General features: G+C 73.2%; 47 protein-coding genes. 30 read left to right on the plus strand and 17 right to left on the minus strand.

The genetic code is table 11. The features are described 5' to 3' along the window. Window positions 1–114 precede the first annotated feature (114 nt). Window positions 115–549 carry an Hsp20/alpha crystallin family protein gene (locus tag LZG04_RS22545; RefSeq protein WP_233819841.1) on the minus strand — a complete coding sequence of 145 codons (435 nt, stop codon included), beginning with the start codon at window positions 547–549 and terminating at the stop codon, window positions 115–117. Window positions 550–663: 114 nt separating this feature from the next. Here LZG04_RS22545 and LZG04_RS22550 point away from each other — a divergent pair, with 114 nt between their 5' ends. Beyond that, a complete protein-coding gene (locus LZG04_RS22550; protein ID WP_233819842.1) occupies window positions 664–1,233 on the plus strand; it encodes a hypothetical protein in 570 nt (189 codons plus the stop codon). 393 nt (window positions 1,234–1,626) lie between these two features. On the opposite strand, the gene LZG04_RS22555 is transcribed toward LZG04_RS22550, so the two are convergent. Then, entirely contained in the window at window positions 1,627–2,514 is an 888-nt protein-coding gene (locus LZG04_RS22555; protein ID WP_233819843.1) for an LD-carboxypeptidase, read from the minus strand. Continuing rightward, on the minus strand, window positions 2,511–4,424 hold the full coding sequence (locus LZG04_RS22560) for a prolyl oligopeptidase family serine peptidase (protein WP_233819844.1): 1,914 nt from the start codon (window positions 4,422–4,424) through the stop codon (window positions 2,511–2,513). The genes LZG04_RS22555 and LZG04_RS22560 overlap by 4 nt, the downstream gene beginning before the upstream one ends. 130 nt (window positions 4,425–4,554) lie before the next feature. Between LZG04_RS22560 and LZG04_RS22565 the strand changes: the two genes are divergently transcribed. From LZG04_RS22565 to LZG04_RS22600, 8 genes are all read left to right on the plus strand, one after another. Next, complete coding sequence (locus tag LZG04_RS22565) at window positions 4,555–5,121, plus strand: DUF3090 domain-containing protein (RefSeq protein WP_233819845.1); 567 nt, start codon at window positions 4,555–4,557, stop codon at window positions 5,119–5,121. Between the two features lie 8 nt (window positions 5,122–5,129). Continuing rightward, entirely contained in the window at window positions 5,130–5,924 is a 795-nt protein-coding gene (locus tag LZG04_RS22570; protein ID WP_374202854.1) for an SCO1664 family protein, read from the plus strand. A gap of 75 nt (window positions 5,925–5,999) precedes the next feature. After that, entirely contained in the window at window positions 6,000–6,473 is a 474-nt protein-coding gene (locus tag LZG04_RS22575) for a GNAT family N-acetyltransferase (RefSeq protein ID WP_233819847.1), read from the plus strand. Beyond that, window positions 6,473–7,234, plus strand: a complete 762-nt coding sequence (locus LZG04_RS22580) for an aminoglycoside phosphotransferase family protein (protein ID WP_233819848.1) — start codon at window positions 6,473–6,475, stop codon at window positions 7,232–7,234. Before LZG04_RS22575 ends, LZG04_RS22580 begins: the two co-directional genes overlap by 1 nt. An 11-nt stretch (window positions 7,235–7,245) precedes the next feature. Continuing rightward, complete coding sequence (locus tag LZG04_RS22585) at window positions 7,246–8,052, plus strand: DUF3097 domain-containing protein (protein WP_233819849.1); 807 nt, start codon at window positions 7,246–7,248, stop codon at window positions 8,050–8,052. Window positions 8,053–8,091: 39 nt separating this feature from the next. After that, window positions 8,092–8,517, plus strand: a complete 426-nt coding sequence (locus tag LZG04_RS22590) for an NfeD family protein (RefSeq protein ID WP_233819850.1) — start codon at window positions 8,092–8,094, stop codon at window positions 8,515–8,517. 70 nt (window positions 8,518–8,587) lie between these two features. Further along, window positions 8,588–9,757 (plus strand): SPFH domain-containing protein, encoded by a 1,170-nt coding sequence (locus LZG04_RS22595; RefSeq protein WP_233819927.1) that lies wholly within the window; start codon window positions 8,588–8,590, stop codon window positions 9,755–9,757. Window positions 9,758–9,888: 131 nt separating this feature from the next. Then, window positions 9,889–10,854, plus strand: a complete 966-nt coding sequence (locus LZG04_RS22600) for a hypothetical protein (protein WP_233819852.1) — start codon at window positions 9,889–9,891, stop codon at window positions 10,852–10,854. Between the two features lie 79 nt (window positions 10,855–10,933). Here LZG04_RS22600 and LZG04_RS22605 read toward each other — a convergent pair whose 3' ends face one another. Together LZG04_RS22605 and LZG04_RS22610 are read right to left on the minus strand one after the other, a co-directional pair. After that, window positions 10,934–12,310: an amidase family protein gene (locus LZG04_RS22605; protein WP_233819854.1), complete on the minus strand. Its 1,377-nt coding sequence runs from the start codon at window positions 12,308–12,310 to the stop codon at window positions 10,934–10,936. A 36-nt stretch (window positions 12,311–12,346) separates the two neighbouring features. Continuing rightward, a complete protein-coding gene (locus LZG04_RS22610) occupies window positions 12,347–12,718 on the minus strand; it encodes a DUF1707 domain-containing protein (protein WP_233819856.1) in 372 nt (123 codons plus the stop codon). A gap of 100 nt (window positions 12,719–12,818) precedes the next feature. Between LZG04_RS22610 and LZG04_RS22615 the strand changes: the two genes are divergently transcribed. Continuing rightward, window positions 12,819–13,703, plus strand: coding sequence for a pentapeptide repeat-containing protein (locus LZG04_RS22615; protein ID WP_233819859.1), 885 nt, complete (start codon window positions 12,819–12,821; stop codon window positions 13,701–13,703). 37 nt (window positions 13,704–13,740) lie between these two features. Here the strand turns inward: LZG04_RS22615 and LZG04_RS22620 are convergent, their stop codons facing one another. Next, entirely contained in the window at window positions 13,741–14,253 is a 513-nt protein-coding gene (locus LZG04_RS22620; protein WP_233819866.1) for a CGNR zinc finger domain-containing protein, read from the minus strand. Window positions 14,254–14,451: 198 nt separating this feature from the next. Here LZG04_RS22620 and LZG04_RS22625 point away from each other — a divergent pair, with 198 nt between their 5' ends. Continuing rightward, complete coding sequence (locus LZG04_RS22625; RefSeq protein WP_233819868.1) at window positions 14,452–15,126, plus strand: TetR/AcrR family transcriptional regulator; 675 nt, start codon at window positions 14,452–14,454, stop codon at window positions 15,124–15,126. Here LZG04_RS22625 and LZG04_RS22630 read toward each other — a convergent pair. Beyond that, window positions 15,031–15,918 (minus strand): sucrase ferredoxin, encoded by an 888-nt coding sequence (locus tag LZG04_RS22630; protein ID WP_233819869.1) that lies wholly within the window; start codon window positions 15,916–15,918, stop codon window positions 15,031–15,033. The two genes, LZG04_RS22625 and LZG04_RS22630, sit on opposite strands and share 96 nt — an antisense overlap. Window positions 15,919–16,060: 142 nt before the next feature. On the opposite strand from LZG04_RS22630, the gene LZG04_RS22635 reads away from it, so the two are divergent. From LZG04_RS22635 to LZG04_RS22645, 3 genes are all read left to right on the plus strand, one after another. Continuing rightward, entirely contained in the window at window positions 16,061–16,759 is a 699-nt protein-coding gene (locus LZG04_RS22635; protein ID WP_233819870.1) for a hypothetical protein, read from the plus strand. Then, window positions 16,747–17,460 (plus strand): SDR family oxidoreductase, encoded by a 714-nt coding sequence (locus LZG04_RS22640; protein ID WP_233819871.1) that lies wholly within the window; start codon window positions 16,747–16,749, stop codon window positions 17,458–17,460. Before LZG04_RS22635 ends, LZG04_RS22640 begins: the two co-directional genes overlap by 13 nt. A gap of 65 nt (window positions 17,461–17,525) precedes the next feature. Continuing rightward, window positions 17,526–18,158, plus strand: a complete 633-nt coding sequence (locus LZG04_RS22645) for a methyltransferase (protein WP_233819872.1) — start codon at window positions 17,526–17,528, stop codon at window positions 18,156–18,158. Window positions 18,159–18,176: 18 nt separating this feature from the next. Here LZG04_RS22645 and pip read toward each other — a convergent pair whose 3' ends face one another. Then, window positions 18,177–19,121, minus strand: coding sequence for a prolyl aminopeptidase (pip, locus tag LZG04_RS22650; RefSeq protein WP_233819873.1), 945 nt, complete (start codon window positions 19,119–19,121; stop codon window positions 18,177–18,179). A gap of 43 nt (window positions 19,122–19,164) precedes the next feature. Here pip and LZG04_RS22655 point away from each other — a divergent pair, with 43 nt between their 5' ends. Beyond that, window positions 19,165–19,644, plus strand: a complete 480-nt coding sequence (locus tag LZG04_RS22655; RefSeq protein WP_233819874.1) for a MarR family winged helix-turn-helix transcriptional regulator — start codon at window positions 19,165–19,167, stop codon at window positions 19,642–19,644. A 9-nt stretch (window positions 19,645–19,653) separates the two neighbouring features. On the opposite strand, the gene LZG04_RS22660 is transcribed toward LZG04_RS22655, so the two are convergent. Beyond that, window positions 19,654–20,595: a YafY family protein gene (locus LZG04_RS22660; protein WP_267937342.1), complete on the minus strand. Its 942-nt coding sequence runs from the start codon at window positions 20,593–20,595 to the stop codon at window positions 19,654–19,656. A gap of 93 nt (window positions 20,596–20,688) precedes the next feature. On the opposite strand from LZG04_RS22660, the gene LZG04_RS22675 reads away from it, so the two are divergent. From LZG04_RS22675 to LZG04_RS22710, 8 genes are all read left to right on the plus strand, one after another. Then, the gene (locus LZG04_RS22675) at window positions 20,689–21,102 is read left to right on the plus strand and encodes a VOC family protein (protein ID WP_233819876.1); all 414 of its coding nucleotides are present in this window, start codon (window positions 20,689–20,691) and stop codon (window positions 21,100–21,102) included. 94 nt (window positions 21,103–21,196) lie between these two features. Continuing rightward, window positions 21,197–22,408, plus strand: a complete 1,212-nt coding sequence (locus LZG04_RS22680) for a glycosyltransferase family 2 protein (RefSeq protein WP_233819879.1) — start codon at window positions 21,197–21,199, stop codon at window positions 22,406–22,408. An 827-nt stretch (window positions 22,409–23,235) separates the two neighbouring features. Continuing rightward, window positions 23,236–24,207, plus strand: a complete 972-nt coding sequence (locus LZG04_RS22685) for a tyrosine-type recombinase/integrase (RefSeq protein ID WP_233819881.1) — start codon at window positions 23,236–23,238, stop codon at window positions 24,205–24,207. A gap of 94 nt (window positions 24,208–24,301) precedes the next feature. Continuing rightward, entirely contained in the window at window positions 24,302–25,186 is an 885-nt protein-coding gene (locus tag LZG04_RS22690; RefSeq protein ID WP_233819887.1) for a Ku protein, read from the plus strand. A gap of 16 nt (window positions 25,187–25,202) precedes the next feature. Further along, window positions 25,203–26,657 carry a non-homologous end-joining DNA ligase gene (ligD, locus tag LZG04_RS22695; RefSeq protein ID WP_233819888.1) on the plus strand — a complete coding sequence of 485 codons (1,455 nt, stop codon included), beginning with the start codon at window positions 25,203–25,205 and terminating at the stop codon, window positions 26,655–26,657. Then, window positions 26,644–27,552, plus strand: coding sequence for a non-homologous end-joining DNA ligase (ligD, locus tag LZG04_RS22700; RefSeq protein ID WP_374202853.1), 909 nt, complete (start codon window positions 26,644–26,646; stop codon window positions 27,550–27,552). The genes ligD (LZG04_RS22695) and ligD (LZG04_RS22700) overlap by 14 nt, the downstream gene beginning before the upstream one ends. Window positions 27,553–27,598: 46 nt before the next feature. Beyond that, complete coding sequence (locus tag LZG04_RS22705) at window positions 27,599–28,147, plus strand: GrpB family protein (RefSeq protein WP_233819891.1); 549 nt, start codon at window positions 27,599–27,601, stop codon at window positions 28,145–28,147. 82 nt (window positions 28,148–28,229) lie between these two features. After that, a complete protein-coding gene (locus tag LZG04_RS22710) occupies window positions 28,230–31,229 on the plus strand; it encodes a BTAD domain-containing putative transcriptional regulator (protein WP_233819892.1) in 3,000 nt (999 codons plus the stop codon). Window positions 31,230–31,243: 14 nt separating this feature from the next. Here LZG04_RS22710 and LZG04_RS22715 read toward each other — a convergent pair whose 3' ends face one another. After that, window positions 31,244–32,086 carry an alpha/beta fold hydrolase gene (locus LZG04_RS22715; RefSeq protein ID WP_233819894.1) on the minus strand — a complete coding sequence of 281 codons (843 nt, stop codon included), beginning with the start codon at window positions 32,084–32,086 and terminating at the stop codon, window positions 31,244–31,246. Window positions 32,087–32,113: 27 nt separating this feature from the next. Here LZG04_RS22715 and LZG04_RS22720 point away from each other — a divergent pair, with 27 nt between their 5' ends. Then, a complete protein-coding gene (locus LZG04_RS22720) occupies window positions 32,114–32,575 on the plus strand; it encodes a PPOX class F420-dependent oxidoreductase (protein ID WP_233819895.1) in 462 nt (153 codons plus the stop codon). A 128-nt stretch (window positions 32,576–32,703) separates the two neighbouring features. On the opposite strand, the gene LZG04_RS42655 is transcribed toward LZG04_RS22720, so the two are convergent. The 3 genes from LZG04_RS42655 to LZG04_RS22735 form a co-directional block, all read right to left on the minus strand. Beyond that, the gene (locus LZG04_RS42655) at window positions 32,704–33,366 is read right to left on the minus strand and encodes a VOC family protein (protein WP_233819896.1); all 663 of its coding nucleotides are present in this window, start codon (window positions 33,364–33,366) and stop codon (window positions 32,704–32,706) included. Window positions 33,367–33,399: 33 nt separating this feature from the next. Continuing rightward, window positions 33,400–35,466, minus strand: coding sequence for a bifunctional diguanylate cyclase/phosphodiesterase (locus tag LZG04_RS22730; RefSeq protein ID WP_233819898.1), 2,067 nt, complete (start codon window positions 35,464–35,466; stop codon window positions 33,400–33,402). Window positions 35,467–35,534: 68 nt separating this feature from the next. After that, window positions 35,535–35,891 (minus strand): hypothetical protein, encoded by a 357-nt coding sequence (locus LZG04_RS22735; RefSeq protein ID WP_141974896.1) that lies wholly within the window; start codon window positions 35,889–35,891, stop codon window positions 35,535–35,537. Between the two features lie 67 nt (window positions 35,892–35,958). Here LZG04_RS22735 and LZG04_RS22740 point away from each other — a divergent pair, with 67 nt between their 5' ends. Both LZG04_RS22740 and LZG04_RS22745 read left to right on the plus strand, forming a co-directional pair. Continuing rightward, complete coding sequence (locus LZG04_RS22740) at window positions 35,959–36,732, plus strand: glycerophosphodiester phosphodiesterase family protein (protein WP_233819902.1); 774 nt, start codon at window positions 35,959–35,961, stop codon at window positions 36,730–36,732. A 90-nt stretch (window positions 36,733–36,822) separates the two neighbouring features. Beyond that, window positions 36,823–38,220, plus strand: a complete 1,398-nt coding sequence (locus LZG04_RS22745) for an MFS transporter (protein ID WP_233819903.1) — start codon at window positions 36,823–36,825, stop codon at window positions 38,218–38,220. Window positions 38,221–38,253: 33 nt separating this feature from the next. On the opposite strand, the gene LZG04_RS22750 is transcribed toward LZG04_RS22745, so the two are convergent. Then, a complete protein-coding gene (locus tag LZG04_RS22750; protein ID WP_233819904.1) occupies window positions 38,254–38,970 on the minus strand; it encodes a hypothetical protein in 717 nt (238 codons plus the stop codon). Next, window positions 38,967–39,281 (minus strand): PadR family transcriptional regulator, encoded by a 315-nt coding sequence (locus tag LZG04_RS22755; RefSeq protein ID WP_233819905.1) that lies wholly within the window; start codon window positions 39,279–39,281, stop codon window positions 38,967–38,969. Before LZG04_RS22755 ends, LZG04_RS22750 begins: the two co-directional genes overlap by 4 nt. 428 nt (window positions 39,282–39,709) lie before the next feature. On the opposite strand from LZG04_RS22755, the gene LZG04_RS22760 reads away from it, so the two are divergent. The 4 genes from LZG04_RS22760 to LZG04_RS22775 all read left to right on the plus strand — a co-directional run bounded on the left by LZG04_RS22760 (window position 39,710) and on the right by LZG04_RS22775 (window position 42,420). Further along, window positions 39,710–40,429 (plus strand): thymidine kinase, encoded by a 720-nt coding sequence (locus LZG04_RS22760; protein ID WP_233819906.1) that lies wholly within the window; start codon window positions 39,710–39,712, stop codon window positions 40,427–40,429. A gap of 70 nt (window positions 40,430–40,499) precedes the next feature. Beyond that, complete coding sequence (locus tag LZG04_RS22765) at window positions 40,500–41,090, plus strand: helix-turn-helix domain-containing protein (RefSeq protein WP_233819908.1); 591 nt, start codon at window positions 40,500–40,502, stop codon at window positions 41,088–41,090. A gap of 26 nt (window positions 41,091–41,116) precedes the next feature. Continuing rightward, window positions 41,117–41,605 carry an NUDIX domain-containing protein gene (locus LZG04_RS22770; RefSeq protein WP_233819910.1) on the plus strand — a complete coding sequence of 163 codons (489 nt, stop codon included), beginning with the start codon at window positions 41,117–41,119 and terminating at the stop codon, window positions 41,603–41,605. 470 nt (window positions 41,606–42,075) lie between these two features. Next, a complete protein-coding gene (locus LZG04_RS22775; protein ID WP_233819912.1) occupies window positions 42,076–42,420 on the plus strand; it encodes an RNA polymerase-binding protein RbpA in 345 nt (114 codons plus the stop codon). 79 nt (window positions 42,421–42,499) lie between these two features. Here the strand turns inward: LZG04_RS22775 and LZG04_RS22780 are convergent, their stop codons facing one another. Both LZG04_RS22780 and lnt read right to left on the minus strand, forming a co-directional pair. Continuing rightward, on the minus strand, window positions 42,500–43,294 hold the full coding sequence (locus LZG04_RS22780) for a polyprenol monophosphomannose synthase (protein ID WP_233819914.1): 795 nt from the start codon (window positions 43,292–43,294) through the stop codon (window positions 42,500–42,502). Further along, window positions 43,269–44,876, minus strand: coding sequence for an apolipoprotein N-acyltransferase (lnt, locus tag LZG04_RS22785; protein ID WP_233819915.1), 1,608 nt, complete (start codon window positions 44,874–44,876; stop codon window positions 43,269–43,271). Before lnt ends, LZG04_RS22780 begins: the two co-directional genes overlap by 26 nt. Between the last annotated feature and the right edge of the window lie 145 nt (window positions 44,877–45,021).

Here is a 45,021-nt window from a genome sequence, read left to right on the forward strand (position 1 = left end):
TCGAGGGTATTGCCGGTCGGGTGATCGTGATGGTGGCGGTGCCGTCGGGCGACGTGCACCGGGCCTACCTGCCGTAGACCCGGTGCACATCCGGTATCCGACGGCGTGGACGTGTCAGGCGTTGATCTCCTTCGGTGCGCCGTCGGTGTGGCTGATGGTGATCTTGCGCGGCTTGGCCTTCTCCGCGATCGGGATGCGCAGCGTCAGCACGCCGGAGTCGTAGTCGGCCTTGATCCGGTCGACGTCGAGCGAGTCGCCGAGGAACAACTGCCGCGAGAACACGCCCAGCGGCCGCTCGGACAGCTGCATCTCGACGTCGTCGGTGCGGTTGGGCCGACGCTCGGCCTTCACCGTGAGCACGTTGCGCTCCACGTCGAGGTCGATCGCGTCCGGCGTGACACCGGGCAGGTCGAACTCCACCACGAACTCGTCACCGGTGCGGTAGGCGTCCATCGGCATGGGCGTGGGCCGCGACCAGGTGCCCGGTCCGGTGAAGAACTGCTGCGCCAGCCGGTCCAGCTCCCGGAACGGGTCCGTGCGCATCAACATCGGGAACACCTCCTGAATCTGTCTGGTCAATGCGCTGGTCTTCGCGCTGCCGACTCAGTTGTACCACGTCGTCATCTCGTTGACAACACCGAATGTCGTCGGTAAGTTGACGCCATGGCGATCGGAGACTACGAGACCGTCCGAGCGGCGGCAACCGGGGAAGACCTCAGTGCCGGGCAGGTGCTGTCCGCGCTGGTCCTCCTGCGGCGATTGCGGGATGAGCTGGCCGGATGGGAACCGCAGCTGATCGCCGCGGCACGGGAGCTGGGCACGAGTTGGGCCGAGCTGGCTCCCGCGTTGGGGGTGGCCAGCAGGCAGGCGGCCGAGCGCCGGTACCTGCGGCTGCGCCCGTCGGAGCTGGGCGCGACGGCCGAGGGCCGGGTGCGTGCCGAGCGGGACCGGCGCGCCGCCGACCGCGCGGTGTCGCAGTGGGCGCGCGACAACGCCGCGTCGTTGCGCAGCCTGGCGGGGCAGGTCGGGCAGGTGGACGTCGTGGTGCGGCAGGCGTTGGCGGAGGACGACGCCGTGGCGTTGCTCGAGCCGTTGACGGCGGCGCTGGCCAAGGTGCGGTCCACCCACCCGGACCTGGCCGCCGAGATCCAGGCCGTCAACGAGCGGGCGGAGGAGGTGCGACGGGACACCCAGACGCTGCGGGACAACCAGCTGCCCCGCGACAACCACTGACCCGGGCGGGTCGGGCCATCCGGTCGGGCCGCGGGGTGGTGGACGGTCGCGGTCCGACGGCGCTGGAGCGAGGGCCACGGGTACCGGGGTGAGGGAGGCCGGCGGCGCGGGCCCACCGGGTCTCCGGCGCGACCTGCCGCGCCGACCTGCGGGCACGGTGGCCGTACCTCCTGGTCACGGCCGGCCGTGACCAGGAGGTACGGGGATCCGGTTCGGGAGGCGGCGGCGGTCGGCCGGGGTGCACTCCGGGCCCGGTAGTCATCGGTGGTCCCGCCCTTGCCGGACCGGGGCCGCGCTCTCCCGTGGCGGTGACCGGCGGGGCAGCGAGTCCGGGCAGCGAGTCCGGGTGGCGGCGGTGACGGGTTGACCGCTTCCGGTGCGGTCGGGAGGCGGTCAGGCGACCACGGTCACCGTGCCGGCGCCGCCGTCGATCTCGACGGGCACGCCGAGCGGCACGGTGAGTTGGCCCTCGCAGTGGCCGAACCCGGTGTCGGCGACGATCGGCACCCCGAGGTCGCCCAGCCGGTCGGCGAGCACGGCGGAAGGGTCGCCGCACCCGGTCCACGAGCCGAGGACGAGGCCCGCGACCTGGTCGAACCACCCCGAGCGGCGCAGGGCGGTGAGCATCCGGTCGAGGCGGTAGGGCTCCTCGTTGACGTCTTCGAGCAGCACGATCGCGCCCGGTGGCGGTGGGGCGTCGAGGAGGCTGAGGTTGCCGCCGACGGCGACACCGCGGGCGACACCGGGCACCAGGCCGACCCCGCGGTAGGCCGTGACGCCGGTGAACAGGGCGGCGCGCAGCCGTTCGCGGGCGTCGGTGTCCTCCACGAACGCCCTGGTGGCGACCATCGGCCCGAACCAGGTGGGCACGCCGTGCGCCCACAACCGCTCGTGCAGCACGGTCGTGTCGCTGGAGCCGACGAAGACCTTGCGCCGGGCGGCGACCGCCGTCCAGTCGACCAGGTCGACCATGCGCAGGCTGCCGTAGCCGCCCCGCGCGCACAGCACCCCCGCCACCGACGGGTCCGTCCATGCCTGTTCGAAGGCCCGGGCGCGGTCGGCGTCGTGGCCGGCGAGGTAGTCCAGCGTCGGGTGGGTGTCCAGCGCGTGGGCGTCCACCCGCACGTCCAGGCCCCACTTGCGCAGCCACGCGACCCCGGCGTCGAGGAGTCCGGCCGGGCACGGTCCCGCCGGGCTGACCACGACGACCCGGTCCCCGGCCCGCAGCAGCCCGGGCCCGGGGACGGCCGCACGGGCCGCCCCCGGCACACCGGACGTCATCGGCGCAGCTCCAGCACCGCGACCCCCTCGGGGGTGAACCCGAACACCTGCCCGTAGAACGACAGCTCGGCCTCCAGCGCGGCGACGATGGTCTCCGCCTTGCGGAACCCGTGCTGCTCGCCCTCGAACGTGAGGTAGGCGTGCGGGATGCCGGTGCCGTCCAGCGCGGACGCGAACCGGTCGGCCTGCTCGGGCGGGCAGATCTCGTCCTCCAAGCCCTGTAGCAGCAGCACGGGCCCGGCCAGCCGGTCCACGCGGTGCGACGGCGACCGCTCGGCGTACCGGTCGGCCGCCTCGGGCCACGGCCCGACCAGGCCCTCCACGTAGCGGGACTCGAAGTCGTGGGTCTCGCCGCCCGCGCCGGTCCAGCCGGCCAGGTCGAGGATGGGGAACGCGACCATGCCGCACCGGTAGGTCTTCACCGAGGTCAGTGACGCCGCGGAGGTCCAGCCGCCGGCGCTGCCGCCGCGGATGGCGAGCCGGTCGCCGTCGGCGTCGCCGGCGTCGGCCAGGGCTTGGGCCACGGCGGCGCAGTCCTGCACGTCGACCACGCCCCACTGCTCGCGCAGCCGTTCCCGGAACGCCCGGCCGTAGCCGGTGGAGCCGCCGTAGTTGACCGCGACCACGCCGATGCCGCGGCTGGTCAGGTAGGCCAGCTCGGCGTCGAGCACGGGCGAGGAGCGGCCGGTGGGCCCGCCGTGGACGTGCACGACATACGGCGGTTTCTCGTCGTCGGGCCCGGCGAAGTCGGGGTTGCGCGGCGGGTAGACGTAGGCGGGGACGTCGCCGTCGGGGCCGCGGAACACGCGTTCCTCGGGCACCGGCAGGTAGTCGACCGGCAGCGTGGACCGCCCGGAGGTGTGCTCGGTGAGCACCCCGGTGGACAGGTCCAGCGACACCACGGCGGACTCGGCCCGCGGCCCGGCCGCGCCGCTGACGACCACGCCGTCGTGCACGGCCAGGTGCGCGTGCCAGACGGGCAGGTCCACGTCGACGTCGGTGACGGTGCCGCTGCGCTCGTCGAGCACGGCCAGCGCGCCGGAGCGCAGCACGGCGTAGCGGCCGGGGTTGATGGTGGCGAACCAGCGGTTGCCCAGCCGCCACATCGGCCCGCCGAGCTCCTCCGCGCACGGCGCGAGGTTCTTCCTGGTGCCGTCCAGGCCGATGCGGAACAGGTTCCACCAGCCGTCGGGGTCGGTCAGCGCGAGCAGCGAGTCGCCCTCCCACTCGACCTGGCACACGGCCTCGGACTCGCCGCCCGCGAGGACGCGGTGCTGCGAGGAGCCGACCTCGGCCACGCACAGCTCGGTGCCGTCCCACGGCATGCGGGGGTGGTCCCAGCCGATCCAGGCGTAGTGGCGGCCGTCGGGCGAGAGCCGCGGGCCGGTCATGAAGTGGTGGCTGGCGGCGAGGACGCGGGGCGGGGAGCCGTCCAGCGGCAGCGCGACCAGGTCGCGGCGCACGTCGGTGCGCGCGTCGCCGGTCACGGTCTCGCGCACGCACCACACCTCGGTGTGGCCGGGTCCGGCGGTGAGGTCGCCGTAGCGGTGGCCGTGGTGGCGCTCGGGCTCGGGGCTGAGCGGGACGGGACGCGGGTCGTCGGGGTCGAACACGTAGACGCGCTGGTCGTCCCAGTTGGTGAACGCCGCCCGCGTCCCCTCGGGGGTGTCCAGCACCACCCACGGCCGGCCGCCGTACTCGTGGACGCGGTTGCGCGCGTTCCACGGCGGCGGCAGCAGGTCCTGCCCGTCGCGCACCAGCGCGACCCGGCCGCCCTCGGCGGGGCGTCCCTCGGCCCACCAGGGGCGACCGTCGTGCAGGTCGACCCAGTGCGGGCCCCCACCGGCCGCGGCGGCGTCGGCCGCGCTGATGGGCGATGTCCACGTTCCGTACGGTGCGATCTTCACCACGCGGCCGACCTTATCGGTGCGGGTGGCGGGCCGGTCAGCGCCGATCGACCGGCGGTGGCGTTCGCCGTCGGGGAAAAGCGCGGGGGCAGGGCTGCCGATCTTGCTCGCGTGGCCTAGGGTCTTCGTTGTCATGGCACGCGTCATCCACGTATTCCGCCAGCCCGACCGGTTCGTCGCCGGCACCGTCGGGCAGCCTGGCGAGCGCACGTTCTACCTGCAGGCCTCCGAGGAGGCCCGGCTGGTCAGCGTGGCGCTGGAGAAGCAACAGGTCGCCGTACTCGCCGAGCGCATCGGCTCGCTGCTGGAGGAGGTGCACCGGCGGTTCGGCGCGGAGGTACCCGACGCGGTCCCCGAGGACCTCCGGGACACCGAACCGCTGGCGGTGCCGGTCGAGGAGGAGTTCAAGGTCGGCACGATGGGGCTGGGCTGGGACGCGGAGTCCCGCGCGGTGGTCATCGAACTGCTCGCGATCACCGAGGAGGAGGTCGACGAGGCGGTGGTGCTCGACGACACCGAGGAGGGTCCGGACGCGGTGCGGGTGTTCCTGAGCCCGGCGGAGGCGCGGGCGTTCGCCGAGCGCGCCGACCGGGTGGTGCGGGCGGGCCGCAAGCCGTGCCCGCTGTGCGCGGAGCCGCTGGACCCGGAGGGTCACGTGTGCCCGAGGCAGAACGGCTACCGCCGTTCGGACGAGGGCTGAGCGCGGCGGTGGGTCCGGCGGACGACGGGGTGCTCGATTTACTGCGGCGCGGCCGCATCGAGGTCGAGGGCCGGTTGGTGGACGCGTCGAACGCGACGTTGTTCTGCGGGATCAGCCTGGACGGCGTGACCGCGCAGTGCGTGTACAAGCCGGTGCGGGGCGAGCGTCCGCTGTGGGACTTCCCGGACGGCACGTTGGCGGGTCGCGAGGTGGCGACGTTCCTGGTGTCGGAGGCGGCCGGGGTGCACCTGGTGCCGCCGACGGTGCTGCGGGAGGGCCCGTTCGGGTCCGGCATGGTGCAGTTGTGGGTGGAGACCCGCGAGGACGACGACCTGGTCGACATCGTGCCGGTGGACGAGGTGCGGCCGGGGTGGCGTTCGGTGTTGCGGGCGCACGACCGCTACGGGGAGCCGGCGGTGCTGGTGCACGCCGACCACCCGCGGGTGCGGTTGATGGCGGCGTTCGACGTGGTGGTGAACAACGCCGACCGCAAGGGCGGTCACGTGCTGCACGCGGTCGACGGCGCGGTGTACGGGGTGGACCACGGGATCTGCCTGCACGGCGACGACAAGCTGCGCACGGTGTTGTGGGGTTGGTTGGGCGAGGAGCTGCCCGAGGAGGCGGTGGAGGCGCTGCGGCGGCTGCGGTCGGGGTTGGACGGCGGGTTGTCGGACCGGCTGCACGAGCACCTGACGCGCGCGGAGGTGCGGGCGTTGACCGAGCGGGTGGAGAAGCTGCTGGCGGCGGGGGTGTACCCGGAGCCGTCCACCGAGTGGCCGGCGATCCCCTGGCCGGCGTTCTGACCGGGGCCGACGCCGCCGGGTCGATCCGGCGCGGGGATCTTCTGGCGGGCCGGGTCGGTGTTGTCTACTTGCCGCGTGGGCGTCGAACTGCGCGAGGTGACCGCCGCGGACGTGTTGGTGTTCTTCGAGCACCAGCGCGACCCGGAGGCGGTGCGGATGGCCGCGTTCACCTCGCCGGACCCGTCGGACCGGGCGGCGTTCCTGGTGCGGTGGGCGCGGATCCTGGCCGACGACTCGGCGGTGGCGCGGACTGTCGTGTTCGACGGCGAGGTCGTGGGCCACGTCGGGAGGTTCACCCGGTTCGGTGAGCCCGAGGTGACCTGCTGGATCGACCGGGAGCACTGGGGCAAGGGGTTGGCGACGGCGGCGTTGGAGCTGTTCCTGCGCGCGGAGCCGCTGCGGCCGCTGTACGCGAGGTCGGCGGTGGACAACCTGGGGTCGCTGCGGGTGCTGGCCAAGTGCGGGTTCGTCGCGGTCGCCGAGGACGTGGGGTTCGCCGCGGGCCGCGGTGAGGACGTGGAGGAGTTCATCCTGAGGTTGGACGGTTGATGACGTCGTTGCGGGACCGCATGGTGCGCCGCTTCGGCCCGGGTGTGGGTTCGTGGCTGGAGGGGTTGGACGCGCTGGTGGCGGGGTTGTGCCGGGACTGGGGCCTGGAGGTGGTGCGGCCGTTGTCCGGGGGCACCTCGCACGCGCTGTGGTGCACGCGTGGTGGTGAGCCGGTGGTGTTGAAGGTGACGCCGGAGCCCGCGATCTCGGTGCAGGAGCACACCGCGCTGCGGGCGTGGGAGCCGTCGCCGCGGGTGGTGCGGGTGCTGCGGGCGGATCCGGCGCGGGGCGCGTTGCTGTTGGAGGGCCTGGTGCCGGGCACGCCGGCCGCGGACGGGCCGGGGCTGGCCGAGGTGCTGCACGCGCTGCACGTGCCCCCGCGGGAGGGGTTCCCGCCGTTGAGCGATCGGGTGGACTTCATCTTCGGCGTGCTGCGCCGCCGCCACCTCGGTGACCACGACGCGGCGCACGCGCGGGCGGCGCGGTTGGCCCGCGACCCGGTGCGGGCGACGTTGCTGCACGGCGACCTGCACTTCGGCAACGTGCTGGACGCGGGAGGGCGGGGGCTGGTGGCGATCGACCCGCGGCCGTGCGTGGGCGACCCGGCGGTGGACGCGGTGGACCTCGCCTACGCCTCGCCGGACCTGCGGGACGGGATCGAGCGCTGGTCGGCGGTGGTGGACGGCGACCGGTTGGCGGCGTGGTGCGAGGTGTTCGCGGGGTTCTTCCCCGACCACCCGTCGGTGGCGGCGGGCCGGTAACGTCGCCGGCCGTGCGATCACACGACTACGGCCGCGACGTGCTGTCGGGCCGCAAGCGCAGGACGGTGCCCGAGGTGGTGGCCGAGGTCGGGCTGGTGGTGGAGGACCCGGCGTCGGGGTTCTGCGGCGCGGTGGTGCGGTTCGAGCACGGGCAGGTGGTGCTGGAGGACCGGCGGGGACGTCACCGGCTGTTCCCGCTGCGCCCGGCGGGGTTCCTGGTGGACGGGCAGCCGGTGACGTTGGTGCGGCCCGCGCCGACCCCGCCGAAGCCGGCGCGCACGGCGTCGGGGTCGGTGAAGGTGGAGGGGCTGCGGGCCCGCACGGCCCGCGACAGCCGGATCTGGGTGGAGGGCCTGCACGACGCGGAGCTGGTGGAGCGGGTGTGGGGGCACGACCTGCGCGTGGAGGGCGTGGTGGTCGAGCCGCTGGACGGGGTGGACGTGCTGGCCGACCGGATCGCGGCGTTCGGCACGGGCCCGGGCCGCCGGTTGGGCGTGCTGGTGGACCACCTGGTGGCGGGCAGCAAGGAGTCGCGGCTGGTCTCGGCGATCTCCGACACCAACGTGCTGGTCACCGGTCACCCGTACGTGGACGTGTGGCAGGCGGTGAAGCCGTCGTCGGTGGGGATCGCGGCGTGGCCGGTGGTGCCGCGGGGCGTGCCGTGGAAGGAAGGGGTGTGCGCGGCGCTGGGCTGGGGTGAGCCGCACGAGGGGTGGCGTCGGGTGCTGGCGGGGGTGTCGGGGTTCCGGGACCTGGAGACGCCGTTGATCGGCGCGGTGGAGCGGTTGATCGACTTCGTGACCGAGCCCGGGGCCTGAAACCCCACCGGCGGTCGCGGAAAGTGCGAGGATGGAGCGGTGGCCGCGCTGATCTGGTTGGTCCTCGGTGTCGTCCTGGTGGCGGCCGAGATCCTGTCGGGCGACTTCGTGCTGGTCATGCTGGGTCTGGCCGCGTTCGGCGCGGCGGGGGCGTCGGCGTTGGGCGCGGACGCGGTCGTCAGCGCGATCGTGTTCGGCCTGGTGTCGTTGGGCCTGGTGGCGGGCGCGCGGCCCGCGATCAGGCGCCGGATGGCGCTGGGGTCCGGGCACAAGTCGGGCGTGGAGGCCCTGGTGGGCAGCACGGCGATCGTCGTGTCCACTGTGGACGGCCACGGGGGTAGGGTGCGGATCGGCGGCGACGTGTGGTCGGCGCGGTCGTTGGACCGCGAGGTCATCGAGCCCGGCGCCGAAGTCACTGTCGTCGAGATCTCGGGCGCGACCGCAGTGGTGCTGTCCGGGGCCTGAGTGGAGGCTGGGAGAGTTGACCACGACGCTGATCGTCATCGCGGTCCTGGTGTTGTTCGTGCTGGTTGTCATGGTGAAGTCGGTGCTGGTGATCCCGCAGGCCACGGCCGCGGTGATCGAGCGGCTGGGCCGGTACCGCACGACCGCCGCGCCGGGGTTGAACATCCTGGTGCCGTTCTTCGACCGGGTGCGCGCGCGCATCGACCTGCGCGAGCAGGTGGTGTCGTTCCCGCCGCAGCCGGTGATCACCCGCGACAACCTGACGGTGTCGATCGACACGGTCGTCTACTTCCAGGTCACCGACCCGCGCGCGGCGGTGTACGAGATCTCGAACTACATCGTGGGTGTGGAGCAGTTGGCGACCACGACGCTGCGCAACCTGGTGGGCGGGATGAGTTTGGAGGAGACGCTGACCTCCCGCGACCAGATCAACAACCAGTTGCGGGGTGTGCTGGACGAGGCGACGGGCCGGTGGGGCATCCGGGTGGCGCGGGTGGAGCTGAAGGCGGTCGACCCGCCGCCCTCGATCCGGGACTCGATGGAGAAGCAGATGCGCGCGGACCGGGAGAAGCGCGCGATGATCCTCAACGCCGAAGGCCAGCGGGAGGCGGCGATCAAGTCCGCGGAGGGTCAGAAGCAGGCGCAGATCCTGTCGGCGGAGGGCGCGAAGCAGGCGGCGATCCTGGGCGCGGAGGCGGAGCGGCAGTCGGCGATCCTGCGGGCGCAGGGTGAGCGGGCGGCGCGTTACCTGCAGGCGCAGGGTCAGGCCAAGGCGATCGAGAAGGTGTTCGCGGCGATCAAGGCGGGCCGGCCGACGCCGGAGGTGCTGGCCTACCAGTACCTGCAGACGTTGCCGCAGATGGCGCAGGGTGACGCGAACAAGGTGTGGCTGGTGCCGTCGGACTACGGCAAGGCGCTGGAGGGTTTCGCGAAGATGCTGGGCGCGCCGGGCGAGGACGGGGTGTTCCGCTACGAACCGCCCGCGCACGAGGAGCCGGTGACCTCGTCGCCGGAGCGTGACGACCCGTCGGTGGCGGACTGGTTCGACACGGCGCCGGACCCGGCGGTGGCCGAGGCGGTGCGCGCGGCGGAGGCGGTGGCGCGCAAGGAGGTGCCGGGGCCGTTGGAGCAGCCGCCGGTGGAGCGCGGGGTGGACCGGGGCACGTTGGGTGCGGCGCCGCCGGCGCGGGAGGTGGCGTCCGGGCAGCCGGAGCCGCCGGGGGCGATCCCCGGTTCGTGATCTTGGACGCAGTGGTGGGGCGTCGGCGGTGTCGCCGGCGCCCCTTTTCGCGTGGTGGGGACGGGTGCGGGTGGTTCGGGGGCACGGGCGGGGGTCTCGTGGGGCGGGCCGGGGTGCGGTTGGATGTCGCGGTGGACGCTTTACCCGGTCGTGCGGCGGCCGCGCTGGCCCGTGTCGACGTCCCGTGGCCCGCGCGGTGGGACGAGTTGGCGTCGGTGGTGGCCGAGCTGTCGGCGGTGGTGCGCGCCGGGTCCGGGGAGCGGGTGGCGCGGGAGCTGGCCGAGGTGTTGGTGGCGGCGGCGCAGGGCGGCGCGCAGCGGGCGGCGTTGGCCGGGTTGGTGGACCGGGTGCTGGACCTGCACGCGGTGGCGTGCGCGGCGGAGCCGTCGGTGGACGGGCCGGGGTTGGCGGCGTGGCTGTTGTGGTTGCAGACGGGGTTCGCCGACCCGCCGGAGGTGCGGTTGGCGGCGTACGCGTCGTCGTTGGGCGAGGACGGGTTGGCGTTCTACCGGGCGCGGGCGGTGGAGCGGTTCGAGCGGCTGCCGGTGATCGGGTTCGGCGCGACGGGCCGCTACGACCGGGAGCGGTGGGCGTTGCTGCGGGTGATGGAGGAGTTGGCCGAGCACACCGGTGACGTGGACCTGCAGGTGTTGGTGTTGTCGCGGGACCTGTCGTCGGGGTGGCACTACCTGCAGGTGGCGACGGTGTTGCGGGACGCGGGCCGGTCGGCGGAGGCGGTGTCGTGGGTGGAGCGGGGGCTGGCGGCGACGGGCGGGCGTGGCGCGGCGACCCGGTTGGTGGACCTGGGTGTGGACGAGTGCCTGCGGGCGGGGTGGGCGCGGCGGGCGGTGCGGCTGCGGCAGCGGGCGTTCCTGGCGCACCCGGTGTGGGAGGGGTACGTGCGGCTGCGGGAGGTGGCGTCGGCGTGGGGTGACTGGCCGGCGGTGCGCGAGGAGGTGTTGGGGCGTCTGGCGGAGGGTGCGGGGGACGTGCTGCGGCGGGTGGTGCAGGCGGAGGTGGACGCGGTGGGCGGCGGGCCGGTGCCGGAGTGGTTGCGGCGGTGGAGCGAACGGGTGACGGCCGGTCCTGAGCGTTGAACTCGGGGGTTCTGGACGTAGGACACGGGTGACGTGAACGTAGGACACTCGCGTTCTGGAGGTAGGACTCGCGCGGGGGTCAGGGGTAGGCGGGTGGGCGGCGGTCGGTCCAGGGGCGGGCGCGTTCGAGTTGGCCGGCGGCGGTGAGGATCGTGGCCTCGTCGTCGGTGGCGGCGACCAGTTGCACGGCCAGGGGCAGGCCGGTGCGGGTGTGGCCGGCGGGGACCGCGGCGGCGGGGTTGCCGGTGATGTTCCACAGGTGCAGGAACGTGGTCATGCGGTCGGCGGCGAGCAGGGCGGCGACGGCGGGTCGCCGGTTCCACTCGCCCACGCGCAGGGGCGGCCGGGTGAGCACGGGTGTCAGCAGCAGGTCGTGGTCGGCGAAGAACCGGTTGGCGTCGCGGGTGAGGGTCTCGGCCTGGGCCAGGGCGGCGCGGACGACGGGTGCGGGCAGGGCGCGGCCGAGGGCGGCGACGGCGCGGGTGCGCGGGTCGAGCCGGTCGGGCCGGTCCAGGGCCTGCTCGCCGGTGGCGGCGCTGTGCAGGTAGCGGGCGGCGAACCCGGCGGGCCCGGCCAGGTCGTGCAGGTCGCGGTCGATGCGGGTGACGTCGTGGCCGAGGTCGGCGAGCAGGCCCGCGGTGTCCAGGACGGCGTCGCGGACTTCCGGGTCGACGCCGATGCCGGGCCCCCAGGGGCGCAGCGAGACGGCGATGCGCAGGGTGCGGGTGCGGGTGACGGCGGCGGTGTGGTCGCCACCGGGCGCGAGGACGTCGAGGAGCAGGGCGGCGTCGGCGACGTGGCGGGTGATGGGCCCGGCGGCGACCAGGCCGTGCCACACGTCGCGGTCGGGGGCCAGCGGCACGCGGTCGCGTTGCGGTTTGAGCCCGAACAGCCCCGTGCACGCCGCGGGGATGCGGATGGAGCCCGCGCCGTCGGTGCCGATGGCCGCGCCGACGAGGCCGGCGGCGACGGCGGCGGCCGATCCGCCGCTGGACCCGCCGGGCGAGTGCTCGGGCGACCACGGGTTGCGGGTGGCGCCGGCCCAGCTGGACTCGGTGTAGGGCCACAGCCCCAGTTCGGGCATGCGGGTGCGGCCGACGACGACGGCACCGGCGGCACGCAGGCGGCGGACGATCTCGGCGTCGGCGGGCGCGGTGGTGTCGACCGCGGCGGTGCCCTTGGTGGTGGGCAGCCCGGCCAGGGCGAGGTCTTCCTTGACCGCGACGGGCACGCCCAGCAGCGGCGCGTCCTGGCCGCGGGCGCGGCGGCCGTCGGCCTGGTCGGCCTCGGCGAGGGCGCGGTCGGCGAACACGAGCCGGAACGCGTTGAGGGCCCGGTCGTGCCGGTCGATGCGGCGCAGGCACTCGGCGACGAGGTCGCGCGAGGTGAACGCGCCCGATCGCAGCAGCTCGGCCTGTCGGGCGGCGCCCGCGAAGCACGCGTCGGTCAGGTCCATGGGCCGGACTCTAGGGCAGTCGAGGCCGGGAGTGGATCAGGCGGCGGGGGTGACCGGGTCGTGCCGTCGGCCGCGACGCCGCACGCCGCGGTGCACGAGCAGGGCGATCAGCAGCAGCGGCCACGGGAACGGCAGGGGCGAGGCGATCCAGGCGACCGCGAGCACCAGCAGCACGACGGGCAGCAGGGGCGGTCGGTGCCGTGCGGGCGGGCCCGGCGGCGGTGTGGGGGCGGGCAGGTCGGCGGTGAGCGGCTCGAGGTCGTGGCGGTGGACGGCGCGGTAGGCGGCGGCGATGCGCTCGTCGGCCTCGGCCAGGGTGAGCCGTCCTTCGCCGACGGCGTCGCGCAGCCGGGCCGCGGTCCGGTCGCGCTCGCTGTCGGAGGCCCGCTGCGGTGGTGTGGGGTGCATGGTGTCGATGCTCCGGGTGGCGGGGCGTCACGGCGTCGGCCACGAAGCGGTGACGGGAACTACGTCCGTGGACGTACGCGGGAGGGGCATGATCGGGGGTATGTCGTCGTGGCTGATGCCGGTGGCGGTGGCGGTGGTCATCGTCTGGATTGGCGTGCGCCATGCGCGCGCGTCGCGTTCGGAGACGTTGTTGGACGACCACGCGCGGCGGCGGGTGGGTGCGGACGCGGGTGCGGCCGCGGCACCGGTGTCGGTGTGGCGGGAGGCGAACCGGCTGTTCCGGGCCGGTGAGCAGGAGGGGTTGCTGCTGTTGGCCGAGATCGGCAGGCAGGCCCCGAAGCGGCGGCAGGCGGTGGTGACGGCGTGGTTGGCGGCGTTGCGCGGCGGGGTGAGCCGGGGGTTGGACGCGCCGTGGCGCACGGCGGTGCAGCGGGAGCTGGTGTCGCACCTGCGGCCGGGTGAGGACTTCTGGCCGGGGATGGACGTGGTCGCGCCGGGGGCGATCCTGGTGGACTTCGACCTGTCGGGGTGCCGGGTGAACCGGGTGGACCTGATGGGCGCGGTGTTCGTGGGCGACGCGCGGTTCGAGGCGATGACGGTGACCGGTGACGCGAACTTCGCGGGGGCGCGGTTCCTGCGGCACGCGGTGTTCACCGACGCGTTGTTCGCGCGGTCGGCGTCGTTCGGGTTGGCGGTGTTCGCGGGGAACGTGTCGCTGCGGTCGGCGCAGGTGGCCGACCAGTTGGTGTTCGCGCGGGCGAAGGTGTCGGGCCGGGCGGACCTGCGGGCGGCCGAGGTGTCGGGGCGGGCGGACTTCCGGCACGTGCGGTTCGGCGGCCGGGCGTTGTTCGGCGAGGTGGTGTTCCACCAGGACGCGTGGTTCCGGCACGCCTGGTTCCGCGGTCGCACGGACGTGGGGTCGGCGTTGATCGGCGAGGCGGCGGAGTTCGGCAACGCCCGCTTCGGCCGCCGCGTCCTGCAGTGACCGCCCCGGGCCGGCCGGCGGGCCGGCCGGCGGTGGGTCAGGCGGTGCGGGTGCGGTGGTCGGCGACGTGGACGCGGTTGGCGCAGCGGGTGGTGCAGAAGCGGCGGCGGCCGTTGCGGGAGGTGTCGACGTAGACGGTGCGGCAGCCGGGGCGGGCGCAGCGGCCCAGCCGGCCGGGGTCGGCGCAGACGGCGTGGGCGAGGCCGGCGGCGGTGAAGGCGCGGACGCGGTGGGGTGTGGGCGCGTGTTCGGGGGCGAAGTGCAGGTGGGGTGGCCGGTCGTCGTGGGTGGAGATGTAGGGCTTGGCGGCGGTTTCCGCGAGCAGGGCGTTGACCAGGTCGACCTGGTCGGGGGTGTGGTCGAAGACGGGGGAGAGGCGGGCGGCCCAGGCGGTCAGCTCGCGGGCCTGGTGGTCGTCGAGGTGGCCGAGGGGTTTGTAGCCGTGGTCGCGCAGCAGGGCGAGCAGGTCGTCGGCGGTGCTGTCGGGGTCGGCGTTGACCAGGGCGGCGGCGAGTTCGGCCGCGGCCCCGCCGTAAGGGTTGAAATGCACTGAACCATGACACCACGCTGGTGGGGTGAACACCAGATGCCCCTGTTGCGGGTGGCCCAGTGCCGAGCGCGTGTACCCGGTTTCGTCACACGGGCGCGTCGACTACGTGCGGTGCGTGTGCGGCGTGTGGTTGGTGGTGGAAGCCGGGCGGGTGGTGGCGACGGCGGGCAGACCGGGATCGGCTAGTGTCCCCTCCCCGTGACGAGCCGTCGGGACCTGCTGTGCGACTGTGCGATCTCGGTGCTGGCGGCGGAGGGCGGTCGCGGTCTGACGCACCGCGCGGTCGACCGGGCGGCCGGGGTGCCGGAGGGCACCACCAAGAACTACTTCCCCACGCGGGACGCGTTGCTGGGCGCGGCCGCGGCACGGATGACGGCGCTGCACGCGGCGGCCGTGCGGCGGTTGCGGGAGACGACACCGGAGGGCATCACACCCGCGGAGGTGGCGCAGCTGTACCCGGCGCTGCTGCGGCGCGCCGTGGTGGAGGACCCGACTCAGTTGCTGGCGATGGCCGAGCTGTACCTGGAGGCGGTGCGCCGACCGGGTGTGCGGGCGGCGCTGGGTCGGATGGCGGTGTCCAACGCGCGGGCGGGCGCGGCGCTGCACGCGGCGGCGGGGCTGCCGAGCACGACGCGGGACGCGGGCTTGTTGGACGCCTACTTCCTGGGCGTGGCGGTGTCGTTGTTGGCGTTGCCCGCCGAGGCGTTGCGCGAGGTCGGCCTGGACGACCCGCACGCGGTCGGGTCGGGCCTGTTCCGGGCGGCGGTGCCGGGCCCGTCAGCCGACGGGGACGAGCCGCCGCACCGCGGTGGCGACGAGTTCGGTGACCCGGGTGGCGGCCGCGCCGCAACTGGCAGGCCGGGTGGCCGGTAGGTCGCGGCTGTCGACGGTGACGTGCCAGGCGCGACCGTCGGCGTGGTGGACGGTGTCGCCGCGCACGGTGAGCACGTCGCGGTGTTCGCCGGTGAGGTCGCGGACGGCGAGCTCGGCGACCTGGCCGCGCGGCGGGTGGCTGGAACGGCCCCGGCAGCGGTCGGTGACGACGTGGCCCGCCGCGGCGCGGTCGAGCAGGCGTGCGGCGAAGTCGACGTCGAGGCGGCCGTAGGTGTAGCCGGTGGGCAGCAGCACGCCGGTGGGCGCGAAGCGGTGACCCCCGGTGTGGGTGCACTCCCAGACCGTGTCGGGTCGCGTCGCGGCGAGCGCTTCGGCGAGGGGACGGCCCCGCAGGGCGCAGCACACGTCGCGACGGCTGTTGGCGCACACCAGCAGCAGCGGCCCGGTGACCGGGGTGCCCAGCCCGGTGGGTTCGCCCGCGGCCAGCGCCGCCAGGTCGAGGTCCAGCAGCGCGGCGGGGTCGTCCACGTCGGCCTGCTCGAGCCGGGGCCGGCCGGGGGTGGTGGAGGCGAGGTAGACGCGGCGGGGCGCGTCGTGGTGGGTGTCGGCGTGGCGGCCGGGCCGGCGGATCAGCAGCACGCGCACGCCCGCGTCGGCGGCACGACGGGCGAGCTCGGCTCCCAGGGCCGGGTCGAGCCTGCTCTGGGTGAGCGCGTCACGTCCCCACGGCCCGGGTTGTTCGAGGCAGATCCAGGCGGCGGCGGTGGCGGCGGTGCCCGCCTGGGGTTCCTCCAGATCCGCGGAGATCGCGGCGCAACGCGGCTCGGTCACGTGCCCAGGGTGCCCTGGGGAAGCCGTTCGAGTGACATCGGGGGGTGGATTCACACGTTCGGACGTCCGGCGGTCGCCGAGGGTAGGCGGTGTTCGCGACGGGTGGACGCCATCGTGTCCGCCGGCGACGTAGGTTCGGACCATGATGATCACGGGCGAGGCGGCGGGCGTGCGGTTCGTGGCGGCCCCTCCGGCACGGGGCGGTCGACGACTGGTGCTCGTCTGGCACCTGTTGGGGGAGCCCGGGACACCGGAGGCCATGGCCGAAGCGCTGCCGTTGGCCGGCCTGGACGCGTGGCGGCTGTACGCGGCGCTGCCGCCGTGGGGCGAAGGCCCGGACCCGGTGGCCGACGGGTACGTGCCCGTGGTGGAGTCGGCGGTGGCCGCCGTGCCCGCCCTCGTGACGGCCGCACGGCAGGAGCTGGGCTGCGACGACGGGCCGGTGGACCTGGTGGGCGGTTCGGCGGGCGGGCACGTGGCGTTGACCACGGCGGTGCGGGAGGTGGTGCCGGTGCGGCGGGTGGCCGTGGTGAACCCGGCCGTCCGGGTCGAGGCCGTGGTGGAGGCGTCGATCGCCGTGGGCGCGCTGGAGTCCTACACCTGGACGGACGCCTCACGCGCGGCGGCCGAGCCGCTGGACGTGCTCGCACGCGCGGCACACCTGGACCTGCCGCTGCTGGTCGTGCGCGGCGAGGACGAGTACCCGGCGTTCCGGCCGGTCCAGGCCCGGCTGTGCGCGGCCGCGCCCGACGCGCGACTGGTGGACGTACCGGGCCTGGCGCACATGCTGGTGACCGCGCAGGACGTGGTGGACTCGGAGGTGACGGCGTGGCTGGGCTGATCGTGGTGACGGGCGGGAGCCGGGGCATCGGCGCGGCGGTGGTGCGACGGGTCGCCGCGGACGGCCACCGGGTGGTCATCGGCTACCGGACCGCCGCCGACCAGGCACGGGCCCTGGCACGGGAGGTCGACGGGATCGCGGTCCGCGCGGAGGTCTCCGACGAAGCCGACGTCGACGCCCTCTTCGACGCCGCCGCCACCCTGGGCCAAGTGACCGGGGTCGTGATCAACGCCGGCATCACCAGCCCCGTCGGGCCACTGGCCCGGCTGCGGACCGAGGACCTGCGCCGGGTGATCGACGTCAACGTGGTGGGCGCGCTGCTGTGCGCGCGGCGGGCCGCACGCGACCTCGACGCGGGCGGGTCGATCGTGTCGCTGTCGTCCGCGGCCGCGACGCTCGGCTCACCGGGCGAGTACGTGCACTACGCCGCGAGCAAGGCCGCGGTGGACGCGATGACCGTCGGCCTGGCCAAGGAGCTGGGCCCGCGGGGCATCCGGGTCAACGCGGTCGCGGCGGGCACCGTCCGCACCGGGATCCACGAGCTGTCCGGCGTGCCCGACCGACCCGACCGGGTGGCCCCGGCCATCCCGCTGGGCAGGCCCGGCGAGCCCGAGGAGATCGCCGAGGCGGTGGCGTGGCTGCTCAGCGACGCCGCCTCGTTCACCACCGGCGCGGTGCTGCGCGTCGCCGGGGGACTGTGAGCACACCCGCCCCGCGACGCCGAACGGCACGTCGGCCACCACCACCCCGGTACTACTGTCACGGCATGGTGCGACAGCCGGCCGACCCCGAAGCCGACGACCTCGTCCTGTCCGTCACCACCGCGCGACCGGTGCCCCTGACCCCCGACATCGTGCTGCGCACCGCCGACGACGTGATCCCCCTGTGGGAACGCACCGGCACACCCGAACCGCCGTTCTGGGCGTTCCCCTGGGCCGGCGGCCAGGCACTGGCCCGTTACGTGCTCGACCACCCCGAACTGGTCGCGGGCCGCCGGGTGCTCGACCTCGCCTCCGGCTCCGGCCTGGTCGCCGTCGCCGCCGCCCGCGCGGGCGGCCGCGTCACCGCCAACGACGTCGACCCCGTCGCCACCGCCGCCATCGCGCTCAACGCCCGCGCCAACGACGTCACCGTCACGATCACCCCCGGCGACCTGCTCGACACCGAACCCGACACCGACGTCCTCCTGGCCGGCGACGTGTTCTACGACCGCGACATGGCCGCCCGCGTCGAACCCTTCCTGCTCGCCGCCCACCGCCGCGGCGCACTCGTCCTGGTCGGCGACCCCCAACGCTCCTTCATGCCGAAAGGCTGGACCCGCGTCGACGCCTTCGAGGTGCCCGTACCCCGCCACCTCGAAGGCGTCACGGTCAAGACCACCACCGTCTGGCGGCCCTGACACGCCCGCGAACGAGCGTCAACGCCGCGCGAACCGGTCCGTCGCGGCCAGCACCGCCTCCGCCATCCCCGGATCCGACACCGCGTGCGACGCCTTCGGCACCACCACCAGCTCCGCGTCCGGCCACGCACGCGCCAGCTCCCACGCCGTCCCCAACGGACCCTGCATGTCCCACCGGCCGTGCACCAGGATCGCCGGGATGCCGTGCAACCGCTCCACGTCCCGCATCACCTCGCCGTCGGCCAACCACGCCCGGTGCCGGAAGTAGTGCGCGCACAACCGCGCGAACGCCATCCGCCACGCCGGGTCGGACATCCGCGGCCCCGGCTCGTGATCCGGGTCCAACGACACGATCGAGGACTCCCACGCCATCCAGTCCGTCGCCGCCTTCTCCCGCACCGCCGGATCCGGGTCGTTGAGCAGCACGTCGTAGGCCGCCACCAGATCGGTCGCCCCCTCACCCGCACCCTCCCGGAACCGCGACCACTGCTCCGGGAAGAACATCCCCAACCCGCGGTAGAGCCAGTCGATCTCCGCGTACCGGCTCGTGGTGACCGCGACCAGCACGACCTCCGTCACCCGCCGCGGGAACGACTGCGCGTACCGCAGCCCCAACGTCGAACCCCACGACCCGCCGAACACCATCCACCGCTCGATGCCCAGGTGCTCCCGCACCCGCTCGATGTCGGCCACCAGGTGCGCCGTCGTGTTCACCGACAAATCCGTCGCGTACTCGCTCGCGTGCGGCCGACTGCGACCGCTGCCGCGCTGGTCCAGCAACACGATCCGGTACGCCTCCGGGTCGAACTGCCGCGCCATGCCGGGGGAGCAGCCCGTGCCCGGCCCGCCGTGCAGGCACACCACCGGCTTGCCCTCCGGGTTGCCGCACGTCTCCCAGTACACGAGGTTGCCGTCCCCGACGTCCAACATCCCGTGCTCGTACGGCTCGATCACCGGGTACATCCACCCCTCCTCACAGATACAACAGCACTGTTATATTAGGGGAGTGGACCACGCACCCGCAGCCCAATTCCTCGGCACCCGCCTGCGCCACCTCCTCGACCTCCTCGAAAGCGACCTCGCCCGCGTCTACACCGACCTCGGCCTCCCCGGCTTCCGACCCCGCTACACCCCCGTCATCCGCCTCATCCACACCCGCGGACCCCACTCCATCCGCGACCTCGCCGACACCATCGGCGTCACCCACTCCGCCATCAGCCAAACCGTCAACCAAATGCGCCGCGACGGCCTCGTCCACCTCCACCCCGGCCCCGACGCCCGCACCCGCATCGTCCACCTCACCGACCACGCCCACACCCTCCTGCCCACCCTCGACGCCGAGTGGACCGCCACCACCGCCGCCGCCCACGACCTCGACGCCGAACTGCCCCACCCCCTCACCACCCTCGTCGACGCCGCCCTGCGCGCCCTGCACGACAAACCCCTGCGCGACCGCGTCCACCACCACCTCCGCACACCCACCTGACCCACACCCTCACCGCCCGTGCAACGCCACCAACTCCGCACCCAACCGCGCCAACTCCACCCGCACCTCCTCCGACTCCACCACCTCCACCAACCCACCCCACCCCGCCAACACCTGCGCGATCATCAACGCCGTCGTCGCCGACAACCGCACCCGCGACCGCCCCTCCACCTCCGACACCACCTCGCAATGCCGCCCGAACTGAGCCCGCAACACCCGCACGAACCGCGACTCCACCGACACCACCGCAGACACCGACGACCGCCGCCGCTCCACCTCCGACACCACCCGCCCCCACGCCACCCCCAGATCGAACCCCTCAGGCCGCTCGAACACCTCATCCGTCACCCGAGCCGACACCACCCGATCCACCCGGAACGTCCGCTCACCCCCACCCGTCCCCGCCACCAAGTACCAAACCTCGTCCTTGTCCACCAACCCCCACGGCTCCACCACCCGCTCCGACCGCACCCGCCCACGCCCCTCGTACACCAACACCACCCGCCGACGCCCCACCACCGCCTCCTCCAACACACCCACCAACCCCGGCCGCACCCGACCGACCCCACCCCACCCCGCCACATCCACCACCACCGCGTCCGCCGCCGCCCGCGCACCCTCCCGGAACGTCTCCGGCAACGCCCGCACCAACTTCCGCAACGCCGCCCGCACCTCAGCCGACCCCGACGCCGCCGGACCCACCAACAAGAACAACGCCCGCGCCTCCGCCGCCGTCAACCCGCTCAGATCCGTCCGCCCACGCCCCACCAACCGCCACCCACCACCACGCCCCGCCTGCGGGTACACCGGCACACCCGCCGACGACAACGCCTCCAGATCCCGACGCGCCGTCGCCACCGACACCTCCAACTCCGCCGCCAACTCCGCCGCCGTCACCCGACCCCGCGCCTGCATCACCAACAGGGCCGCCACCAACCGATCCGCACGCATGGCCCCAGTCTCACCGCAAAGTGCTCACAACGTGAGCACTTCACCCACCACAGTGGGGGACAAGCGACCACCACGACCCCACGAGGACACCCCATGCTCCGCGGACTCACCACCACCAGCTTCTTCGCCGACGACCTCGACGCCGCAGCCACCTGGTACACCCGGTTCCTCGGCGTCGAGCCCTACTTCACCGTCCCCGGCGGCTACACCGAATTCCGCATCGGCGACTACGAACACGAATTCGGCATCGTCAACAGCCGCTACGCACCCCACGACGTCCACACCGGCCCCGCCGGCGCCATCACCTACTGGGCCGTCGACGACCTCCACGCCACCCTCGACCGCCTCACCGAACTCGGCGCCACGCCCCACGACCCACCCACCACCCGCGGCGACGGCTACGCCACCGCCAGCGTCATCGACCCCTTCGGCAACATCCTCGGCATCATGACCAACGCCCACTACCACGCCATCCTCGACCGCACGACCCACCACCACACCCCCTGACCACCCCGAAGCACAGGGGCTGTACCGATTCCGCGAAGCCGATACAGTCCGCTCCTTCCCAGCGCCCCCACCACCAGCGCACCAAGGAGCCAGGATGCCGCCGCGGATCGCCGTCGTGATCCCCACCTACAACCGCGCCGAACTGCTCCGACGCACCCTCCACAGCCTCACCGACCAAACCCTCCCACCCGGCGACTACGAGATCGTCGTCGCCGACGACGGCTCCACCGACCACACCGCCGACGTCACCGCCGACTTCCACCACCACCTGCGACTGCGCTACCACCACCAACCCGACCAAGGCCGCCGCGTCGGACACGCCCGCAACGCGGGCGCACGCCTCACCACCGCACCCGTCCTCGCCTTCCTCGACGCCGGCACCCTCGCCGGCCCCGACTTCACCCGCGCCCACGCCGACGCCCACACCACCCACCCCGTCCTCAACCTCGGCTACGTCCACGGCTACCGCCCCTGGGACCCCACACCCGGCCTCGCCGAAGCCCTCACCACCCGAACCCCGAAGCAAGTCCACCAGCAGTTCCGGGACGACCCCGGCTTCCGCGACATCCGCCACGAACCCCTGGCCGCCGTCGACTTCCAGCCCGACCGCCTCGCCTTCCCCTGGCTCTACGCCTGGGGCCTGAACTGCTCGATGCGCCGCACCGACTTCGACGCCGTCGGCGGCTTCGACGAACGCTTCGTCGACTGGGGCACCGAAGACCTCGAACTCGGCTACCGCCTGCACAAGCACGGCCTGGCCACCCACTTCGACCTCGCCGCCTGGGCCGTCGAACCACCACACGACCGCGACACGGGGGAGATGCTCGCCTCCGCCAAGCGCACCATGCGCCAGTTCCTCGACAAGACCCACGAACCCGGCGTCGAACTCGTCTGGGCCGGCCTCGAACGAGACAACCCGCTCATCGCCGAAGCCGAACACCGCACCCTGACCGAGTGGACCGACCAGGCCCGCACCCTCGACGTCCGACCGGAGATCGACCACCACGTCGCGGACGCCGGGGGACCGGTGTGCGTCCTCGGCTGCGGCGACGACATCCCGGACACCGTGCCGGAAGGGAGCGTCCTGATCGACTTCGACGCCGACCTCCTGGCGAAGACCACCGGCGGACACACCCGCCACCACGCCATCGGCCTGCACATCCCGCTGCCGGACGCCTCGGTGCGGCGCGTCGTCGTCACGTCACGGCTCAACGGCATGTGGCGCACGTGGGGCGACATCATCACCGCGGAGGCGCGGCGGGTCGGCAGGGAAGCGCCCCGGATCGTCGCCCAACCTCGTACTTAACATAATGTAGATTATCGGCGTTACCGACAGGCTGGTCGGCAGGGGTCACGGGTGCCTCGAAGACCGGCCTGTCCAGCCCGTCGTCGACACATGTTCCGCACACACACCGCCGTCGCGTCCGACGGGCCGCGCGCACATCTACTGCCGCCCGCGCCGCAACGGCGACCGACGGGCGGCCACTGGGCAACGACCCAGCGGCCTCGTCGTGCGGGGAACGGCTGGAGGCCCGACTCGGGCCAACCGTCCCGGCACACCACCGGAGAAACGTCACAGTGACGGATCATGGGTGGTGTGTCGGGACGGCGACTCGATGCGCGCGCCGGTTCACACGAGCAGATGATCATGAAGGCCGGGGCCCCCAGGGCTCCCTGAATCCCCTTGGCGAACCCTCCAGGCCGCCAGGTCGCGCGCGCGATCGGTCGCGTGTGCACGTGAATGTGCGTCCCAAGGGCCGGACCGGGCCGACGGCGAGGCGTTCGAGAGTGGCATCCCCCGGTCGGAGCCCGAACCCCTTCCGGACCGACTTTTCATGGATAATTGCCATTATCCATGAATCACCACCAACGACCTGCGGAGCAGGCGGACTCCTGACGTGAGCCACGACGGCGGACATGCTGGCAGGCGGCCCCGCTCCCCTGATCAGCAGAAGGTCCAGACGACCGGCCGGGCTTGGAGAAGCCGCCTCCGCGAGGCCCTGCCACCCGCTGCGGGGTGGTGCGTTCCGTGGACGTCGCCCGGGCGGAAGGCCGCTCCCCTCCCCCGGGTCGATCGGTCGGCGGGCTCCCGCGGTGCCGAAATTGTCGGTGGTGTGCGGTAGGAAGATCGACATGTTGGTGGTTGCCGCTCAGGAGTCGTTCTTCCTCGCTCGTCGGCCGCGGAAGGATTCGCCGCACACGACGGCGGCGTACCGGCGTGATCTGGCCGGTGTCACGGCGTTGTTGGCGCAGGTGGCGGGTACTGCGCCGGACCGGTTGCGGATGGTGGATCTGACGGCGCGGAACTTGCGCGAGGCGTTCGGGGTGTTCGCGGACACGCATGCGAAGTCGTCGGTGTTGCGGGCGTGGTCGACGTGGAACCAGTTCTTGACGTTCTGCGTGGCCGAGGAGTTGGTGGCGGGTAATCCGATGGGTGCGGTGGCGCGGCCGAAGACGCCTCCGTTGGTGCCGAAGCCGTTGCGGGGTGAGGACACGCCGGAGCGGTTGTTGGCGGCGGCGGCGGAGGGTGCGCGGCGGGGGCGTGACCCGTGGCCGGAGCGGGACGTGCTGGTGTTGGCGTTGGGGTTGGTGGCGGGGTTGCGGTCGGCGGAGATGCGGACGTTGACGTTGGCGTCGGTGGTGGGTCGGCCGGGTGAGCGTCGGTTGCACGTGGCGGGCAAGGGCAATCGGGATCGGTCGGTGCCGATCGAGCCGGCGATGGATCGGATCATCGAGCAGTACCTGGTGTCGTGTCGGCGGCGTTTTCCGCAGGGGCGGTTCGATCGGGGGTCGGCGTTGTTGCGTGATCGGCACGGTGAGCCGATCGGGCGGGGTGGGTTGGAGTATTTGGTGCGGTCGTGCTTCCGGTGGGCGGGGTTGCACGACCGGGTGCCGTCGGGGGCGAATCTGCACGCGTTGCGGCACACGTTCGCGACGCGGTTGGCGGAGGACGGTGCGTCGGCGTCGGAGATCATGGCGTTGTTGGGGCACGCGTCGTTGGCGACGTCGCAGAACTACATCGAGGCGACGGCGCGTGAGCGGCGGGCGGCGGTGGCGGGTAATCGGACGTATGCGTCGTTGGCGCGGTTGCCTCGGCGGGAGTAGCGGGGTGCGGTGCGGGTGCCTGGGACGGCTGATTGTTAGCCCGTTCGGGTGACGTGCTGGTGCGGATCGTGCTGTTGGCGGGTAGTCACGTGGCATGAGGTCCGTGTGGCGTGGGGCGATCTCCTTCGGGTTGGTGACGATCGGTGTCCGGTTGTACACGGCCACGGAGGAGCACGACTTCCGGTTCCACCAGGTGCACCGGGAGGACGGTGGGCGCATCCGGTACAAGCGGGTGTGCCAGGTGTGCGGCGAGGAGGTCGCCTACGCCGACATCGCGAAGGGTTACGAGCTGGACGACGGTCGGGTCGTGGTGTTGGACGCCGAGGATTTCGACAAGTTGCCGTTGAACACCGATCACGCGATCGACGTGTTGGAGTTCGTGCCGGTCGACGAGGTGGATCCGATCTATTTCCAGAAGTCTTATTATCTGGAGCCGGACAAGGCGGCGACGCGTCCTTATGTGTTGTTGCGGACGGCGTTGGAGAACAGTGGTCAGTTGGCGGTGGTGAAGATCACGATTCGCCAGCGGGAGACGTTGGCGTTGTTGCGGGCGCGTGATGACGTGTTGGTGATGCACACGATGTTGTGGCCGGATGAGGTGCGGAAGCCGGATTTCGAGTTCTTGGGGTCGGATGTGGAGGTGCGGCCGCAGGAGTTGAAGATGGCGTCGTCGTTGGTGGACAGCATGGCGGGGTCGTTCGATCCGGGTGATTTCTCCGACGATTACACCGAGGCGATGCAGAAGGTGATCGAGGCGAAGGCGGAGGGTGCGGAGCTGCCGGAGCGGCCGGAGGCGGAGGAGTCCGGTGAGGTGATCGACCTGATGACGGCGCTGGAGCGGAGTGTGGAGCAGGCGAAGTCGGCGCGGGGTGGGAAGTCCGCGGGGCGCAAGCCCGCGGCGAAGAAGACGGCGTCGGCGTCGGCGGCGAAGGGTGCTGAGCGGAAGGCTCCGGCGAAGAAGAAGGCGAAGCCCGCCTGAGGGCGTGGCGGCGCGGATGGGCGGGGATCTTTCGGAGTACCGGCGCAAGCGGGATCCGGGGCGGACGCCGGAGCCGGTGCCGGGTGACGGGTCGGTGTTGCCGCGTGGTGGTGACGACACGTTCGTGATCCAGGAGCACCACGCGTCGCGGTTGCACTGGGATGTGCGGTTGGAGCGGGGTGGGGTGTTGGTGTCGTGGGCGGTGCCGAAGGGGTTGCCGCCGGAGCCGGGGACGATCCGGTTGGCGGTGCGGACCGAGGATCACCCGTTGGAGTACGCGTCGTTCTCGGGGGTGATCCCGAAGGGTGAGTACGGCGCGGGTGAGATGGTGATCTGGGATCGGGGTCGGTACGAGACGGTGAAGTGGTCCGACCGCGAGGTGGACGTGGTGTTGCACGGGGCGCGGGTGGAGGGTGAGTTCGTGTTCTTCCGCCGTGGTGGGGCGGGTGGGGGCAAGGACTGGATGGTGCGGCGGCGGCACGAGGCGGTGCGTGCGGATTGGGTGCCGTTGCCGGAGTGGGTCTCCCCCATGTTGGCGACGCCGGCGGTGGAGTTGCCGGGGCCCGAGTCGGGGTGGGCGTTCGAGTTCAAGTGGGACGGGGTGCGGGCGATCGCGCGGGTGGAGGGTGGGCGGGTGCGGTTGACGAGTCGGTTGGGCAATGACGTGACGGGGACGTACCCGGAGTTGCAGGGGTTGGGTGAGCAGCTGGGTGCGACGCAGGTGTTGTTGGACGGGGAGATCGTGGCGTTGGAGGGTGGTCGGCCGAGTTTCGGGGCGTTGCAGCGGCGGATGCACGCGTCGGCGGCGCAGGCGCGGCGGTTGGTGGGGCGGACGCCGGTGACGTTCCTGGTGTTCGACGTGTTGCACCTGGACGGCTCCCCCACGGTGGAGTTGCCGTATGAGCGGCGGCGGGTGTTGTTGGAGGGGTTGGGGTTGCGGGGTGCGCACTGGTTGACGCCGAGGGCGTTCCCGGGTGCGGGTGCGGAGGTGTTGGCGGCGAGTCGGGAGCAGGGGTTGGAGGGGGTGGTGGCGAAGCGGCTGGATTCGCGTTATGTGCCGGGTCAGCGGTCGCCGCAGTGGGTGAAGGTGACGTCGGTGGTGACGCAGGAGGTGGTGGTGGGTGGGTGGCGGCCGGGTGTGGGCAAGCGTGCGGGGTTGGTGGGGTCGTTGTTGTTGGGGATCCCGGACGCGGCGGGTGGGTTGGTGTTCGCGGGGTCGGTGGGGACGGGGTTCGACCGGGCGGAGTTGGAGCGGTTGACGGTGCGGTTGTCGGGGTTGGGGGTGCAGCGGTCGCCGTTCGGGTCGGAGGTGCCGCGGGAGCGGGCTCGGGGTGCGCGGTGGGTGCGTCCGGTGCTGGTGGGTGAGGTGGCGTTCCGGGAGTGGACGGCGGATGGGCGGTTGCGGTTCCCGACGTGGCGGGGGTTGCGGCCGGATCGGGAGCCCGGGGAGGTGCGGCGTGGTGGCGGCTGACGCGGTGGTGTCGGTGGAGGGTCGTCGGGTGAAGCTGACGAACCTGGGCAAGGTGTTGTACCCGGAGGTGGGGTTCACCAAGGCCGAGGTGATCGACTACTACACGCGGATCGCGCCGGTGTTGTTGCCGCACGTGGCGGGTCGGCCGATGACGGTGCGGCGGTATCCGAACGGGGTGGACGGGAAGTCGTTCTTCGAGAAGAACGTGCCGTCGCACGCGCCGGAGTGGGTGCGGACGGTGCGGGTGGAGACGCCGGGGTCGTCGCGGGGTGCGGAGTTCGCGGACTTCGTGGTGGTGGAGGACTTGGCGACGTTGGTGTGGTTGGCGAACCTGGCGGCTTTGGAGTTGCACGTGCCGCAGTGGACGGTGGGTGCGCGGGGTGGGCGGCGCTCCCCCGACCTGGTGGTGTTCGACCTGGATCCGGGTGAGCCGGCGACGGTGGTGGAGTGCTGTCGGGTGGCGTGCCGGGTGCGGGAGGTGTTGGTGGCGGACGGGTTGGCGCCGGTGGTGAAGACGTCGGGGTCGAAGGGGTTGCAGGTGTACGCGGCGGTGTCGGTGTCGTCGCCGGAGCGGACGTCGGAGTACGCGAAGGGGGTGGCGCGGCGGTTGGCGCGGGAGTGGCCGCGGGAGGTGGTGTGGCGGATGGCGAAGGCGGAGCGGACGGGGCGGGTGTTGATCGACTGGTCGCAGAACAACCCGGCGAAGACGACGGTGGCTCCGTACTCGTTGCGGGCTCGGGCGCGGCCGTCGGTGTCGACGCCGGTGTCGTGGGAGGAGGTGGAGGGATGTCGGGTGGTGGAGGACCTGGTGTTCCTGGCCGACGAGGTGCGGGAGCGGGTGGGGTCGGGTGGTGATCTGTTCGCGCCGGGAAAGCCGTCGCGGTTGCCGCGGTGAGCGGCTTATCCTGGCCTGCTGACCGGGCGAGGACAGGGGGCGTGTCGTGGGGTTGTCGGAGGAGGAGATCCGGGCGGCGTACGTGGGTGGTGCGCCGAGGTTGTCGGGTCGGGTGGTGCTGGTGGAGTACGACCCGGCGTGGCCGGGGTTGTACGAGCGTGAGGCGGCGCGGATCCGGGCCGTGCTGGGTGGTGTGGTGGTGGGGTTGGCGCACGTGGGGTCGACGTCGGTGCCGGGGTTGGCGGCGAAGCCGATCGTGGACGTGGTGTTGACGGTGGCGGATTCGGCGGACGAGGGGTCGTACGTGCCGGCGTTGGAGGCGGCGGGGTACGTGTTGCGGATCCGGGAGCCGGGGTGGTTGGAGCACCGGATGTTCAAGGGGCCGGACACGGACGTGAACCTGCACGTGTTCACGGCGGGTGAGCCGGAGGTGGCGCGGATGCTGGCGTTCCGGGACCGGTTGCGGGTGTCGGAGGAGGATCGCCGGTTGTACGAGGGGGTGAAGCGGGGGTTGGCGGCGCGGGACTGGGAGTACTTGCAGCAGTACGCGGACGCGAAGGCGGAGGTGGTGGCCGACATCCTCGGCCGCGCCTGACCCGTGTTCGCGGGTGTGTCTGTCCCCCGGTGGCGTGTCCCCCGGGTGGTTGGTGTGTGGTCGCGGTCGGGAGGGTTCGCGGGTGCGGTTCGGGGTGTTGGGTCCGATGGTGGTGCGGCGTGCGGACGGGACGGAGGTGCGGGTCGGTGGGCCGCGGTTGCGGGCGTTGTTGGCGGTGTTGGCGGTCGAGGCGGGTCGGGTGGTGGGTGTCGACCGGCTGATCGGGGCGTTGTACGGGTCGCGTCCGCCGGTGGGTGCGGGTAACGCGATCCAGTCGCAGGTGTCGCGGTTGCGGTCGTTGGTGGACGTGGAGGTGGAGCGGTCGGCGTCGGGGTACCGGCTGGTGGTGGATCCGGGTGAGGTGGACGCGCTGCGGTTCGAGGAGCTGGTGGCGCGGGGGTTGCCGGGTGAGGCGTTGGCGTTGTGGCGTGGTCCGGCGTTGGCGGACGTGGGTGACGCGCCGTTCGCGGCGGTGTGCGTGGCGCGGTGGGAGGAGTTGCGGCTGCGGGCGGTGGAGGAGCACGACGGGGCGTCGGTGGGGTTGTTGCGGGAGTTGGTGGCGGCGCACCCGACGCGGGAGCGGTTGGTGGCGCGGTTGGTGCGGGTGTTGCACCGGGAGGGGCGGCAGGCGGAGGCGTTGGCGCTGGTGGAGCGGACGCGGCGGGTGTTGGCGGAGGAGTTGGGGTCGGACCTCTCCCCCGTGTTGGCGGACGCGCACGGCGAGGTGGTGCGGGGTGAGCGGCCGGCGGTGCGGCGGGTGTTGCCGGCGCAGTTGACGAGTTTCGTGGGGCGGGAGCGGGAGGTGCGGGAGGTCGGTGAGGCGTTGGCGTCGTCGCGGTTGGTGACGTTGACGGGGCCGGGTGGTGCGGGCAAGACGCGGTTGGCGGTGGAGGTGGCGTCCGGTGCGCCGGATGAGGTGTTTTTCGTGGACTTGGCGCCGTTGGCGGTGGGTGGTGACGTGCCGCGGGCGGTGGTGTCGGCGTTGGGGTTGCGGGAGGACGGGTTGCGGCCGGTGACGGCGCCGGTGGCGCGGTTGGTGGCGGCGTTGCAGGACCGGCCGGTGTTGGTGGTGCTGGACAACTGTGAGCACGTGGTGGAGGACGCGGCGGCGTTGGTGGGCGGGTTGTTGGCGTCGTGCGCGCGGTTGCGGGTGTTGGCGACGTCGCGGGAGGCGTTGGGGGTGACCGGTGAGGTGGTGCGGCCGGTGCCGCCGTTGGAGGCCGGTGGTGCGGGGTCGGCGGCGGTGCGGTTGTTCGCGGATCGGGCGGTGGCGGTGAACCCGTCGTTCCGGCTGGATCCGGGGACGGCGGAGGTGGTGGTGGGGATCTGTCGGGCGTTGGACGGGTTGCCGTTGGCGATCGAGTTGGCGGCGGCGCGGGTGCGGTCGTTGCCGGTGGTGGAGGTGGCGTCGCGGTTGGGTGACCGGTTCCGGTTGTTGTCGCGGGGCAGTCGGGCGGCGGTGGCGCGGCATCGGACGTTGCACGCGGTGGTGGAGTGGAGTTGGGGGTTGTTGGACGAGGAGGAGCGGGTGTTGGCGCGGCGGTTGACGGTGTTCCGGGGCGGGGCGACGTTGGGGTCGGCGGCGGCGGTGTGCGGGGTGGCGGGGACGGATGAGGTGTTGCCGTCGTTGGCGGACAAGTCGTTGGTGGAGGTGTCCGGGGACCGGTACCGGATGTCGGAGACGATCCGGGCGTTCTGCGCGCGGCGGTTGGCGGAGTCGGGTGAGGAGCGGGAGGTGTCGGGTGCGCACGCGCGGTATTTCGCGGGGTTGGCGGCGGAGGCGGCGCCGCACCTGTACGGGGAGGGGCAGTTGGTGTGGTTGGGGCGGTTGGCGGCCGAGCACGAGGACCTGACGGCGGCGGTGCGGTGGGCGGCGGGCCACGAGCGGGGGTTGGCGTTGCGGTTGGCGGCGGACCTGGGGTGGCCGTGGTGGTTGCGGGGGTTGCGGTCGGAGGGTGCGGCGTTGGCCGCGGAGGTGGTGCGGGCGGTGGGTCCGACGCCGCCGGAGGGGTTGGCCGAGGAGTACGTGTTGTGCCTGGTGAACGCGTCGTCGGCGGGGTTGGCGGGGTTGCCGGGCACGCCGTCGCCGCGTGATCCGCTGCCGGCGGGGTTGGTCGGTCCCCCGGCGCGGCCTTTTCTGACGGTGTTGTGGGGTATGGCGCACGGGGTGCCGCAGGTGGATGTGGCGGGGTTGGCGGTGGTGCGGGAGCGGTTGGTGGGGTCGGATCCGTGGAGTCGGGCGTTGGACCGGTTGGGTGCGGGGATGCAGCACCGGTACGCGGGGCGGCTGTCGCGGGCGCGGGAGGAGTATGCGGCGGCGTTGGCGGGGTTCCGGGCGGTGGGTGAGCGGTGGGGCATGTCGTTGGCGTTGTCGCAGTTGGCGGAGGCGGCGCAGGTGGACGGTGGGCCGGCGGCGGCGTTGGGGTTCTTGGACGAGGCGTTGGAGTTGTCGCGGTCGTTCGGGGTGACCGAGCACACGGCGAACCTGTTGTGCCGCCGGTCGGAGTGGGCGTGTCGGGCCGGTGACCTGGATCGTGCGGCGGCCGACGTGGAGGAGGCGGCGGTGGTGGCGCGGTCGCAGGGCGCGGTGGAGACGTTGGCGCTGGCGTGGTTGGGCGCGGCGGAGGTGGCGCGTCGGCGTGGTGATCTCGACGGTGCGCGGTGGTGGTGCGCGGAGGCGTTGCGGGTGTGCCCGCGGGGGTGGTTCGGGCCGGACGAGGTGCGGGCGTCGGTGCTGGTGGCGTCGGGTCGGGTGGAGTTGGCGGGCGGTGACCGGGAGGCGGCGCTGCGGGCGTGGGGTGAGGCGGCGGGGTCGGCGCGGGACTGGGGCAACCGGGTGGTGCTGGCGCGGGTGGTGGAGGCACATGCCGGGTTGGCGGTGGTGGACGGCGACTGGGAACGGGCGGCGTTGTTGGCGGGTGCGGCGCGCGGGTTGCGGGGTGGTGGCGCGGTGGCCGATCCGGAGGTGGTGTCGGTGGAGGCGGCGGCGCGGGAGGCGTTGGGCGGGTCGGTGTTCGCGCGGGTGTCGGCGCGCGGGGCCGCGTCGGGGTGGGACGCGGTCGCCGGGCTGCTGGGTGGGTGAGGGTGGTGCGGGGGTCAGCGGGGTGGGAAGGCGCGCAGGTGCTCGACGAGGAAGTCCGGGTCGTCCAGCCACGGGAAGTGCCCGGCGTGGGGTTGTTCGACGTAGGTGGCGTCGGGGATGAGGTCGACGAGCTGTCGCACGAGGTGCGGTGGTGACAGCGGGTCGGCGCCGCCCGCGTAGACCAGGACGGGGATGTCGAGGGCGGCGAGGGCGCGGCGGGTCCGGCCGGGGGTGAACGCGCCGTCGGCGGCGTAGCCGGCTTGTGCGTCGGGTGAGGCTTCGGCGGGTTCGGCGGCGGCGTGGGCGCGGGCCCGGTCGTCCCAGCGCCCGTAGAACAGGGGTGCGGCGGCTTGTCGGTTGGCGGGGGTGCCGTGGCCTTGGCTCCACGCCGTGAGGGCGGCGGTGGCCTCGGCGAACCACGGCTGGTGGGCGTGCACGCGCAGGTGTTCGGCCCAGTCGGTTTCGGTGGGTGAGGCGCCGATGGCGCGCAGCGCGGGGGTGAGCAGGATCAGCGAGGCGAGCCGGTCGGGGTGGTGTTCGGCGTAGGCCATGGCGATGCCGGCGCCGGCGGAGTGGCCGAGCAGGTCGACGCGGTCCAGGCCGAGGTGGGCGCGCAGGGCGTCGACGTCGGCGGCGAGCCGGTCGCGCCGGTAGGTGGCCGGGTCGGCGGGTGCGTCGGAGTCGCCGGTGCCGCGGTTGTCCAGCAGCAGCAGGGTGCGGTGGCGGTGCAGCCCGCCGAGGTCGCCGAGGTAGGAGGAGGCGCGGCCGGCCCCTCCGGGCACGCACAGCAGCGGCGGTCCGTCGCCGGTCTGGTGGTAGGCGAGGGTGGTGCCGTCGTGGGCGGTGAACCGGGGCATGGGCGCATCTTCTCCTAGGCTGGTGGCATGCCGAGAATCGCCACCGCCGACACGGTGTCCCGAGACGAGTTGGTCGAGTTCCTGCGGCCCCGCCACCGAGCCCTGCTGGTCACCGCGCGCGCCGACGGGCGGCCGCAGGTGTCGCCGGTGACGTGCGGGGTGGACGGCGAGGGTCGGGTGGTGGTGTCGACGTACCCGCAGCGGGCGAAGGCGCGCAACGCCCGGCGTGACGACCGGGTGACGGTGTGCGTGCTGTCCGACGACTGGGACGGCCCGTACGTGCAGGTGGACGGTCGGGCGGAGGTGGTGGACCTGCCGGAGGCGCTGGAGCCGCTGGTGGACTACTACCGGTGCATCGCCGGGGAGCACCCGGACTGGGACGAGTACCGGGAGGCGATGCGCCGCCAGGGCAAGTCGCTGATCCGGGTGACGATCGAGCGTTGGGGTCCGATCGCGACCGGCGGTTTCCCGCCTGAACTGGCCGGCTGACGGGTTCGGCTTCTCGACGGTCGGGCGCGGGGGTGCGACCACTCCCCCGCGCCGGTGGCCGTCGGGCCGGTGGTGCGCCTCGTTCGGCGGGTGTCGGTCGGTTCGCGGTCGTGTCGGGCTTGGTGGGGTCAGGCGTGGGCGCGGGCGGTGGCGCACCAGGCGCCGCCCCAGCCGGCGGGGTTCTCCAGCAGGGCGAACACGGCCCCGGCGGGGTCGGCGACCGCGGCGACGGCACCGGTGGGCACGTCCTTCGGTCCGGACAGGACGGTCCCGCCCATGTCGGTGGCCTCGGCGAGGGCGCGGGTGAGGTCAGGGACGGAGAAGTAGCAGGTCCAGCCGCCGGTCGCGGCCAGGCGTCCGGCGACGGGGCGGCGGTCGTCGGCGACGGCGGCGTCGTAGAGGGTGAACTCGCCGTCCGGGTCGCGGACCTGCCAGCCCAGCTCCCCCGCCCAGCGGTCGTCGGCGTCGCCCATCAGCTCCACCCAGCACGGTTCGCCGGGGCGGGGCGGGGGTGCCCAGGGGCCGTGCAGGACGCGGCCGGGGTCGACGGCGACGGCCGGGTCGAGGTCGCGGGCCCGCGTGCCGGCGAACACGATGCGCCAGCCTTGCCCGCCGGGTCGCACGTGGGTGGCGAGCCGGTCGCCGACCCAGCCGGTGAACGAGCCGTCCGGCTCGGCGATGATCACCCAGCCGAGCAGGTGGGCGTAGAACTCGGCGGTCGGTTCGGGGCGGGTGGTGCTCAGCTCGACGCGGCGGACACCGCGCGCGGGGCTGTCGGGGGTACCGGGCACGGCGTGGGCTTCCCATCGGGGCGGGCGGCGGGGTCAGGAACGCGACCCATCCTCCGCACCGGCCAGGCGTGGCGACAATGCGCCGTTCGGCCGCTGCGACTGCGCCGGGAGGATGTGCGCGAGCGGCAGGGGCCTGCCGAGGTGGAAGCCCTGCCCGATCCGCACGCCCAGCCGGGCGAGCGCGTCGACCTGGGCGGGGCGTTCGACCCATTCGGCGACGGCGGACAGGCCCAGGCCCCGGGCGATCTGGACGATGCCGGCGACGAGGACGGCGTCGGTGGAGCGTTCGTCGATGCCGCGCACGAACTCGCCGTCGATCTTGATGCCGGTGATGGGCAGGTGCTTGAGGTGGACGAACGAGCCGAACCCGGAGCCGAAGTCGTCGAGGATGATGCGGCAGCCGAAGCCGCGCAGTTGCAGGGCCAGGGCGCGGGCGGCGTCGAGGTTGGTCACCGCGGCGGTCTCGGTGATCTCCAGGCCGAGGCGTCCGGGTGCGACGCCGGCGGTGGCGAGGCGGTCGAGCACGAACCCGCCGAAGTCCTCGTCCTCCAGGGTGCGGCCGGAGATGTTGACGTTGAACCGCAGGTCGGGGTCGGGGTGGCGGACGAGGGCGTCGATCGCGGTGGACAGCACCCACCGGTCGATGTCGAGGACCAGGTCGGAGCGTTCGGCCTCGGGCAGGAACTCGGCCGGGCCCAGGTACGGCTCCTGGGCGTCCTCCAGCCGCAGCAGCAGTTCGTGGCCCAGGGTCTGGCCGGTGGCCAGCTCGACCATCGGCATGGCGTGCAGGGCCAGGCCGCCGTGGTCGAGGGCGGCGCGCAGCCGGTCGAGCACCGAGACGCGTTTGGCGGTGTCGGCGTAGTGGCCGGGTTCGTAGACGGTGACGCGGTTGCGGCCGGCGGCTTTCGACGCGTACAGGGCGAGGTCGGCGTTGGCCAGCACCAGTTCCCAGGTGTCGCCGGGCCCGTACTCGGCGACCCCGGTGGACACCGTGAGGCTGCGGGCGGCGCCGACCAGCGGCAACGCGGCCACGGCGTCGCGCAGGCCCTCGGCGACGCGGGCGGCGTCGGCGGGGGTCGCTCCGGGCAGCACGACGGCGAACTCGTCGCCGCCGAGCCTGCCGATCAGCTGCGAGGGCGACAGGCGTGACCGCAGCGCCGAGGCCAGCGTCTTCATCAGCCGGTCGCCGACGGCGTGGCCGCGCAGGTCGTTGACGTCCTTGAAGTTGTCCAAGTCCAGCAGCAGCATCGCGCCGGGTCCGCCGCCGGCGAGCTGCCGTTCCAGCTCGCGGGTCACCGCGCGCCGGTTCGCCAGTCCCGTCAGCGGGTCCTGTTCGGCCAGCGCGAGCAGCTCGTCGTGCACGCGGCGGGCGCGGGTGATGTCGTGCGCGGTGCCCAGCACCCGCAGCGGCGAGCCGTCCTCGTCGGCGACGACCTCGCCGAAGCACTCGAACCAGCGCTCGACGGCGCCGTCGGCGGGCCGCATGCGGTGGGTGAAGGAGAACCCCGCGCCCGACCGCATGGCCTCCTGGAGGGTGGCCTGGATCATGGGCAGGTCGTCGGGGTGCACGAGCGCGGCGTAGCCGTCGAAGTCCAGCTCGGCGTCCGGCGGGAACCCGAACATCTCCAGCAGCGTGTCCGACCACACCACGCGGTCCTCGGCGATGTGCCACTCCCACGTGCCCATCCGGCCCAGCACCTGGGCGCGGCGCAACGCGTCGGCCTCGTGGGTGGCCTCCAGCTCCCGGTCGCGCCACGCGGTGACGTCCACCACCCGGTACAGCAGCTGCTCGACCGCGGTGTCGGTGGTGTCGGTGGTGGTGTCGGTGGTGGGGTCGAGGTGCTGGCAGGTGACCTCCAGCCAGCGGTGCCCCTTGCGGTAGGCGCTGGGGGTGAGCAGCGCCAGGCCCGAGCGGGGCCGTTCGGGGGCGCCGGGCAGCAGCGCGGGCAGCGACCGGCCGACCACGTGGTCCACCGGCACGCCCAGGATCTCCGCCAGCGCCGGGTTCACCCAGGCCAGCGTGCCGTTCGCGTCCGTCACACCGAAACCGACGTCGGCCCGGTCGAGCACCTCGCGGTGCAACGCGCCGTTGCCGTTCACGCGCCCCTCCTCGCCCACCCGCGCGTCATGATGGTCGAGACCACACGCGGTGGGCAAGCCGACACTGTTCAGCGCAACCGCTCCAGACCCCGCGCGGTGTCGACCAGTTCCCCCGCCAGCCGCCGCAGCTCCGCACCGTCCGCACCGTCCGCGGCCGCGGTGGCCACGTCCTCGGCGGCGCACCGCAGCTGGAACAGCCGGTCCTGCAGGTCGGCCAGCTCCCCCGCGGACAGCACCACCGCGTCCTCGGGCAGCCCGCCGCGCTGCACCGCGGCCCGGCGTTCGTAGGCGCGCTGCCGGCACGGCTGCGCGCAGTACCGGCGGGGCCGCCCGATCCGGCCGCTGTCGGGCAGGCGGCGTCCGCACCAGGCGCAGTGCCTGGCTTCCTCACGGCGCGCCGCGACGGCCTCGGTCACCAACTCCATGGCCGGCGACGGTAGCCCGCTACCCACCGGTCACCCCCGCGCCACGCCGCCAGGGCACACTCCGGGTGTGACCGAGAACCACCCGTACCTGTCCGGACCGCACCCGCGCGCGTTCGCCCACCGGGGCTGGCACCTCGACGAGCTGTCGGGGATGGAGAACTCGCTGGCGGCGTTCCGCCGCGCCACCGCGGAGGGCTACCGGTACCTGGAGACCGACGTGCACGCCACCTCCGACGGGGTGGTGGTCGTGCACCACGACGCGGTGCTGGACCGCACCACGGACGCGTCCGGTCCGGTGGCGTCGCAGCCGTGGTCGGCGGTGCGGCGGGCCAACGTGGGCGGGCGGGAGCCGATCGCGCGGCTGGAGGACCTGCTGGAGGAGCTGCCGGAGGCGTTGGTGAACATCGACGTCAAGGCCGACTCGGCGGTGGAGCCGGTGCTGGGGGTGCTGCGCCGCGCGGACGCGCTGCACCGGGTGTGCCTGGCGTCGTTCTCCGACCGGCGGCTGGCCCGGCTGCGGCGGTTGGGCGGTCCGGGGCTGTTGACGTCGATGGGGCCGCGGTCGGCGGGTGCGCTGTGGGCGGCGGGCCGGGTGCCGCTGGTAAGGCTGCCGGTGCGGGGCATGGTGGCGCAGGTGCCGGTGACCCAGGGCCGGCTGCTGGTGGTGGACGGCCGGTTCGTCCGCGCCGCGCACCGCCGCGGTCTGGAGGTGCACGTGTGGACCATCGACGAGGAGGCGGAGATGCGGCGGCTGCTGGACCTCGGGGTGGACGGGCTGGTCACCGACCGGCCGGACCGGCTGCGGGACGTGCTGGTCGACCGGCGGGCGTGGGCCGGCTGAGCCGCGCCCGGTGGCGGGCGGGAGGACGGTTGGCAACAGGTTGGTGGTGATCACCACGAACGGGTGGCCCGCGATATACAGTCCGCCCCCATGAGCGTGGCCGACAGCACCGCACCCGCCGTGGACCGCAGGCGGGAACAGCGCGGGTGGACCTGGTACGACTGGGCGAACTCGGTGTTCCCCACCTCCGTGGTGACCGTGTTCCTCTCCGGCTACCTCACCGCGGTGGCCAAGGAGGCGGCCATCGCCGACACCGCCCGCAACGGCCAGGACGCCTGCGCCGACGGGCCGCTGCGGCAGTGCGACATCTCCCTGTTCGGCGCGTACTTCCCCGCCGGGTCGCTGTGGGGCTACCTGCTGTCGATCGCCACGGTCGTCCAGGTCGTGGTGCTGCCCGTCATGGGCGCGATCGCCGACCGCACCCAGAACAAGAAGCGCATGCTCGGCGGCCTGGCGTTCACCGGCTCGGCCGCCACGATCGCGCTGGCGGCGGTCGGCGGCGACAACTGGCACCTCGGCGTCGCCCTGTTCATCCTGGGCAACATCTGCTACGGCGCGTCGGTCGTCGTGTACTACGCGTTCCTGCCCGAGATCGCCGGTCCGGACGAGCGCGACGCGGTGTCCTCGCGCGGCTGGGCGTTCGGCTACCTGGGCGGCGGCCTGGCCCTGGCGGTGCAGTTGGCGTTGTTCATCGGCCACGACGCCATCGGGCTGAGCGAGGGCGCGGCGGTGCGCGTCGGTTTCGTCCTGTCGGGCCTGTGGTGGGCCGGGTTCACGCTCATCCCGCTGGCGCGGCTGCGGCAGCACCAGCCGCCGCACGGCGCGGAGTCCGGCGCGTCGGTGATCACCGCCGGGTTCGCCGAGCTGCGCCAGACCGCCAAGCAGGCCCGGCTGTTCCCGCTGACCCTGGCGTTCCTGGGCACCTACCTCATCTACACCGACGGCATCGCCACCGTCGCCAACGTCTCCGCCCAGTACGGCCGCGACGAGCTCAAGCTCGACGAGACCGTGCTGATCACCACGATCCTGATCGTGCAGTTCGTCGCGTTCTTCGGCGGGATGCTGCACGGCCGGGTGGCCAGGTCGTGGGGCGCGAAGCGCACCATCATGGTCAGCCTGTGCGTGTGGATCGTGGTGATCGGCGCGGCGTTCTTCGTGCAGGCCGGGCAGCAGACCCAGTTCTACGCCCTGGCCGCGGGGATCGGGCTGGTGCTGGGCGGCACGAACGCGTTGTCGCGGTCGCTGTTCAGCCAGATGATCCCGCCCGGCCGCGAGGCGCAGTACTTCTCGCTCTACGAGGTCGGCGAGCGGTCCACGTCGTGGCTGGGGCCGCTGGTGTTCGCCGGGGTCGGGCAGGCCACCGGGTCGTTCCGGCTGGCGATCATCTCGTTGGTGGTGTTCTTCGTGGTCGGGTTCGTGCTGATGATCTTCGTGCCGGTGCGCAGGGCGATCGCCGCCTCCGGCAACCCGGTGCCCGCGAAGGTGTGAGGTGTCGGTCCGGGGCGGCCCGGACCGACAAGGTCAGGCGGCGGGTACGGGCACGCGGGCCGACCAGGGCCGCGACACCGCCACCACGACCACCGCGATCAGCCACGCCAGCAGCATCGTGCCGGTCGACAACGCCGGCACGACCACGACCGACGCGATCCCCGCGACCAGGGCGACGGGCGCGACCGCCCACCACCGCCGTGACACCGGCGGCGACTCCCGGTGGAACGCCGCCACCGCCGCGACCGCGGTCACCAGCGCCGGCACGTGCCACACCAGCGCCGGCCACGGCACCGGCCCGGCCGCCGCCGACGCGACCAGCGACACCGCCGCCCCCACGCCCAGCAGCCCCGCCGCGACCCGACCCGGCACGCGCCGACCCGCGACCAGCGCCGCGAACGCCACCACCGCCACCACGTCGTACCACCAGCCCCGGTCGTCGCCGACCGACCCGACGCGCGCGGCCACCGTCCACGACTGCGCCGCCGCCACCAGCTGCCCGAGCAGCCCGGTCAACGCCAGCACCCGTGCCGCCGTCCCCGCCGCGCGCCCGGCCGCCAGCCGCACCCGCACCGCCAACGCCAGCGTCGCGCCCGCCTCGCCCCAGCCCGGCCACCCGTGCTCCAGGTCCAGCTCGTCGTCGCGGTCGGCCAGGAAGATGCCGACCATCTCCTCCTCGCGCTCGGCCCGGTACCAGGCGGGCAGCACCCGCAGCAGCGCCCGGTAGCGGCGTTCCAGGTTCGACCTCACAGCGCACCCCTCGCCTTGAGCACCGACGACGCGGCGCGCACGTTCGCCGACAGCCGGGCCACCTCCGCCGACAACGCCCGCACCCCGGCGTCGGTGAGCCGGTAGTAGCGGCGCAGCCGACCCTGGTGGACCTCCTCGCGGTCCCGCTCGGCCAGCCCTTCGGCGACCAGCCGGTCCAGCACCCCGTACAGCGTGCCGACCCGCAGCCGCATCCGGCCCTCCGACAGCCCTTCGACCGCGCGCACGATCGCGTAGCCGTGCAACGGCTCCTCCGCCAACGCGGTGAGCACCAGGAACACCTGCTCCGACATACCTCTCACACCGCAGGTTATACCGCTTCGCGATATATCTCGGCAACAAGTCCGGAGGGGGTGGCGCGGAAGCCGGTAGGGGCGGGAGCCGCCGTCACCACACCTGCCCCGCCGCCACGCCCCACACCCACCAACCCCGACCGCACCCGGCCGACCGCACCCCACCCCTGCCACATCCACCACCCCTGCCACATCCACCACCGCGCCGAGGATGCTCCGTCGAGCCCGAGCCCGAGCACGAGGTCGAGGCCGTGGGGCGTGGGACGTGGGCCGAGAAGCGAGGTCACAGCGGTCCCCGACCGCCGGCCGCCCAGGGCTCTCCCCCGCGCCGCACGCCCGGCCGCGGGGCGGGATGTCGGCGCGTCGTGCCGGGCGGTGTGGAAGGCCGGCGGGTCGTTCGTCGGACTCGCCCGTTAGGGTGGCCGCCCGTGGAACCGATCATCCCCGCCCCGGACCCGACCGACGCGCTGTCCTCCGTGCCCGCCGCGGGCGCGGGTCGTGGGCTGCCGGCCACGGGGCGGCTGCGGTTCTTCTTCGGGCCCATGGACTGCGGCAAGTCGACGTTGGCGTTGCAGATCGACCACAACCAGGCCCGGCAGGGTCGGCGGGGGTTGCTGCTGGTGCGGCACGACCGGTCGGGGACGCCCACGATCTCCAGCCGGATGGGGTTGGCCCGCAACGCGCTGGAGGTGCACGAGGGCATGGACCTGTGCGTGCTGGTGCGCGAGCACTGGGCGCGCGGCCGCCGGGTGGACTACGTGATCGTCGACGAGGCGCAGTTCCTGTCCGGCGAGCAGGTCGACCAGCTGGCGGAGCTGGCCGACGACGCCCACCTGGAGGTCTACTGCTTCGGTCTGGCCACCGATTTCCGCAGCACGCTGTTCCCGGGTTCGCAGCGGCTGTTCGAGCTGGCCGACGAGCTGAACGCGATCCAGGTCGAGGTGTTGTGCTGGTGCGGGCGGGCGGGTCGGTTCAACGCCCGCGTGCACGACGGCGACGTGGTGCGCGCCGGGGACACGGTGCTGGTCGCGGACACCTCCGCCGCGGACGCCTCCGAGGTCCGCTACCAGGTGCTGTGCCGCACGCACTACCGCACCGGCGACCTGGGTCCGCACGCCGTGGACGGCCACCAGCTCAGCCTGGCCTGACCCGGGCTGGACGCGCCGCACCGCCTCGTCCCACAATGGGCAAGCCCTGTTGCCGGAATCGGGACACCCCATGAGCGACGACGCCACCGCCGACGACCCGACCGACGAGGTGCTGGACAAGGTCGGTGAGCGGCTGCGACACCTGCGCACCAGCCGGGGTGCGACGCTGGCCGACCTGGCCGCGGCGACCGGGATCTCCAAGAGCACCCTGTCGCGGCTGGAGTCGGGGCAGCGGCGTCCGAGCCTGGAGCTGCTGCTGCCGATCGCCCGCGCGCACCGGGTGCCGTTGGACGAGTTGGTGGGCGCGCCGCCGGTCGGGGATCCGCGGATCCGGCCGGTGCCGGTGCGCCGCAACGGCATGACGGTGCTGCCGCTGACCCAGCAGCCGGGCGGTCTTCAGGCGTACAAGATGATCATCCCGCCGCGGGGGGAGCCGGATCCGCGCACGCACACCGGCTACGAGTGGCTCTACGTGCTGTCGGGGCGGTTGCGGCTGGTCCTGGCCGACCACGACGTGGTGCTCGCGCCCGGGGAGGCGGCGGAGTTCGACACGCGGTTGCCGCACTGGTTCGGCCCGGCGGGCGCGGAGCCGGTGGAGATCCTGAGCCTGTTCGGCAAGCAGGGCGAGCAGATCCACATGCGCACCCGCCGCCGGACCTGACCGGCGGGTGCGGTCACACTGTGGTGATGACGGGCGGGTCGGGGACGGGTGGGCGGCGCAGCGCCGGGATCCTGCTGCACCGGGTGGTCGACGGCGAGCGGCAGGTGCTGCTCGGGCACATGGGCGGGCCGTTCTGGGCGCGCAAGGACGAGGGCGCGTGGTCGATCCCCAAGGGCGAGCCGGAGGGTGACGAGGAGCCGCTGGCCACGGCGTACAGGGAGTTCGCCGAGGAGCTGGGCGTGCCGGTGCCCGAGGGGGTGCCGGTGCCGTTGGGCGAGGTCCGGCAGTCCGGCGGCAAGGTGGTGGCGGCGTGGGCGGTGGAGGCCGACCTGGACCCCGAACGGGTGGTTCCCGGGACGTTCACCCTGGAGTGGCCGCGCGGGTCCGGGGTCGTGCGGGAGTTCCCCGAGGTGGACCGCGTGGCCTGGTTTCCCCTCGCCCAGGCGGGGGTAAAAGTGGTGAAGGCCCAACGGGAGCTGCTCGACCGCCTCGCCGAAATCCACTCTTTCGGGTGACACTGAAGTCATCGATCGGATAAAGCGTCCGATTGGACGTTTGGGTGCGGTCCGGACGGGTGATTCATCCTCATGTCCGCCACCGAGCACACTCGCGCCGCCACCGAGCGTGGCGGCGGCCCCGACGATCGTGAAAATGACTTTGCGTGACCGTAAGCATGACGGACGTCACTACCGGCGAGTTAAACCCGCCGTAACGTCGCCGTCCGTGTTCGGTCTAAGCTGTCGCAGCCGCACGTCTTCTGCCAGGACTGCTCCATCAGTGTGATGGGGTCGCCCGGTAGCTTGATAACGCGTCACGAACCGGCCGCGATTGCATCCCTTAGGAGGAAGCCTTCGTTGACGGGTGAAGGACGTCACTGTGGGCGACGATGACCGTGAAGCCGGGAACGAACGGAGCAGTCCGATCGTTGCACTCGGTGAGCAACAAGCCTGGGCCCCGGCCCTGAGCCGAGCGAAAGGACACCGCCATGGCCGACCGCGTTCTACGGGGTAGCCGGCTCGGAGCAGTCAGCTACGAGACCGACCGCAATCACGACCTCGCCCCGCGCCGGTCGGTGCGGTACGCCTGCCCCAAGGGCCACGACTTCGAGGTCCCGTTCTCCGACGACGCCGAGATCCCGCACACCTGGGAATGCCGCCTGCACGGCCAGGAGTCGAAGATCATCGACGGCACCGAGCCGGAGCAGAAGAAGGTCAAGCCGCCGCGCACGCACTGGGACATGCTCCTGGAGCGGCGCACGATCCCGGAGCTCGAGGAGCTGCTGGACGAGCGGCTGGAGGAGCTGAAGGGGCGGCGCACCCGCACCGCCTGAGCCTCGTGACGTGCGAAGGGGCCCACCGGATCGGTTCCGGTGGGCCCCTTCGGCGTGCGCCGGGTCGGGCGCGCGGGGTCTAGCGGTTGCTGGGGGTCTTGGTCTTGTTGGGGGCGAGCAGGTCGCGCAGCTGGGTGCCGCGGCGGCGCAGGCCCCACTTGGTGACGCGGATGAGCGCTTCGCGGACGATGTCGCCGCTCATCTTGGACACGCCGATCTCACGCTCGGTGAACGTGATCGGGACCTCGACGACCCGGTAGCCGAGTTCGATGGTGCGCCAGGCGAGGTCGATCTGGAAGCAGTAGCCCGCGGAGGCGACGTTGTGCAGCTTGAGGTTGCGCAGCACGTCGGTGCGGTAGGCGCGGAACCCGGCGGTGATGTCCTTGACCGACGCGCCGAGCGCGAGCCGCGAGTACAGGTTGGCGCCGCGGGAGAGGAACTCGCGCTTCTTGGGCCAGTTGACCACGGTGCCGCCGGGCACGTAGCGGGAGCCGATGACCAGGTCCGCGTCGTGCAGGGCGTCGAGCATGCGGGGCAGGTCCTCGGGGGCGTGGGAGCCGTCGGCGTCCATTTCCACGAGCACCTGGTAGCCGCGGTCCATGCCCCAGCCGAACCCGGCGATGTAGGCGGCGCCGAGTCCCGCCTTCTCGGTGCGGTGCAGCACGTGCACGCGGTCGTCGTCGGCGGCCATCTCGTCGGCCAGCTGTCCTGTGCCGTCGGGGCTGCCGTCGTCCACCACGAGGGCGTGCACGGTCGGCAGCGCGGTGTGCAGCCGCTTCACGATCTTCCCGATGTTGTCCCGCTCGTTGTAGGTCGGGATCACCACCAGCACCGGCCCGAGCTCGCGGTCAGGCTGCGCCTGCTGGTCCGCCATCCGTTTCCTCCTCGCCGACCCCAGCACCGGGGGTCGGACGCGTCCGTCGTCGTGTCACTGTCAAGGCGATCGCCACGGCCGTCAGGCCCAGAGCGGTCATCACCCACTCGGGCCATGCGCCGAGCCGGGTGGCCAGCGTAGCCTCCCCGCGCAGCCCGACCGTGGCCACCAGCGCGTCGGCGGTGAACAGGCCGGTCCGGCGGGTGACGGTGCCGTCGGGGGCGACGATGGCGCTGACGCCGCTCGTGGCGGCGACGATCACGGATTTGCCGTGTTCGACGGCCCGGACCCGGGACATGGCCAGCTGCTGGTAGGTCATCTCGGTGTAGCCGAAGGTGGCGTTGTTGGTGGGGATGGCGATGAGGTTCACGCCGTCGGTGATCGAGTCGCGGACCACGTTGTCGAACGCGACCTCGTAGCAGGTGTCCAGCGCCACCTTGGCGGGGCCCATGGTGAAGCCCTCGGGGTCGGTGCCGGGTTGGAACGTGCCGGCACGGTCGACCGCGGAGGTGAAGATCCGGAAGAAGTCGCGGTAGGGCATGGTCTCGCCGAAGGGTTGCAGCTGCCGCTTGGTGTAGGTGTCGGTGGGGCCGACGCCGGGTTCGTAGAGCACGACGGTGTTGCGGGGCAGCTTGTCGTCGGGGTCGATGACGACGGCGCCGACGGCGATGGGCGCGTGGATGGCCTCGACGGCGCTCTGGATGCGGGTGGCGGCGTCGACGTTGCGGAAGGGGTCGATGTCGGAGGAGTTCTCCGGCCAGATGACCAGGTCGGGCTGGGCGGCGCGGCCGGCTTCGACGTCCTCGGCCAGTTGCAGGGTGCGGGCGACGTGGTTGTCGAGCACGGCGCGGCGTTGGGCGTTGAAGTCCAGGCCGGCGCGGGGCACGTTGCCCTGGATGGCGGCCACGGTGACGGTGCCCTGGTCGGGTTCGGTGTGCACGAGGGCACCGGCCGCGACGCCGGCGACCAGCGGCAGCACGAGGCCGGGCAGGGCGAGTTTCGGGTTGCGGCCCAGGTGGGCGGCGGCCAGGCCGGTGAGGGCGACGGCGAACCCGACCAGCGGCGCGCCGCCGATCGCGGCCAGCGGCAGGTACCAGCCCTCGGGCTGACCGAAGGCGATCTTGCCCCAGGGGAACCCGCCGAAGGGCACGACGGCGCGCAGGGCCTCGTCGGCGACCCAGACCAGCGCCATCCACACCGGCGCGCCGGGCAGGCGGGACACGACGGCCATGGCGGCGGTGCCCAGGGCGATGAGCAGCGCGCACAGCAGCGCCAGCGGCAGCCAGGCGATGAGGCCGACGAACTCGCCGGTCCACCGCAGCAGCGGCGCCATGAACGCCAGCCCCCACACCAGGCCGAGGCCGAACCCGGCGCGGGCGCGGCGGCCGTGCAGCAGCACGCCGAGGGCGGCGAACCCGAGGGGCGCGAGCCACCAGGTGGTGCGCGGGGGGAAGCTGAGGAACACCGCGGCCCCGCCCGCGGCGGCCAGCAGCAGGCGCAGCAGGGTGCCGCGCACGTCCCGGCGTCGGGCGGGGGGCGTGTCGGCGACGGGTTCATCCGGCGTCACGGGGGCTGCGACCACCGGATCAGCCTACGAGCCCGCGGTCACGATCCCGCAGCCAGCCCGCCCGGCCACCGGGACCGCGCTCCTCCCCCGGCCGGGCCCTGTTCCGGCCGCCGGTGGGGTGTCGTGCGGGGGTGGGTGGACGTGTGGGGTGGGCGGGGGT

Source organism: Saccharothrix sp. S26, from assembly GCF_021390395.1.
Taxonomy (GTDB): domain Bacteria; phylum Actinomycetota; class Actinomycetes; order Mycobacteriales; family Pseudonocardiaceae; genus Actinosynnema.

What these genes read in the sequence shown, in the direction of transcription:
- LZG04_RS22545 (WP_233819841.1), bottom strand. Translation starts at nt 549, where the DNA reads ATGTTGATGCGCACGGACCCGTTCCGGGAGCTGGACCGGCTGGCGCAG.
- LZG04_RS22550 (WP_233819842.1), top strand. Translation starts at nt 664, where the DNA reads ATGGCGATCGGAGACTACGAGACCGTCCGAGCGGCGGCAACCGGGGAA.
- LZG04_RS22555 (WP_233819843.1), bottom strand. Translation starts at nt 2,514, where the DNA reads ATGACGTCCGGTGTGCCGGGGGCGGCCCGTGCGGCCGTCCCCGGGCCC.
- LZG04_RS22565 (WP_233819845.1), top strand. Translation starts at nt 4,555, where the DNA reads ATGGCACGCGTCATCCACGTATTCCGCCAGCCCGACCGGTTCGTCGCC.
- LZG04_RS22580 (WP_233819848.1), top strand. Translation starts at nt 6,473, where the DNA reads ATGACGTCGTTGCGGGACCGCATGGTGCGCCGCTTCGGCCCGGGTGTG.
- LZG04_RS22595 (WP_233819927.1), top strand. Translation starts at nt 8,588, where the DNA reads ATGGTGAAGTCGGTGCTGGTGATCCCGCAGGCCACGGCCGCGGTGATC.
- LZG04_RS22605 (WP_233819854.1), bottom strand. Translation starts at nt 12,310, where the DNA reads ATGGACCTGACCGACGCGTGCTTCGCGGGCGCCGCCCGACAGGCCGAG.
- LZG04_RS22610 (WP_233819856.1), bottom strand. Translation starts at nt 12,718, where the DNA reads ATGCACCCCACACCACCGCAGCGGGCCTCCGACAGCGAGCGCGACCGG.
- LZG04_RS22615 (WP_233819859.1), top strand. Translation starts at nt 12,819, where the DNA reads ATGTCGTCGTGGCTGATGCCGGTGGCGGTGGCGGTGGTCATCGTCTGG.
- LZG04_RS22635 (WP_233819870.1), top strand. Translation starts at nt 16,061, where the DNA reads ATGATGATCACGGGCGAGGCGGCGGGCGTGCGGTTCGTGGCGGCCCCT.
- LZG04_RS22645 (WP_233819872.1), top strand. Translation starts at nt 17,526, where the DNA reads ATGGTGCGACAGCCGGCCGACCCCGAAGCCGACGACCTCGTCCTGTCC.
- pip (WP_233819873.1), bottom strand. Translation starts at nt 19,121, where the DNA reads ATGTACCCGGTGATCGAGCCGTACGAGCACGGGATGTTGGACGTCGGG.
- LZG04_RS22660 (WP_267937342.1), bottom strand. Translation starts at nt 20,595, where the DNA reads ATGCGTGCGGATCGGTTGGTGGCGGCCCTGTTGGTGATGCAGGCGCGG.
- LZG04_RS22675 (WP_233819876.1), top strand. Translation starts at nt 20,689, where the DNA reads ATGCTCCGCGGACTCACCACCACCAGCTTCTTCGCCGACGACCTCGAC.
- LZG04_RS22680 (WP_233819879.1), top strand. Translation starts at nt 21,197, where the DNA reads ATGCCGCCGCGGATCGCCGTCGTGATCCCCACCTACAACCGCGCCGAA.
- LZG04_RS22685 (WP_233819881.1), top strand. Translation starts at nt 23,236, where the DNA reads ATGTTGGTGGTTGCCGCTCAGGAGTCGTTCTTCCTCGCTCGTCGGCCG.
- LZG04_RS22690 (WP_233819887.1), top strand. Translation starts at nt 24,302, where the DNA reads ATGAGGTCCGTGTGGCGTGGGGCGATCTCCTTCGGGTTGGTGACGATC.
- ligD (WP_233819888.1), top strand. Translation starts at nt 25,203, where the DNA reads ATGGGCGGGGATCTTTCGGAGTACCGGCGCAAGCGGGATCCGGGGCGG.
- LZG04_RS22715 (WP_233819894.1), bottom strand. Translation starts at nt 32,086, where the DNA reads ATGCCCCGGTTCACCGCCCACGACGGCACCACCCTCGCCTACCACCAG.
- LZG04_RS22720 (WP_233819895.1), top strand. Translation starts at nt 32,114, where the DNA reads ATGCCGAGAATCGCCACCGCCGACACGGTGTCCCGAGACGAGTTGGTC.
- LZG04_RS22735 (WP_141974896.1), bottom strand. Translation starts at nt 35,891, where the DNA reads ATGGAGTTGGTGACCGAGGCCGTCGCGGCGCGCCGTGAGGAAGCCAGG.
- LZG04_RS22745 (WP_233819903.1), top strand. Translation starts at nt 36,823, where the DNA reads ATGAGCGTGGCCGACAGCACCGCACCCGCCGTGGACCGCAGGCGGGAA.
- LZG04_RS22755 (WP_233819905.1), bottom strand. Translation starts at nt 39,281, where the DNA reads ATGTCGGAGCAGGTGTTCCTGGTGCTCACCGCGTTGGCGGAGGAGCCG.
- LZG04_RS22765 (WP_233819908.1), top strand. Translation starts at nt 40,500, where the DNA reads ATGAGCGACGACGCCACCGCCGACGACCCGACCGACGAGGTGCTGGAC.
- LZG04_RS22770 (WP_233819910.1), top strand. Translation starts at nt 41,117, where the DNA reads ATGACGGGCGGGTCGGGGACGGGTGGGCGGCGCAGCGCCGGGATCCTG.
- LZG04_RS22775 (WP_233819912.1), top strand. Translation starts at nt 42,076, where the DNA reads ATGGCCGACCGCGTTCTACGGGGTAGCCGGCTCGGAGCAGTCAGCTAC.
- LZG04_RS22780 (WP_233819914.1), bottom strand. Translation starts at nt 43,294, where the DNA reads ATGGCGGACCAGCAGGCGCAGCCTGACCGCGAGCTCGGGCCGGTGCTG.